Source organism: Citrobacter sp. MGH106 (assembly GCF_001037495.1).
Classification (GTDB): Bacteria; Pseudomonadota; Gammaproteobacteria; order Enterobacterales; family Enterobacteriaceae; genus Citrobacter; species Citrobacter murliniae.
This window is the reverse complement of the sequence record NZ_KQ089822.1, coordinates 2189437-2247107: the sequence shown is the minus strand read 5'-3', so window position 1 is coordinate 2247107 and position 57671 is coordinate 2189437. Positions and strand designations below refer to the sequence as shown.

The window sequence follows — 57671 nt, the reverse complement described above, 5'->3', positions numbered from 1 at the left end:
AAAACCACTAAATACCAGCACCTGAGCAATAGGTGGAATGGCCGCCAGTACTGAACCGATATTAGGAATATAGTTGAGCGCGAAGGCCAGTAAGCCCCAGACAAAGGCGAAGCGTACATCCAGCGCTGCAAGCATGCCCCAGGCAACCAGTCCGGTGACGATACTGATAGCCGTTTTTAGTACCAGGTAGTGAGAGACGCTGTCGATCGCTCGTTGAATTGCCGCCATTCCTTCAAGTGGTCGGCTCATCATCTGTTGCAGTTTACAGGGCAGTTGCGGTACTTCCAGCAGCATAAAAACAACCGTCAACAGCAGCAAAAAAATCGATGACATAGCATTGGAAAGTTGTGTCAGTAAATTGGTGACCAGCGTCATTGCAGCGTTGGGATCGATATATTTGACAAGCTCGTCCACGGAGACGCCGATCCCAGCGCGCTGTAGCCACGGCTCGATATTTTTCAGCGGGATAACCAACGATGAACGGTATTGTGGAAGCGTGCGTGCCAGTTCATTTAAGGATGTACCTAAATAAGCCAAAAGCAGCACCATTAGCATGACAATAATAACAATCAGCAATGACACTGCTACTACTCGAGGTATGCGAAGTTTTACCATGCGCCGTACCATCGGATTAAGTACCACCGCGATAAATAACGCCAGGATAAATGGCACGATGATATCGGCGGCGAAGCGAATGCCGGTAAGAATGATAACCAACATGCCCAGCATGATGACTAATTTTAGACCGTTAAGGGTGATGATCGGTTTCGCCATGTTTATTCCTGATTTTTTATTTTTGAAACTGTACCTGAAATAATAATGTGACTTGTGTCGAGCCGTCCTAACAAAAAGCAAACGAACCGGGTAAAGAAGTGAAAAGGTTTTGAGTTCGTAATGAACCTATGATACAAATCATCTGTGTTTAACTACCGAGGACAATTATCATCCGCGATGACGAGAAGCAACACTGCGGATAATTGTAATATTATGGACAATATGTTCAGGCTTTTTTTGCGTTTACCTACACTTCTTCGTACCTCCTCTACTTTCCTGCTTGCGGGTGAGCAACACTGGCGCAACGCGCTTTAGTCCCTTCTTCTGCCTGAGCTGGCGTTATGCGCTGAGCTATCTGATTCTATTTTTTGGTTTGCTGCATGCAGTAGGCCCAAAGGACTATATTCTCAAGCAGGAGAAGCATCATGTTTTACTGGATTTTATTAGGTCTGGCCATTGCGGCTGAAATTACCGGAACGCTGTCGATGAAATGGGCAAGCGTAGGCCATGGCAATACAGGCTTTATTTTAATGCTGGTAATGATCGCCTTATCGTATATTTTTCTCAGTTTTGCCGTTAAAAAAATAGCACTCGGCGTGGCCTATGCTTTGTGGGAAGGCATTGGTATTTTATTTATTACGTTGTTTAGCGTGCTGTTATTTGATGAAACCTTATCCACGATGAAGGTTGCCGGTCTGGTCTCGCTGGTGTTAGGCATTGTCCTGATCAAGTCGGGTACGCGTAAGCCGTCTAAAGCGAGGAGGGAGGTGACCCATGCAGCAGTTTGAGTGGGTTCACGGTGCATGGTTGGGTATGGCCATTGTTCTGGAAATCGTCGCTAACGTATTTTTGAAATTTTCTGATGGTTTCCGTCGCAAGGCGTATGGCGTACTGTCACTGGTTGCTGTATTGGCTGCCTTTAGTGCACTCTCTCAGGCGGTAAAGGGCATCGATCTTTCAGTTGCCTACGCTTTGTGGGGCGGATTTGGGATTGCCGCAACGCTGGCTGCAGGATGGGTGCTTTTTGGGCAGCGCCTGAATAATAAAGGCTGGATTGGCCTGGCATTACTCCTGGCCGGAATGATTATGATAAAACTTGCCTGATGTTAGTGCTGCCTGCAAACGCGGGCAGCACAATGTTAATCCTTCATCAAAGCGTTCAGCTTATCGCGAAATCCGGTAACGGAAATGGCACGATTATCGGCCCGCCAGCGATCTTTTGCCGCCGGAGCAGAGCTTTGCACGCCAATCAATTGCCAACCGGAATCGGTTTTCAACATCAGTGGAGAACCGCTGTCTCCCGGGAGCGTATCGCATTGATGTGACAACACGGTATTTTGCGCCCAGCCGGTAACAACGCAGTCCTGATGCGCATACAGGTCATCCAGGTGATCTTCGGGGTAGCCTGACTGAGTCACTTTGCGATCGGCGGCTTTCAACGCCGCAGTTAACTCAGCTTTATCGCCTTCAAATAAGGGAAGTGGTGTGATTCCGCTGGGAGGATAACGCAACACCACCAGACCAAAATCCCAGGGAGCCGCGGAAGGTGGCACTATCCAGCCGTCGCCATCCGCTTTTAAACGCTTGCCAAGTGAAGCATCAACCCGACCCTCAATACCGTGGATTTCATAGCGCCAGACGCCTTTTTTCGATACGAAGCGCAGCGCGACAGCTTTATCTGGTCTGCCTTTGGGTGGGGTCAATAAACAATGTCCGGCAGTCAGGGCCAGATGAGGTGAGATGAGCGTTGCTGTACACAGGTTACCGCTGGCGGTTTCCAGTTGTCCTATAGCGTCCCAGGGGGACTGTGTCGGGTCAGTAATCTGTACGCGATCGTCATGCCCAAAAAATAGCGTTTTTATATCGTCAGCATCTTTGCTGGTCGTTGTGGGCTGATCCGCATGCGCAACGACAGGAAAAAAACAAATTGAACCCAGTAATACCGCAATGGTTTTATGCATATCACACTCTGGTGGGGAATTATGATTATTAACAGCAAACCCTCAGTTAATACTATAGACGGGACGGTGGGAAAGTGGGAGTAAAATCAGATAACTACACTCAGGAAAGATAAAAGTGCGTAGCAATTAGGGCGCAAATTATCAGTGTAATAAGAATGAACTCAAAGCGGTAATGTGACACCATTTTACCCTCCGAAAGGCGGCGCTAAATCAGGAAGACTTAGCGCCGTATGCGATGGCGTGGGGGACGCCATTGTTATTACTGATGTCTTATGCGGCAGGTTGAGCAGCAGGTTTAGCGGCTTCGTGTTTTACTGCTTTTTTGCTGTGTTTTTTAGCAGCCTGAGCTTTCTGCTCTGGTGCTTTTTGTTCTGCAGCAGGTTTAGTTGCCGCTTTTTTGGTATGTTTTTTCGCAGCCTGAGCTTTCTGCTCTGGTGCTTTTTGTTCTACAGCAGGTTTGGTTGCAGATTTTTTAGTGTGTTTTTTAGCGGCCTGAGCTTTCTGCTCAGCGGCTTTATGCTGTTTTTTATGATGCGTTGTTTTTGCCGGGGCTGCTTTTGTGGTCGCAGCAGCAGCCGGAGCGGTGGTAGCAGTTGTTTCAGCAGCAAAAGCAGCAGAAGACAGACCCATAGCAGCGGCAACAACCAGAGCTAATACTTTTTTCATTCTCATACCCTCGATTTGGTTTTTCATTCAACCCCACTGCGGGGCCGTTGAAATAACTATATCGCTGTAATCTCAAGGCTTCCGTGAGTCATTGGTATCGGCATGTAACGATATGTACAATGACTCACGGTAAGCGATTACAGATAACGGGCTTCCAGATGGGCGCGGAAATAGCGACTGCTGAGAGGTTCGCCGGTGGCCTGGATAATAAGCTGTTCGGTGGTATAACGGCTGCCATGTTGCCAGACATTCTGATGCAGCCAGTCAAACAGGGTGCCAAATTCACCTTGCGCAATGGCACTTTCTAAATCAGGCAATGCGCGGTTTGCCGCACTAAACAACTGTGCTGCATACATGGCGCCCAGCGTATAAGAAGGGAAATAGCCAAACCCACCGTCGGTCCAGTGGATATCCTGCATACAACCATTGCGATAATTGCCGATTGTTGAAAGTCCGAGCCATGCCTGCATTTTCTCATTCCACAACGCCGGGATATCATCAACTTCAATGTCGCCGTTAATCAACGCACGCTCAATTTCATAGCGCAGAATAACATGAGCGGGATAGCTGACCTCATCAGCATCCACGCGGATAAAGCCAGGCTTCACTTGTTGGTTCCAGGCGATGAAGTTTTGTTGTTCAAACGCAGGCTGATCGCCAAAATGCTTTTTAACCGCTGGAATTAGTCCCTTCAGAAATGCCTGACTGCGGCCAAGTTGCATTTCAAAGAACAGACTTTGGGATTCATGAATTGCGGTTGAACGAGCCAGTGCGATAGGTTGTCCGGCCCAGTTGCGCGGCAGATTTTGTTCATATCGGGCGTGACCGGTTTCATGGATGACGCCAAAAAGTGCGCTGAGCAATTCGTTTTCATCATAACGCGTGGTAATACGAACATCTTCCGGTACGCCGCCGCAGAATGGATGCGCACTAATGTCCAGTCGACCGGCGGTAAAGTCGAATCCCAGCCGAGTCATCGTTTCAAGGCCTAACTCGCGCTGGATTGCTGTTGGGAAGGGGCCAACCGGCGCGATGAGTGACTGTTGAGACTGTTTCGCCACTACTTTATTTAACAGATCCGGTAGCCAGCTTTTTAGGTCTGTGAAAAGTCCGTCCAGCCGCGCGCTGGTCATTTCTGGTTCAAATACATCCAGCAACGCATCGTAAGGCGTACATCCTTTGGCCTCGGCCCGCAGTTTGGCTTCTTCACGGCTATATTTAACAACGTCTTTCAGATTCTCAGCAAAACCTTCCCAGTCATTTGCCGGACGTTGACTGCGCCAGGCATGTTCACAGCGGCTACCCGCCAGCGATTTTGCTTCTACCAGCGATTCCGGCAGCAGCGCAGCCTGATGATGCAACCGCGACATCTCGCGCAGATTCGCCTGTTCTATATCGCTAAGATCCTCCTGCTCGGCGGCGGCAATCCATTTTGCCACATTAGGATCGGTTAAAAGTTGATGCTCAAGTACGCTCAGTTCTGCCAGAGCTTCACCCCGGGCTTTGCTGCCGCCGGAAGGCATCATGGTAAACATATCCCAACTGGCGATAGCCGAGAGATGGGAGAAGCGAGAGAGCCGCTGGAAGGTGCGGGTGAGCTGTTGATAATTAGCAGTGTTACTCATTTTTTAGTTCTCGTTCTGATGGACCAGACTTGAGAGTCTAACGTGATTTTAGGCATTTACCCATTCATCACGGATGCGATGTAATTTTGGTAGGTTGTAAATGATAATGATACTTTTTATCATAAACAAAAATTATCTTTAGAACGACTGACATAACATTTTGTCAAGGAGAGGGTGTGCGACAGGAAGTAAGTAACGATTATATTGCCAGGACAAAGGCGGTATCTGGCTGCTTTTCGATGTTTTTGTTGATGTTTGGCATCACGTTCATCCCGCTATTCTTTTCTGAAAGCCAGACATTACAGGCGAAGGGTTTACTTTTTCCGCTGCTGTTTATTGCGGAGTTCGTCGTGTTGGTACCACTGTATTATTTCTTCTTTCGTCAAAGAAAAGGCTTAGGGAAAGGGAGCTTCAACATAAGATGGTTTGCTATTTTGTTCACGGCGCTTTTGGTGGTGCAGTTCGTCATGCCATGGGTGCTGGGTATCAGACAGAATGAAGAATGGGTTACAACTCAGGTATCACTGAGCAGTTACGCGCTCTGGTTATCGAGTCTGACCCTGATATTTATTGCGCCGATTTATGAAGAAATGGTGTTCAGAGGTTGCCTGTTCAACGCCTTTCAGTACTGGTTCAATGATAAAACATGGCTGACGTCGCTAGTGGTTTCGGCGATATTTGCGCTGATGCATACGCAGTATATGGACATGAGAACGCTACTGCTGCTGTTTATTGTTTCGCTGGTGTTGATCATTGCCAGAATAAAAAGCAACGGAATTCTGATGCCGATAGTGCTGCATATTCTGATGAATGGAACGGTTATTGGTCTGCAAATTGGAGCCCAGGCGATGCTGGCATCATCGTAGTCCATATTGCTGCCCTGGTGATGTTTTGCATCCCAGGGCAACATATTTTATGCATGTAATCGGTGGTGCAAGCAGGAGCCAACGAGCAGGGCGAGGATCAGCATCAGCGCAATAAATCCGCCCACGCCGTTCCAGCCGTAGTTATGCCAGAACACCCCCCCCAGCGTACCTGCAATGCTCGACCCCAGGTAATAAGAGAACAGATACAGTGAAGAGGCCTGGCCTTTAGCACGTTTAGCCCGTGGGCCGATCCAACTGCTGGCCACGGAATGTGCCGCAAAGAAACCCGCAGAAAAGAGCAACATTCCGGCAAATATTAACCATAGCGACGTGAATAACGTCATCAGCAGACCAAACAGCATCACCCCTGTTGAGAACAACATCACCGGACCACGACCATAACGCGTGGTCATTGAACCCGCTTTTGGCGAACTCCAGGTTCCGGTCAGGTAAGCGACGGACAGCAACCCAACAATCGCCTGGCTGAGTTCCCAGGGAGACAGCATCAGGCGATAGCCGATGTAGTTAAACAGCGTGACGAATGAGCCCATCAACAAGAAACCTTCCGCGAAAAGCAGCGGTAAACCTCTGTCACGCCAGTGCAAACGGAAGTTGATAAACAGCGTCTTAGGTCGCAACGATGTGGGCCTGAAGTGACGGGATTCCGGTAATATTTTCCAGAACATCAGCGCGGAAGCCAGGGCAAAACAACCGATAGCTGCCAGCGCGATTCGCCAGTTAAAAAAGTCGGTAAATACGCCACTGATCAAACGACCGCTCATGCCACCAATCGAGTTACCACTGATATATAAGCCCATCGAGAAGGCCACAAAGCTGGGATGAATCTCCTCACTGAGATACGTCATTCCTACTGCTGCGACGCCACTTAGTGACAGACCAATCAGCGCGCGCATGATTAAAATTCCGTGCCAGCTGGTCATCATTGTCGAAAGCAGGGTACAGCAGGATGCTAACAGCAGCGCGGTCACCATCACCGGCTTGCGGCCAATTGCATCGGAAAGAGGACCGGTAAACAGTAAACCAATAGCGAGCATCGCGGTTGAGATAGAAAGTGAAATACTACTACTGGCTGGAGATACCCCAAATTCATGCGACAGCACTGGCAGTATGGGCTGCACGCAATAGAGGAGGGCAAATGTCGCCAGTCCGGCAGAAAAGAGCGCCAGTGTGACGCGCATAAAAGAGGAGGTACCGCGTTTTATATAACCATCCGGCGGGGTGATAATTTGTTTATCAATATCGCTTGCCGGTGCGGTATCGACAATAGTTGTACGACTCACTTGAAATCCTTGCTCAATCATTACGTCTACAGTACCAGCCTTAAGGGTATGAAAATCCCAATATTCTGTCTAATATATTAATAATCTCAAATAATATTTTAAAAATATGAATATTGAACTGCGTCACCTGCGCTACTTTGTGGCGGTTGCAGAAGAACTTCATTTTGGCCGTGCGGCGGCAAGGCTGAATATTTCACAACCTCCGTTGAGTCAACAGATCCAAATCCTCGAACAGCAAGTTGGGGCACGTCTTCTGGCGCGTACAAATCGTAGCGTGGCCCTGACAGCCGCAGGCAAGCAGTTTCTGGCAGACAGCCGACAGATCCTGGGGTTAGTGAATGAGGCGGCGGCAAGAGCAGAGCGTTTGCATCTGGGAGAAGCAGGGGAACTGCGAATTGGCTTTACCTCGTCAGCACCATTTATTAAAGCAGTTTCAGATACGCTGTCTCTCTTTCGCCAGTGCTACCCCGCGGTGCATATGCAAACCCGTGAAATGAATACGCGTGAGCAAATTGCTCCGCTCAATGAGGGGACGCTGGATCTGGGACTCTTGCGTAATACGCAACTCCCTGACACGCTAAGCTGGGAGGTCATCCTGCATGAACCACTGATGGCAATGATCCCTCGTGTACATCCTTTGGCGCAAAAGCCGGTTGTCACACTGGCTGAACTGGCGAATGAACCGTTTGTCTTTTTTGACCCGCATGTGGGGACCGGCCTGTATGATGATATTCTTGGCCTGATGCGTCGCTATGGCCTCACGCCGACCATCGCTCAGGAGGTTGGGGAAGCCATGACCATTATCGGACTGGTGGCCGCAGGATTAGGGGTTTCCATTCTGCCAGCCTCATTTAAACGCGTGCAGTTGTATGAAATGTGTTGGATCCCCATTGCGGAAGAAGATGCCGTGTCTGAAATGTGGCTGGTGTGGCCCAAACACCGTGAGCAGAGTTACGCTGCGCAACGCTTTCGCCAGCAGCTTTTAGCGGCCGTTCAGTGCGGTTAATTTAGTTTAAAAATGGTTGAAAATGTGCAGTAAATCACACGGCTAAGTAAAAAGTTGACGGAAGCCATTGAAGTGCTTCACCATAGCCTACAGATTATTTCGGAGCGCGAAAATAAAGGGAGTAAGTGGTGGTTGCTGATAGTCAGCCTGGGCATATCGATCAAATTAAACAGACCAATGCGGGCGCAGTTTATCGCCTGATTGATCAGTTAGGACCGGTGTCGCGTATTGATCTCTCTCGCCTGGCACAATTGGCGCCTGCCAGTATTACAAAAATTGTTCGGGAAATGCTTGAAGCACATCTGGTGCAAGAACTGGAAATAAAAGAAGCAGGGAGTCGCGGGCGTCCGGCCGTTGGTCTGGTGGTCGAAACGGAAGCGTGGCACTACTTATCGATTCGTATCAGTCGTGGCGAGATTTTTCTTGCGTTACGCGACCTCAGCAGCAAGCTGGTGGTTGAAGATTGCCTTGAAATGCCGCTTGTCTCCGAGATTCCTCTGCTGACTCGTGTTATTACACAGGTCGATCAGTTTTTTATCCGCCATCAGCAAAAGCTTGAGCGATTAACCTCTATCGCTATCACCTTACCAGGAATCATCGATACAGAAAATGGCATCGTTCATCGCATGCCGTTTTACGAAGATGTTAAAGAGATGCCGCTGGGCGAAGCCCTCGAGCAGCACACCGGTGTGCCCGTGTACATTCAGCACGATATCAGCGCCTGGACCATGGCTGAGGCACTTTTTGGCGCTTCGCGCGGTGCCCGCGATGTTATTCAGGTGGTGATTGACCACAATGTGGGTGCAGGGGTGATCACCGACGGTCATTTGCTGCATGCCGGGAGTAGCAGTCTGGTCGAAATTGGCCATACGCAGGTCGACCCTTACGGGAAACGGTGTTATTGCGGAAACCATGGTTGTCTGGAAACGATTGCCAGTGTTGACAGTGTTCTTGAGCTGGCGCAGGTACGACTTAAGCAGTCGATGAGTTCCTCACTGCACGGACAACCGCTGACGGTGGACTCACTGTGTCTGGCGGCCATGCAGGGCGATTTATTAGCGAAAGATATCATTAGCGGCGTCGGCACCCATGTTGGTCGAATTCTGGCCATTATGGTGAACTTGTTCAATCCGCAAAAGATTCTTATCGGATCTCCGCTCAGTAAAGCAGCAGATATATTGTTCCCGACTATTGCTGACTGCATTCGTCAACAGGCGCTTCCGGCATACAGTCGACACATTGTGGTAGAGAGTACGCAATTTACTAATCAAGGGACAATGGCGGGGGCCGCGCTCGTGAAGGACGCGATGTATAACGGTTCTTTGTTGATTCGTCTATTACAGGGTTAACATTTTTTAACTGTCGTACGAAAAATTGCGCTATCTCAAGCTGGTCCTGGCTCTCATACCTTAGACTTTCTCCACTGTTTTATTTTCCTGGCTTATATTTCGAAGCATAACGGTGGAGTTAGTGATGCTGAAGCGTTTCTTTATTACAGGTACAGACACTTCTGTTGGGAAGACAGTGGTTTCCCGCGCATTACTACAAGCGTTAGCGTCAGGTGGTAAAAGTGTTGCGGGTTATAAACCCGTGGCCAAAGGAAGCAAAGAAACACCTGAAGGTATGCGCAATAAAGATGCGCTGGTGCTGCAAAGTGTTTCTTCAATTGAATTGCCTTACGAGGCAATCAACCCTATTGCTCTGAGCGAAGACGAAAGTAGCGTGGCACATAGCGGCCCTGTCAATTACACCTTGTTGTCAAACGGGCTTGCGAGTCTGAGCGAGAAGGTTGATCACGTTGTCGTCGAAGGTACTGGTGGCTGGCGCAGTCTGATGAACGATCTGCGTCCTTTATCGGAGTGGGTGGTGCAGGAACAACTGCCCGTGTTGATGGTAGTGGGTATTCAGGAAGGCTGTATTAATCATGCCATTCTGACGGCGCAGGCTATCGCCAGCGATGGACTGCCGCTAATTGGCTGGGTAGCGAATCGAATCAATCCGGGGCTGGCGCATTATGCGGAAATCATTGATGTGCTCAGCAAAAAGTTACCGGCACCGCTGATTGGCGAATTGCCTTACCTGCCTCGCGCTGAGCAGCGCGAGTTGGCCCAGTACATCCGCCTGTCAATGCTGGGTAATGTGTTGTCGGTAGACAGAGTCCTGGTGTAACGTTCGGGACAGCACTGAAGCAACGACACAAGCAATCAACAAGCCGGGGAGCAGACGATACTCCCCGGTCATCTCGCAAACCATCAATGTTGACATGATCGGCGCATGCGTTGTTGCAGCTAAGAGTGTGGCCATCCCCGCTAATCCAAGCAGAACTGCAATCTCATTCGTACCGGGAAGCCAGAGTCCCCACACGCGACCAAACAGCATACCAATTGACAGTCCGACAAACAGAGTTGGCGTAAACACGCCCCCAGGCGCGCCTGACCCACTGCTGGCGAGCACAGCGAGTAATTTGCAGATAAAAATCCCACTGACAATCGACAACAGCGGTGGGGAGAGTAAAAACGACTGCACTACGCTGTAACCATTTCCCCAGACAGTCGGTGTCAGTAACGAGAGCAGGCCAACAATAAGTCCTCCCAATGCCAGTTGCCACGGAGGTGAAAGCTTCAGACGTAAAAATACGTTGTGGCTGATGGTCATAAGCCATATGAAGAGTGGTCCGCAAACCCCAGCAACCAGACCGGTGCAGACAATCATCACATACTCAAGCGCATGCAGCTCCCGCGATAAGTGCACGGTATATAGCAGGGCGTTGCTGTCGCTGAGCACATCCGTGGTCAACAGTGCAACGACGGCAGATACGACCACCGGTCCCAACGATGCCAGAATCAATGTGCCAAACAGAACTTCGGCAATAAACAAACTGCCCGCCAGTGGCGCATGATAGGCTGCGGCCATACCAGCGGCAGCACCGCAGGCAATCCACAGTTTCCATTCTGTGCGCGGTGTAAAGCGTTGGGCAAAACATGAGGCTGCCAACGCTGCCAGCAATATCATTGCACCTTCCCGACCAATGGCACTCCCGCTGGCGACAACCAGTAATGACGCCAGCGATTTCACCAGGCTTGCACCAACATCGAGCTGCCCGTCAGTTTGCAAAGCTTCCATATAATCTGTGGGCGCTTGCGGACGCAACTGGTTGAATTTTTGCCAGCCCCAGAGCAGTAACCCTGCAGCAAGTCCACCTAACGCAGGTGTGAGCATCCGACGCAGTGGTGACAGGTTCGTGGCCGCATTAACTAAACTGCCCGTATCGTTGCTCAGGAAAAGCCATTCAAGGAGTAGCATGGCGTGGCGAAACCCTGCGACGGCTAACGCGGCCAGAATGCCAGTCAGTGCGGCAAACAGCAGGCGGCGAAACATGGTGCGCAGGTCAGGATAAGCATGTAAATGATGCATGGTTTGCCAGACAGGAAAATTCAGACGATCTATTTTGCGGGGAATTGTTGCCGGAAGCAAAAGCACCGCGTGCGAAACGCCGGACAAAACGGCAGGGCAAAACCCTGCCACGGAAGAAATTAACGAAATAGCGGCTTAATGGCTACGGGGATCAATAACTGCGACTGCCATTCTGCCAGCGTCAGGCGAGCCAGTTCTCCCAGAGCCTGATAAAACGGATGATCCGCTTTTTCGGTAAAGACCTCAAGGAAACGTGCGGACCACGGTAACAGATGCCAGGCCAGCAATTGTTCGCACTCGGTGTGACGTTCGTTTTCGGCAAGCCAGGCAGTCAGTAACAACAGGGAGCCAAAGTGATCTTCCGGTTCATTCTGCTGCATTTCAAACTGGATGCCGTTGTCACGCATCCACTGACGTAATGCCAGCGTTGAGTCGCCAAATAGAACGTTCTCACGATCCAGCCAGACTGAGCCCCAGGGCGGAGAGGGAAGCGTATAAGGACCGATAAACAAACGCTGCCAGGCCTCTGGGAGCGTTTCATCGACTTCGGTCTGAAACTGTACAACCAGCGGGGAGAGGATATTCTCTGACAGCGGCCACTGGGCCTGCCAGCCATCGGCGGTTAATGATGAGACTAACGGAGCCGCTTCATCGCTGTCTGGCGCAAAGTAAAACAGCGCTCCCAGCACGCGCGCCGCGGTAGAAAAGTTGTCACGTTGTGAAAAATGGGTCATGCAAACAATCCTGAAAAGTGCGGGTCTCCCCGCACTCGAAAGTTAACCTGCAACAGCCATACCGACTGTCATATGCAAACCATAAAACAAGCCACGTCCGATGAGTTCACCGGCAAGCACTAAAATTAAACCCAACGCCAGCCCTGCAATGTGCGGGTCTTTGCGACGGATCAGAGGGCAAATCCAGCAACCCAGACCCGCGGTCAGCAGCATGATGCGCCAAACCTGCAGAATTCCATAGTCAGGAACCAGTGAATTTGCCTGTTGTACTGAACTGTGGATAGCGCCAAGTGACATGCCCTGTAGAACAATGACGGCCACGCAAATTAGCAAACCCAGCACACTAATAGTAGCGAATGTGGCGGCGTTAAATGAGACGCCAACGACACGCAACAGGAGCGCGGCGAATAGTGGGCCAGTCAGCAGCACGGTCATGAAAAATGCCGTGGTGGTATATCCATTATACCAGGTTGGCACCGTATCTATCTGATAAACGTTCGTCATTGCCCAGACAAACACTACGCCGAGGATCATGCTCACCAGTAGCCAGATTTTACCTAATGTGGCCGGCATTTTATCGAGAAAAGCCACCAGCCACCAGAATCCACCAACCGCAAAAAAAAGCGATCCACTGGCGATTTCATTACTCAGCGCTGATGCGCCAACTCTGTTTAGTGAGTTAAGCGCACGAAGTGGTGAACCCAGGTGCATTACCGAGGCAAGAAACCCGACTCCCATTACTACCCACAGAAAGAACATGCTGCGAACGATATGTTTTCTTGCGGCATCGTCTTTGGCAGTAAACCAACACAGTCCGCTAACAATAAGCGCGCCAGCCACGCATTGACCGAGAACTGTAAACAGTACCAGCGGCCATTCATGCCATCCATTTCCCATTTTACACCTCCCTCGGGTTTGCCAGATAACCGGAGGTATCCCCGGTTGGACGGCTATTGGTGTTAGGTTTGATCACGATATTCGGTTTAGTGAAGTGTGCACCGGGCAGTGGCGCAACGGCAGCCAGTTCTCCGTGCTTTTTACGCAGTTCATCAATCGGGCCGAAATCCAGCGCACGTAGCGGGCAGGATTCAACGCAGATTGGTTTTTTCCCTTCGGCAACACGATCGTGGCAGCCGTCGCATTTGGTCATATGCCCTTTGGCGGCATTGTACTGCGGCGCGCCGTAAGGGCAGGCCATATGACAATAGCGACAGCCAATACATACGTCCTCATCCACGACAACAAAGCCATCTTCGCGCTTGTGCATTGCGCCGCTCGGGCAGACCTTTGTACAGGCCGGATCTTCGCAGTGGTTACACGCGATGGAGAGGTAATAAGCAAAGACATTCTGGTGCCAGACACCGTTATCTTCCTGCCAGTCGCCACCTGCGTATTCGTAAATACGGCGGAAACTAACATCCGGAGTTAAATCTTTATAGTCTTTACAGGCCAGTTCGCAGGTCTTACAACCCGTGCAACGGGCGGAATCAATAAAAAATCCGTATTGCGCATTCATAAGCTAATCCTTAAACCTTCTCAATCTCGACCAGGTTTGTATGCTGTGGGTTGCCTTTGGCTAACGGTGACGGACGTTGGGTCGTTAGTGTGTTCACACATGCGCCATGGTCAATTTTGTCGCCAGACATATCGGCGTCGTGCCAGGCACCCTGGCCCATTGCGCTGACTCCTGGGAGAATGCGTGGCGTCACTTTTGCGGGAATTCGTACCTCGCCACGGTCGTTAAATACCCGCACCATATCGCCATTGGCAATCCCACGTTTCTGCGCATCCACAGGGTTTATCCAGACTTCCTGGCGACATGATGCCTGCAAGACGTCAATATTGCCGTAGCTTGAGTGCGTACGAGATTTGTAATGAAAACCAAACAGTTGGAGCGGGAATGTGTTGCGTTTGGGATCGTCCCAGCCTTCAAATGTTGACGCATAGACAGGAAGTGGGCTAATGACTTCATCTTTTTGCAGTTCCCAGGTACTGGCAATTTTTGCCAGCCGGCTGGAATAGATTTCAATCTTGCCCGAAGGTGTTTTAAGCGGATTTCCCTCAGGATCTTCACGGAATTTTTTGTAGGCGACAAAGTGTCCGTTAGGATCTTTTCGTTTATAGATCCCCATTTTCTTCAGTTCATCATACGAAGGGAGTGCAGGGTCTTTTGCCAGCATTTTTGCGTACAAATACTGTAACCACTGCTCCTGAGTGCGTCCTTCAGTAAACTTTTGATATACGTCGTCGCCAAGACGTTTCGCGACTTCGCTCATAATCCAGTAGATCGGCTTACGTTCAAACTTTGGAGATGTTGCCGGTTGAATGAAAATGAGATATCCCATGTTGCCAGCGTAATCGTTAGGAATGATGTCTTCCTGTTCGACGGTCATCAAATCAGGTAGCAGGATATCGGCATATTTGGCCGAGGACGTCATAAAATTCTCAATGACCACGATCATTTCGCATTTCGTGTCATCCTGGAGGATCTCGTGCGTTTTATTGATATCTGAATGCTGGTTAGTGATGGTGTTACCTGCGTAGTTCCAGATAAATTTAATCGGTACGTCGAGTTTATCTTTACCACGCACACCATCCCGGAGGGCGGTCATTTCCGGGCCACGGGTGATAGCGTCTGTCCAGGTAAAGACGGAAATCTGCGTTTTGACCGGGTTTTCCGGTATCGGCATGCGTTCAATCGTAATGGTGTAGGTTGACTCACGTGCACCACTGTTGCCGCCGTTAATGCCGACATTGCCGGTAAGAATAGGTAGCATCGCAATAGCGCGTGAGGCAAGTTCCCCGTTAGCCTGGCGCTGTGGCCCCCAGCCCTGACAAATGTAAGCCGGTTTTGTACTGCCGATTTCTCTCGCCAGTTTAATAATACGGTCGGCTGGGATCCCGGTGATATGAGATGCCCACTGTGGTGTTTTAGCGATACCGTCATGGCCGTCGCCCAGGATATAGGCCTTGTAATGTCCGTTGGCTGGCGCGTCTGCCGGAAGCGTTTTCTCGTCATAACCGACGCAGTATTTGTCGAGAAATTCCTGATCGACAAGCGCCTCATTAATGAGCACCCATGCGATCCCCGCTACCAGTGCAGCGTCTGTGCCTGGGCGGATAGGGATCCACTCGTCTTCACGACCGGCTGCGGTGTCGGTATAACGCGGATCGATGACAATCATTCGGGCATTTGAACGTTCCCGGGCTTGTTCCAGGAAGTACGTGATACCGCCTCCGCTCATGCGCGTTTCAGCGGGGTTATTGCCGAACATCACCACCAGTTTTGTGTTTTCGATATCAGAGGTGCTGTTACCTAAGTTTGAGCCGTAGGTGTAGGGCATTGCGGCAGCGATTTGCGCGGTACTGTAAGTACCATAATGACTAAGGAAACCGCCATAGCAGTTCATCATACGAGCAACCAGCGAGGCGTAAGGGGAGGAACGTGTAATATTGCCGCCCACAATGCCTGAGGTGTAGTTGATATACACCGCCTCGTTACCGTACTTCTGTACTGTATTTTTCAAGCTGGTGCTGATGGTATCTAGTGCTTCCTGCCAGCTAATGCGCTCAAATTTACCCTCGCCACGTTTGCCAACGCGTTTCATGGGGTAATTAAGCCGGTCCGGATGGTTAATTCTCCGACGAATCGAACGGCCTCTCAGGCAGGCACGAACCTGGTGATGACCATAGATATCATCCCCTGTGTTATCAGATTCAACCCACACCACCTCGTCATCTTTAACGTGGAGTTGCAGAGCACACCGGCTGCCGCAGTTCACGGAACAAGCCCCCCAAACCACTTTTTCTTTAGCTGGTTGTATCGCCTGTTGCACCGCAGCGGCTGCGGTACGCATTCCAAAGGGGAGCGAGATACCCCCAGCTGCAAGCGCTAGCGATCCTATCGCTGAGGATTTAACTAACTCTCTACGACTAATACCTCCATATTGCTTTACTTCAGACATCATTCACCCCATTTTAGTTATCGCTATATATTTGATTTTACAACGAAATAAATAGCATGCTAATGATAGGGTTATTTTACCTACTTATGGGTACGCCGTATTAATGCATATCAAACCAGGGGTAACCCTCCGCGAACGGAGGGGGGGATTTATTGCGGTTCGGCTGCGTGCCCATCCTGGGCAGCGCTATTATTAGTGGAGGTATTTCCGCTGTTGGTACGGATATAGAGGATCTTATGTGTATCGTTCGCACAGTGCCCGACAACCTGGGAATCCGGTTGATCGGCCTGGTCGTTGGGCACGATATTCAGCGTAAAGCTCGATTCCGCAACACCATTATTAATGATGCGTTGCTCGATATCACTTTTAACTCTCTCGCATGAGGCTGGCGCAGCCAGAACCTGCGGAGAAGCGATTATCAGCAAGCTCGCGGCAATTCCTGTGGTGAATTTCATCATCAACTCCTTTCATGACAGACATTAACTAAGATTAGCATTTCTGGTGTAAATAACTGTATTTGCTAATATGATTGAGAATTATCTCTTTATCCCGGTGAAAAATGTGAAGAAACAGACGCTGTTAGGTTTCCTGTGTGTGGTGCTGGTAGGCTGTGACAACGCCAAAGGACTGGTTTCCTTTACGCCGGAGATGGCCAGTTTCTCCAATGAATTCGATTTCGATCCGCTGCGTGGTCCGGTGAAGGATTTCAGTCAGACGCTGCTTAATGATAAAGGTGAAGTTACGAAACGTGTTAACGGTGCGCTCTCACAGGAAGGGTGTTTTGACACGCTGGAACTGCACGATGTGGAAAACAATACCGGAATGGCGTTAGTGCTGGACGCCAACTACTACCGTGATGCTGAAACGATGGAAAAAAGGATCCGGCTACAGGGTAAATGTCAGTTGGCGGAATTGCCGTCTGCGGGAGTGGTGTGGGATACAGACGATAATGGCTTTGTTGTCTCCGCAACCGGGAAAGAAATGAAGGTACAGTACCGGTATGATGCTGAAGGGTATCCGCTGGGAAAAACAACTATCAGCAAGGATAACACGTTGCAGGTGAAGGCCAGTCCATCAGCCGATCCGTTGAAAAAACTGGATTATACCGCTGTGAGTTTGCTGAACGATCACCCTGTAGGTAACGTCAAACAGACGTGTGAATATGATGATTATGCGAATCCGGTCAACTGCCAGCTTGTGATTGTAGACGAGAGCGTGAAGCCGGCAGTTGAACATCGTTACTCAATTAAAAACACCATTGACTACTACTAACCGCTCTTACTGCGCAGTAGGTTGTAACAGGTTGGAGCCTGGTGCTTTGTGTTCCGCCAGATATTGATGCTGGAAGATACACATACGGATGGTGTTACGGTATTGGCCATTGATAAAGAATTCATGGATCAATTCACCTTCTACCATAAATCCAAGTTTGCGGTAGATATGAATGGCCTTTTCGTTTTCCTTATCAACGATCAGATACAGCTTGTATAAATTAAGTACGGTGAAGCCATAATCCATCGCCAGTTTTGCTGCTCGCGTGGCCAGGCCTTTGCCCTGGAAATCCGGGGAAATAATGATCTGAAATTCAGCCCGACGGTGTACATGGTTTATTTCAACCAGCTCCACCAGTCCTGCTTTTTCACCGTCACACTCGACGACAAAGCGTCGTTCGCTTTGGTCGTGGATGTGCTTATCATAGAGATCTGACAGCTCAACGAACGCTTCGTATGGTTCTTCGAACCAGTAACGCATGACGCTGGCGTTGTTATCAAGCTGATGAACAAATCGCAAATCTTCACGCTCCAGCGGGCGCAGCTTAACACTGAGGGCGCTTGTCATATCGTATCCTTACAATTCCTTTGGTGAGTACAACTATTATGGTGCAACGGTACGGCCAGTGCGGCGGTCTAAGCAGCGCAGAGTATTAGGTTCCCAGTACGCATTGATATTAGCGCTCTGTTCGCACTTATCACGGCTGTCAAATGCCGCGTCGGCTTTGTCCCACTCTTTCTCTACACGCGTGTTGACCTTATGACGCAAATTGCGCGTATCGTTCCATTGCTCCTTTTCCATTGCAGCTTGTTGACGGCTTTGTGCACTGTCTCCGGACTCAATGATCAGTTTGCTGGTTTCAGCAAATGAGGAAGAGGTGTAGACAACTGCCGCCAGCGTCAGCATTGCCGTCAGACACAGGCGTTTGCTCAGTGTATTATTCATGGCGAATTCCTTTTATGAGAACGAGAAAAACGATAAAACAGGGCTAAATTCTACACTATTCCGGCTGTAGGGCATACCCGGTCGGCGGATATCAGTATTCTGTCGTATCATGCTTAAACCTAATGTAACTGAATAACTTCAATGCTTAAGACCACACTACTTTTTTTCATAACAGCGTTGTGCGAAATAATAGGCTGTTTTTTGCCCTGGCTATGGCTAAAGCGCGGTGCGACAGCATGGTTGCTGATCCCGGCTGGCGTGTCGTTGGCCGCATTTGTCTGGCTGCTGACGTTGCATCCGGCAGCGAGCGGGCGGGTATATGCCGCTTATGGTGGAGTTTATGTCGTTACTGCGCTTCTGTGGCTTCGCATTGTTGATGGCGTAAAACTCAGTCTGTATGACTGGTCTGGTGCGCTGATCGCACTATGCGGAATGTTGATCATCGTAGCGGGATGGGGGCGCGCATAGCGCCTTTTTTGTGACCGGTTAGCGTTTTTTTGATCATCATACTTGTATGGTAGTAGCTCAGTTGAGTAAATTTCCTGCATCACAAGAAGAGATGTAAGGAATAAAGAATGAAGATTGTAGGGGCTGAAGTTTTTGTCACCTGTCCGGGACGTAATTTTGTCACACTGAAAATCACGACGGAGGACGGGATCACCGGGCTGGGGGATGCCACGCTGAACGGACGAGAGTTATCCGTTGCATCCTACCTTAAAGATCACGTGTGTCCGCAGCTCATTGGGCGTGACGCGCACCGCATTGAAGACATCTGGCAATTTTTTTACAAAGGCGCTTACTGGCGTCGTGGTCCGGTAACCATGTCAGCAATTTCTGCTGTCGATATGGCGCTGTGGGACATCAAAGCGAAGGCCGCGAACATGCCGCTGTATCAGTTGCTCGGGGGCGCATCCCGCGAAGGCGTGATGGTTTACTGCCACACAACAGGCCATACCGTTGATGACGTGCTGGAAGATTACGCCCGTCATAAAGAGATGGGCTTCAAAGCGATTCGCGTGCAGTGTGGCGTACCGGGTATGAAAACGACCTACGGGATGTCTAAAGGTAAAGGTCTGGCCTACGAACCTGCTACCAAAGGCCAGTGGCCGGAAGAGCAACTGTGGTCGACGGAAAAATACCTCGATTTCACGCCTAAGCTGTTTGAAGCCGTACGCAATAAATTTGGTTTTAACGAACATCTTCTGCACGACATGCACCATCGTCTGACGCCGATTGAGGCCGCTCGTTTTGGCAAAAGCATTGAACAATACCGCCTGTTCTGGATGGAAGATCCGACACCTGCTGAAAACCAGGAGTGCTTCCGTCTGATACGCCAGCATACGGTCACACCCATTGCGGTAGGGGAAGTCTTTAACAGCATCTGGGATTGCAAACAGCTGATTGAAGAACAGCTGATCGACTACATTCGTACCACCATTACCCATGCCGGTGGCATCACTGGTATGCGTCGCATTGCTGATTTTGCCTCTTTATACCAGGTCCGTACCGGCTCTCACGGTCCTTCAGATCTGTCTCCGGTATGTATGGCCGCCGCACTGCATTTTGATTTGTGGGTTCCGAACTTCGGTGTTCAGGAATATATGGGGTACTCCGAGCAGATGCTGGAAGTCTTCCCGCATAACTGGACATTCGATAACGGCTACATGCACCCAGGCGACAAGCCGGGTCTGGGTATCGAGTTCGACGAAAAACTCGCGGCGAAATATCCGTACGATCCGGCTTATCTGCCCGTCGCACGCCTGGAAGATGGCACATTGTGGAACTGGTAAGGAGTCATACAATAATGAAAAGCATTTTAATTGAAAAACCGAATCAACTGGCAATTATCGAACGTGAAATTCCTAACCCGGCAGCGGGTGAAGTGCGGGTAAAAGTAAAACTTGCCGGGATTTGTGGATCGGATAGCCATATATATCGTGGACATAATCCTTTTGCGAAATATCCGCGTGTTATTGGTCACGAGTTTTTTGGCGTGATTGATGCAGTTGGCGAAGGAGTGGACAGCGCCAGGGTCGGTGAGCGTGTTGCGGTAGACCCGGTAGTGAGCTGTGGACATTGCTATCCGTGCTCTATTGGTAAGCCGAATGTTTGCACAACGTTAGCAGTACTCGGCGTCCATGCTGATGGCGGTTTCAGTGAATATGCCGTTGTTCCGGCGAAAAATGCCTGGAAGATCCCCGATGGAGTTGCAGATAAATTTGCAGTAATGATCGAACCTTTTACTATTGCTGCGAACGTCACCGGACATGGTAAACCAACCGAAGACGACATCGTACTGGTGTATGGCGCAGGTCCGATTGGCCTGACCATCGTTCAGGTATTAAAAGGGGTCTATAACGTCAAAAACGTGATTGTTGCTGATCGCATTGATGAACGACTGGAAAAAGCTAAAGAGAGCGGAGCGAACTGGGCGATTAATAACAGTCAAACACCACTTAGCGAGATTTTTGCCGAAAAAGGCATCAAACCTACATTAATTATCGATGCGGCTTGTCATCCTTCAATTTTGAAAGAAGCGGTTACGCTGGCTTCTCCGGCGGCACGGATTGTGTTAATGGGCTTTTCCAGCGAGCCGTCTGAAGTCATTCAGCAAGGAATCACCGGTAAGGAGCTCTCTATATTCTCTTCCCGGTTAAATGCGAATAAATTCCCAGTGGTTATTGACTGGTTAAGTACAGGGTTAATTAATCCTGATAAATTAATTACCCATACGTTTGATTACCAGCATGTTGCTGATGCTATTAGTTTATTTGAACAGGATCAGAAACACTGCTGCAAAGTTTTACTCACTTTTTCTGAATAATATAAATAACGGCGAGTAAGTAGTACGCATCTTACCTCTTTTTCAGAGATAACAATTATGACAATAGAAAAACATGAAAGAAGCACAAAGGATTTAGTGAAAGCCGCGATATCCGGCTGGCTAGGGACTGCTCTTGAGTTTATGGATTTTCAGTTGTATTCGCTTGGTGCAGCATTGGTGTTTCATGAAATATTTTTTCCTGAATCATCAACTGCGATGGCATTGATTCTGGCAATGGGAACCTACGGTGCTGGCTATGTCGCACGTATTGTCGGCGCATTTTTCTTCGGGAAAATGGGTGACAGAATAGGGCGTAAAAAAGTACTCTTTATTACAATCACCATGATGGGGATCTGTACCACCTTAATTGGTGTGCTGCCAACCTATGCACAGATTGGTGTTTTTGCTCCAATCTTACTGGTCACTCTGCGTATTATTCAGGGGCTGGGTGCTGGCGCGGAAATTTCTGGTGCGGGTACGATGCTGGCGGAATATGCGCCGAAAGGTAAACGCGGCATTATCTCCTCGTTCGTGGCGATGGGAACGAACTGTGGGACCTTAAGTGCAACAGCAATCTGGGCCTTTATGTTCTTTATTCTCGACAAAGAACAACTGCTGGCGTGGGGATGGCGTATTCCATTCCTGGCGAGTGTGGTGGTAATGGTCTTCGCTATCTGGTTGCGTCTGAACCTGAAAGAAAGCCCTGTCTTTGAGAAGGTGAATGACAGCAAGCAATCCGCACCAGTAGCGGTTTCTTCCGGCAGCATGTTCCAGAGTAAATCTTTCTGGCTGGCAACGGGTCTGCGTTTTGGACAGGCAGGAAACTCAGGTCTGATTCAAACCTTCCTTGCCGGTTATTTAGTCCAAACTCTGCTGTTCAATAAAGCAATTCCAACCGATGCATTGATGATCAGTTCCATTATCGGTTTTATGACGATTCCTTTCCTCGGTTGGTTATCCGATAAAATTGGTCGTCGTGTTCCCTATATCATTATGAATACTTCAGCCATTGTGCTGGCATGGCCAATGTTGTCTATCATCGTGGATAAAACCTATGCCCCGAGCACTATTATGATTGCCCTGATTGTAATTCATAACTGTGCGGTACTGGGATTATTTGCTCTGGAAAACATTACCATGGCAGAGATGTTCGGTTGCAAAGATCGTTTTACCAGGATGGCAATTTCCAAAGAAATTGGCGGTCTTATCGCTTCTGGTTTTGGTCCTATCCTGGCCGGTATTTTCTGTACCATGACTCAATCCTGGTATCCGATTGCGGTGATGATTATGTCTTACTCTGTTATCGGTTTAATCTCTGCGCTTAAAATGCCAGAAGTGAAAGACCGAGATTTAAGTGCGCTGGAAGATGCTGCGGAAGAGCAACCGCGCACGGTAAGTGCAGTACAACCTTCAAGAAGTGTGTAAATTCTGAAACCCTTCTCTAACTGGAGAAGGGTTTTTTACTGTTAAATAATCTTTCATAAAACAAAACAGTCAGCTTGCCATATTTAAATTAAAGGAATTGTCATGGGAAATAATTTGTTATCAGCAAAGGCCACGCTCCCTGTCTATGATCGTAATAAGTTGGTACCTCGGATAGTGCATTTAGGCTTTGGCGCATTTCACCGCGCGCATCAGGGTGTTTACGCTGATATCCAGGCCGCTGAGCACAGCAGCGACTGGGGTTATTATGAGGTGAACCTGATTGGTGGCGAACAGCAAATCGCCGATCTTAAGCAACAAGATAATCTCTATACCGTCGCGGAAATGTCTGCCAATGCATGGACTGCTCGTGTAGTTGGCGTTGTGAAAAAAGCACTTCATGTGGAATTGGATGGTTTAGAAACAGTACTGGCAGCCATGTGTGAACCGCAAATCGCTATCGTCTCCCTGACCATCACCGAAAAAGGCTATTTCCACTCTCCAGCGACCGGACAGTTAATGCTGGATCACCCGATGATTGTCGCCGATCTGAACAATCCTCATCAGCCCAAAACAGCAGTGGGGGTTATCATTGAGGCACTGGCACGCCGTAAAGCCGCAGGTTTACCAGCGTTTACTGTGATGTCTTGCGATAACATGCCCGAAAACGGTCAAGTTATTCGTGACGTTGTCACTTGTTATGCTCATGCAATTGATGTCGAGCTGGAGAAATGGATTGTTGAAAACGTCACTTTCCCTTCGACCATGGTTGACCGTATTGTACCGGCGGTGACGGCCGACACGCTTGATAAAATTGAACAACTTACTGGTGTGCGCGATCCGGCTGGCGTAGCCTGTGAGCCGTTCCGTCAATGGGTCATAGAAGATAGCTTTGTCGCCGGACGCCCGGAATGGGAAAAAGCGGGTGCTGAACTGGTCAGCAATGTGCTTCCTTATGAAGAGATGAAACTGCGTATGTTGAACGGCAGCCATTCATTCCTCGCATATCTGGGGTATCTGGCTGGTTATCAGCATATCAATGACTGTATGGAAGATGAAAATTACCTCCGGGCAGCGCGTGAGCTAATGTTGCAGGAACAGGCACCGACACTGAAAGTGCAGGGCGTGGATTTACAAGGATATGCCGATCGGCTGATCGCCCGTTACAGTAACCCGGCATTGCGTCACCGTACCTGGCAGATTGCGATGGACGGCAGTCAAAAACTGCCTCAGCGTATGCTCGATTCCGTCCGTTGGCATCTTGTGCACGACAGTCGTTTCGATCTGCTGGCATTGAGCGTAGCGGGCTGGATGCGCTATGTCGGCGGTGTTGATGAACAGGGACAAGCGATTGACGTTAACGATCCGCTATTACCGATTATCCAGAATGTGGTGCAGAACAGTAATGAAGGTGAAGATCGTGTGCAGGCTTTACTGGCTATCGATGCGATTTTTGGCCGCGAACTGCCTCAGGTTGAACGGTTCAAAACCAAAGTCACAGAAGCGTATCTTGCTTTGCTGGCTAATGGAGCGAAGGCAACGGTTGCGAAGTATGCCGCGAAATTGAAGTAACACAGTAAAACTTATATGTCGCCATCCGGCTTTTACTACAGCCAGATGGCGCGTTATTTTCTGGCATTCACACCAATTAGTTCATTCCCAGACGAATCAGTTCGAGGGGGGCATATTTGCCTTCACAACCTTCAATTTCCACTGTTTTACCGCGACGAATTTGTTCAGCGGTCAGACCATCGGTGTCAATTGTTTTGATTCGACCAGTGATTCCGGTGTCGCTAATCATGACGCGGCTGCCAGTGGTAATTGCGTTACGGTTACGATCGTATGTTTTCATGGTGTTTTCTCCTTTCCAACTTACCGTTAAAGCCCGTGGGCTTTTACTCCCACGTAACGGGCGCAATATAAATACGCTTATCGTTAAGGATTTTTTTTGTTTTCGATCAAAATCACAGCTTTTTTTATGTGGATATGCAGACAGGGATAAAGTACGGGGAAGCTCACCTCTGTACGAGGTGAGACAAGGGTTATTCTTCGCTGAACCAGTCGCTATTTTCCTGGCGGATTTGTTGCACGGATTCGCTGATCTCTTGCAAATGCAACGTCATGGCGCGTTCTACTGCGTCGCCATCGTGTTTTTGTAGCGCAGAAAAAATATTCATATGCTGGCGCAACAACATTTCCGGTGGTGAAACATGGTCAAAACTCATATAGCGCACCCGGTCAACGGTTGCTTTCAGGTTTTCAATGGTGTCCCACGCTAACTGACAGTCGGCAATCTCGGTAAGAAGTTGATGGAAGTTATCATCAAGCTCAAAAAAGTCATCAAGTTGCTTGCGCTCAATGGCAATGCGTTGCTGATGAAGATTTTGCTCCAGTTGGTAGCACTGGCTTTCAGTGATCATCGATGCAGCCCGACGCGCCACAGCACACTCAATGGCCTGGCGGATAAAACTGCCGTTGCGTACTTGGGTCATTGAGATTTTATTAACGTAACTGCCGCGCTGCGGACGGATCTGAATCAGACCGTTCTCCGCCAGTTTAATGAATGCTTCGCGAACGGGTTGGCGTGACACATTAAAGCGTACGGAAACCTCTTTCTCTGAAAGCGGTGTGCCAGGTGCAATCAGGCAATGCACGATATCGCGACGAAGAATACGGTAAATCTGCTGATTTACTGGCTGTGTAGGGTTGAGCTGCGTTTCTACGGTCATTCATTCTTACTTTTTAGAGAGTTAACCTGTCTACTTTATCACTTATTTGATGCTATCTATACCCGGCACGAGGCCGGGTATAAAAATTAACGCCGATGGACGCTAAGACCTGCAAAAGACTGTGTGACTGGCATCATTTCAAGGGTGTTAATGTTGACATGGGCAGGTAACGAAGCAACCCACCAAACTGCCTCGGTAACATCTTCCGGTGTCAGTGCTGTGGTGTTTTCGTAGGTTTTTCCGGCTTTATCATCATCACCTTTGAAACGCACATTAGAGAACTCCGTCCCTCCAACCAGGCCCGGCTCAATATCGGTAACGCGCACCGCTGTTCCATGTAAGTCCGTACGTAAATTCAGACTGAACTGGCGAACAAATGCCTTTGTCGCGCCATACACGTTACCACCAGCATACGGCCAGCTACCGGCGGTAGAGCCGATATTGATAATATGACCGCGATTGCGTTCGACCATGCCGGGCAGGACGGCACGGGTCATATAAATCAGACCTTTGTTGTTGGTATCTATCATCGTTTCCCAGTCATCGACGTTGGCCTTATGGGCAGGTTCGAGACCCAACGCCAGGCCCGCATTGTTGACCAGAATGTCAATGTTGCGCCATTGTGCAGGGAGGGACGCCAGCATCTCTTCAATAGCCGCGCGATTACGGACATCAAGTTGTGCGGTATAGATGTTGTCGCCCAACTCATCTTTCAGCTCCTGCAGGCGCTCCTGACGGCGTCCGGTGGCAATAACTTTATGCCCATTCTCAATAAAACGACGCGTAATGCACTCACCAAAACCTGCGGTTGCTCCGGTTACTAAAACGATCATCTCACTGTTCCTCAACGCTTTTTATGTGCTATTACCATAGCACGTCATTTCTGTTCAGGGCTATTGCTGCTTAACGAGATTGCGGTCGATTCCCGCGAGGCATACTCTAATAAACAAATCGTTTTCAGGAGTGAAAGATGTTGTTAACGAACCCTTTTTTGCAATGCAGCACCTTGCCTTATCAGGCCCCACAATTTGATCAAATTAAAGAGTGTCATTATCGTCCCGCTTTTGATGAAGGTGTGCGGCAAAAACGAGCTGAAATCGCTGCAATTGCGCAAAACCCACAGGTTCCTGATTTTGCGAATACGCTGCTGGCGCTTGAACAAAGCGGGGCATTGTTAACGCGTGTTACCAGTGTTTTCTTTGCGATGACCGCGGCGCACACGAACGATGAACTACAGCGGCTTGATGAGGAATTTTCCGCCGAGCTTGCAGCGCTGGCGAATGATATTTATCTCGATAGCGCACTTTTTGCGCGTGTAGATGCCGTCTGGCAACAACGTGGATCACTGAAGCTGGACAGCGAATCATTACGTTTGTTGGAAGTGGTTCACCAGCGTTTTGTTCTGGCAGGCGCGCAGCTTAATGAGGCCGATAAAACTCGCCTGAAAGCACTCAATACAGAATCGGCCACCTTAACCAGCCAGTTTAATCAGCGATTGCTCGCGGCGAATAAATCAGGCGGTCTGGTGGTAGATGATGTCCGACTGCTGGATGGCTTAAGCGCGGATGAGCTGGATATTGCCGCTCAGGCAGCAAAGGAGAGGGGGCTAACTGCCCACTGGGTTATTCCATTACTGAATACCACCCAACAACCTGCGCTTGCTGTGTTACGCGATCGTCAGACTCGCGAAAATCTGTTTACCAACGGCTGGACTCGAGCTGAAAAAAACGATGCAAATGATACCCGCGCAATTATTCGTCGGCTGGTGGAAATCCGTGCCCAGCAAGCCAGATTACTCGGCTTCGCGAATTATGCTGCGTGGAAAATTGCGGATCAGATGGCAAAAACTCCGGAGGCGGCGCTTTCTTTTATGCGGGCTATCGTTCCGGCAGCGCGTCAGAGAGCGTTAGCTGAACAAAACGAAATTCAGAAAGCGATTAATCAAGAACAGGCTGGATTTAGTGCCCAGGCCTGGGACTGGGCCTTCTATGCTGAACAGGTACGCCGTGAAAAATATGCGCTTGATGAGGCTCAACTCAAGCCCTATTTTGCTTTAGAGACAGTGCTCAGTGACGGTGTGTTCTGGACGGCAAATCAGCTCTTTGGCATTAAATTTATTGAGCGTTTTGACATTCCTGTTTATCACCCTGATGTGCGAGTGTGGGAAATTTTCGATCACGACGGTGTGGGGTTGGCACTGTTCTATGGTGATTTCTTTGCACGGGAAACGAAAAGCGGTGGTGCCTGGATGGGGAATTTTGTTGAGCAATCGGTGCTTAACGAAACCAGACCCGTGATTTACAACGTGTGCAACTATCAGAAACCCGCGAACGGTCAGCCGGCGTTGCTGTTGTGGGATGATGTCATCACACTGTTTCATGAGTTTGGGCATACCCTGCATGGATTGTTCGCTACACAACGATATGCAACGCTGTCAGGAACCAATACTCCACGCGATTTCGTTGAGTTTCCATCGCAGATTAATGAGCACTGGGCGAGTCATCCGCAGGTTTTTGCCCGTTTTGCTCGCCATGTTGAAACGGGGGAAACTATGCCCCAGACGTTGCAGGACAAGATGCGACGAGCCAGCCTGTTTAACAAGGGTTACGATATGACTGAGCTGCTGAGTGCGGCGTTGTTGGATATGCACTGGCACAGTCTGGACGGGAACGTATCATCTTCATCAGTAGACGAGTTTGAGCAACAGGCGCTGGAAGAGGAGGAGTTAAACCTCGAGGCTGTTCCGCCACGCTATCGCAGCAGTTATTTTGCCCATATCTTCGGCGGTGGTTATGCCGCAGGCTATTACGCCTATCTGTGGACGCAAATGCTGGCTGACGATGGTTATCAGTGGTTTGTGGAGCAGGGGGGATTAAACCGCGAGAATGGGCAAAAATTCCGTGAGGCGATTTTATCGCGTGGTAACAGTTCTGATCTCGCTGAACTTTATCGTCAGTGGTGTGGTCGTGATCCGCGTATGGAGCCTATGCTGGCCCATCGTGGGTTAAGCGCGTAAGGCTTGTTCAAATAGAGTGAAGAACCGGGTGTAAAACCCGGTTTTGTCCTGGATTTCGTTCCCAAAAGCTTCACCTGATTCACAGAGCGGTCGTTATTCGTACTAGCGAGCCGCATCATCCAGTCTATTACTCAGTCCCTGGCAGGGACTGAATATAAAACAGCCAAAATCGACCATCAGGAAAACATGGCCATCAGAGTTTGCCGCACAAATCAGGCGATAAAGGACCGGGAAGGCATAAACAGGGCGGATTTGAGGTTCGTTGCCTGGTGCTGATAAGTCTGGCTATTCAATCGTATGGATGATTTTCATATATTTGATTAATAAATTTAAGGTGTTAATAAGATCCTGTTGGGTTTTTAGCCCAAGCTTTGTCATTGCACTCCTTTTATGGGAGCTAATGGTTTTAATGCTATTGCCAGTAAGTAGACTGCAGGTGTCGGGAGTGATGCCGCAGGCAAGAGCATGAATGGTGGCGACTTCCTTTTCTGATAACCTATATCGATGTTGAACGCTGTTAATAACATCATTACTGCCACAAGTTAAGGCATTAATCTTTTTCCTGATGTCTTTCACTGACATTGTCATATCTATGGTTTCTCCCTGTTTAACCTCAGTTGAAAACAACTCCTTCCATCCAATGTTATATTTTTTGGGTGTAATATAAACAATAAACCCGTCAAAATCAGCAGCCGATAGCTCTGACAGATATGTGATATCTATAAAGACAAGCCTCTTGGTTTTGCTCTCATCGAATGCATTCTTAACTAACGAAGATAGTCCTATATGAAGATATAAATTTTCAGTAATGATGCGCATAACAGCACTCACAGTCGTAAATTACCTAAGTCCCCCCAAATTACTGTATCACTTTGTGAGTTCCTTAAGAGCTAAGTAGTTCACCACATATCTCTTGCAAATGGTTTGCTACCAAACAATAACTAATGAAACAATAAGTGTTGAGCAGGGCGTAACAATGACACGCTTCTCGTTAATTTCGCTGCATATAAAAAACAAAAAAAACACATAATGCAAATTAATATCATAAAAACAACGATTGAATAGTTTTAATTTCAAAAGCAGTGTTGCATAACCTTATGATTTTTAATTGGTTATATTGTGTTGATTGCAATTTGAACAAATTAATGTGTCACAAATCATACTGTGATATCTATTTGATTTTAATGTAAAAAACAAATATCAAAACTAAAGTAATACTAAATGTTTCATTTGAAGGTTGGTTGTGCTGAATATCCGAAAGTTATTAATAGTTTGATTCTATTGATTCAAAAGTATTGATTACTGATAGCCCGTTAAAACGCTGTCTGAATTGGCGTGCAAGAGGTAGGATATTATTAATTTGTAAAACGCCACGCGCTAATGGTGATTTTAGGAGTCAAGCTTCATTTGTATGGAAAGATCCTAAATTGTCATTATCATCCCGATTAAACTTTGAATAATTATGGAGCGGCGTTATTATTCGATAAATCAAGAAATGGCTTGCCATAATCTGCACTTGTGCCTGTGTTTAGCTAACTTTTCGTGAATTAGAATGTAAGGATATTCATTTGTATGTTGTGAAAGTGTTATCTGTAGTTTAATGACTTTCATTTAAGAATGTTCTGTGTGAAATATATCAGAGTCCTGAGTTACTACCCCTTGGTTATTATTGCGGGGGGCGATTAAAAATCTATTCATTCTGAACATGTGCCGCTGTCTATGCAGGAATGAGCATGCTTAACTGATTCACTTCTAATTCTGACCTATGAAGGTATCCCTTCCTGTAAATGTAAAAAATGAAAGTATTACCTATAAGGTGGCTGCGCTACCTTTTTCATTATGCAACTAAGCACATATGCAGGCGATATCATCTACGGAGCTTGACCTTATATAGGTTTGGGAAAAATCTCATACCAAAATCTTAACTACCTGAAGGGTATGGCTGAAATTTATGAATACTATTTATAATATCGTCTGGAACCATTCACTTATGGCGTGGACTGTTGTTTCAGAATTAGGAAAAGGGAAGGTAAAAAGCTCTTTCTCTAAAGGAACCAGTTATAACGGAATTAAAAGTACATTAATTATTGCCCCGGCGTTACTGATTATTGCTGGCGGGGTAAGCGCCCATGACGTAAGCGGTATTGTCTATACCGACGGTTCGTCTTTCTCAAATTCACTTTCAGGCGATGAGCACGCTATCGTTTCCGGTAAAGTGCGCATCGTGGGTGCGAACCAGCCTTACGCGGGGAGTAACGGGAATATCACCGGTACGGTGACGACGGATAAAAACGCATCGTCAACTCACGACGATTTCGGCACGGATGAAATCAATATTACGAACGGCGCCACCCTGATCGCGCAAACCACAGGCAAATTTGATTTTGATAACAAACTGGTTGGTGATGGTGCTCTTATCGCCGACAACAACAATGGAAATTTCAACTTTACCGCAGCGGCGGGCGATCAATTTGCCGGGGATGTGACTCTCAAAAACGACCACTTCGCCCTGGAAAGTACCAATACCACCGCGCTCACCAATGCGACGCTGCATATCGGAAGTGGGAATATCACCACCGTTGGTACCGGAACACAAAATATTGGCGGGCTAGTTTTTGAAGGCGGTACTCTGGTATTTGGCGATGTTTCGCCGGGTACTACCACCAGCGATCGTGTTATTGAGACCAATAATGAACTCGATTTGACCGGTAGTGGGACGGTCAAAATCACCAACGATGGATTCTTTGATAACCAGCCGCAAACGCCAAACTCCGTTGCACCGCTGCTTCAGCAAGATAATACAGGGACAATGGTTGAGCTGATCGGCGCTAACGGGAAGGTCACCGGGAATGGCGGCAATCTCACCCTTATCGACCAGGACGGTAAAGTCATCTCAAATAAGGTGACCACAACTGTTGTAAGAAACGGATATATCGCGGCTGAAGCTACCTACGATTACCGTCTGACCAGTGGCGATAATAGCGATGGCTTGTATGTTAACTATGGCTTAGTCGAGCTTGAACTGGTGAATAGGGGCGACAATTCGCTGACGCTGAATGCGGAAGGCAACACCGGCAACGCCGCCGATCTCAGTGCTAAAATCACCGGTACCGGGGATTTGCGTATCGACACCGACACCGACGTGAGCTTATCTAACAATGCTAACAGCTACACAGGTAATACTGATGTGGTCGCCGGTACCCTGAAAATGGGCAACGATAATGTACTGGGGGATACTCACTTGCTGACCGTTCACAGCGGCAGCAAGTTCGACATGAACGGCCATGCTCAGTCCTTGCGAAACATAGTGACAGAAGCCGGCAGTGTACTGGACTTTAACCAGGGCACCCTGACCATGACAGACGGTTGGGGGGGCAGAACCATTGCTGGTGATTTGACGGGTGATGGGCAACTGATACTGACTAAAGGTGCCCGTGTGATTATTAGCGGTAGTGGCGCGGGAATGACCGCCAACACCACCAATGACTCCGGGAATATTACGTTGTTATCTGCTGATGGCCTGGGCAGCGGCGACGTTGATAACCGTGGTTGGATCACACTCGGCCAGGATGGCGTTAATGCAGCTGTCACCGACTATCATACCGGCTCCATGAACAACAGCGGCACGGTGACGATAGGTTACCGTGACGCCGCATATAAACCGGTGGCAGGCACCACGCTGACTGTGAATGGCAACTACACGGGAAATGGCGGGCACCTGCTGCTTAATACCGTGCTGGGCAATGACAGTTCAATAACTGATAAGTTAGTGGTTACTGGCAATACCTCGGGTAATACCGATGTTAGCGTCACCAATGCCGGGGGTAATGGTGACTACACGCTAAATGGCATCGAGATTATCAGCGTAGGCGGTAAATCTGACGGTATCTTTACTCAGAAGGGCCGTATTGTGGCCGGGGCTTATGACTATTCACTGGTCCGCGGTACCGGCGACAATAGCAGCAACTGGTATTTAACCAACACAATGCCACCGGTTGACCCTATTGATCCTCCCGTTGACCCCGTGGATCCACCGGTCGATCCCGTAGAGCCGCCGGTTGACCCTGTCGACCCTCCCGTTGATCCTGTAACACCGCCGGTTGACCCCTCTGATGAAACACATGTTAACCGCCCTGAAGCAGGTAGCTATCTTGCAAACATTGCGGCTGCGAACACGTTATTCAACACCCGTCTGCACGACCGTCTGGGGGAAACGCAGTACGTTGATGCTCTGACCGGTGAGAAGAAAGTTACCAGTCTGTGGCTACGCCAGGTCGGTAGTCATAATAACTGGCGTGATGGCAGTGGTCAGTTGAAAACACAGAGCAACAGTTATGTCGCACAGTTGGGTGGCGATGTTGCGCAGTGGTCAACCGATGGTCTGAACAGAGGCCACCTGGGTCTGATGGCGGGTTACGGTAATAACCACAGTTCTACCCGCTCTTCCGTCACGGGTTATGATTCAAAAGGTTCCATAAACGGTTACAGCGTTGGCGCTTACGGCACCTGGTTCGCCAGCGATGCGGATAAAGCAGGGCTGTATGTGGACAGCTGGCTTCAGTACAGCTGGTTCAATAACCAGGTTAACGGGCAGCAACTGGCCAGCGAATCCTACAAGTCTAAAGGCTTTACGGCCTCGCTGGAGACGGGTTACACCCAGAAACTGGGCGAATTTGCTGGCAGCAAAGGGACGCTTAATGAATGGTTTATCCAGCCACAAGCCCAGGCCACCTGGATGGGTGTGAAAGCAGACAACCATCGCGAAGCCAATGGAACCCGCGTTAGCAGCGGTGGCGACGGTAATGTACAAACCCGTCTGGGCCTTCGTACGTACCTGAAGAGCCATCATGCGATGGATGACAACAAAGACCGTACTTTCGAGCCGTTCATTGAAGCCAACTGGTTGCATAATACGCGCAGTTATAACGTGAACATGGATAATGTCCACATCAACCAGGCTGGCGCCCGCAACATTGGCGAAGTCAAAGTGGGTGTTGAAGGACAGATTAACCCTCGGGTCAATCTGTGGGGCAATGTCGGCGCCCAGATGGGGGATAAAGGATACAGTGACACCAATGCCATGGTGGGTATTAAGTATAATTTTTAATGCCGCGCTAACCGGGGAATTCTCCCCGGTTTTTATTTACAGGAATCTCCCTCGAACCTCGTCCAGTATGTTCTGGGCGAGGTGAGTGTTTCCGGCGTAGTGGCGTACATAAAGGTAATGTGCCGCGCTTAAGTTGATAAATTACCTATACATGATGTGTATGGTCGACCGCACAATTTAATCGATCATCTCTGGCATATGAGCGAGTACAAAGCTTAATACTTTCTCTCCGTCCAGCGAGGCATACGGAAGACTTTCTATAACAGCAATGGGGCGTAAGTCACCGACAACGGCTTTGAGCTCAGAGAGTTTGTACTGGATGTGGGGAGCAACCAGAAAACAGTCGAATGCAGGTGCCACACTGGCAAAATTATCCAGCCCAACTGCGCTGATTATCATCTGGTGGTTTTGTGCGTTCGCTATTTTCTGCATTTTTTTTGCCAGAGAATTAGCTGTATTTCCGAATAAGCAACATATTAGTAACTTTTTCATGATTATGTCCTTCAGGGAACCGATCACACACTAATCCCGGTAATAACCGGAAAATGCGTTCTCGATCATGTTTGCATGACAATAATCACAGGCGAAGGATAAAGCAGCGTTTTTTCAGCAGCCTTGTCTATTTGAAATATTTATCTAACGGATCGTGATGAGATTGCTTTCGGTAGAAGAAAAACCATACCACAAAGCCGATTATTGCACCCAGCCCTGAAAGTTTGAGCAAAAGTAGTTTTCGTAACTCAAAGTAATCAGTGACAGTAAGTTCGCCTCTCCACAGATCAATGGCTACACCCGCTACAACAAAATCAGCAAACAACGCCATGACTACAACTACGATAGCGTACGCACAAACCAGGTAACATAGTGAACAAATCCTTACTTTTGTGTCGACACGCATACATGTCTCCGTTGTTAGTTTATGCAAAAAACGATATCACGAATCCATAGCGATTGTTGATGTTACGGATAAACCTGGAGTAGAACCCCCAACTTTATTCTGTGCCAGATAACCACCAGCTTCAGGTTCGTCAGCCGCCAGATGACTCATCTGATTTCTCTCATGACAATCAGATATAATGAGGCCATTCATAATTGCGTTGTTTTTTAAAAACGCTGTATAAAAGGATGACGGAAATGTCAGGAAAGCATTGGTCAAGAATGGAATATCTTCATCAGACAGTGACTAACCCAAATATTTGTATCAAAGGGACTCATAGCTATTACAGTGACTGTTGGGATAAAGGATTTGAACATTCAGTTGTGCGATATCTGCTCGGTGATGAGGTTAGTAGAGGCTGGGAACCTCTTGGCCATCTGGATAAGCTGATTATCGGTAATTTTGTCTGTATTGGCGCGGAGAGCGTTATTCTTATGGGGGGGAACAGTACACATCGGCTTGACTGGATAAGTCTTTATCCCTTTATGGAATCTATTAAGGATGCCTACCAGTTTCGTGGTGATACCGTACTACAGGATGGTTGCTGGCTAGGTATGCGAGCAATGATAATGCCTGGCGTCACCATTGGAGAAGGCGCCGTAGTGGCCGCTGGTTCGGTTGTTACCAAAGATGTACCTCCATACGCAATCGTTGGGGGCAATCCTGCAAAAATCATAAAATATCGATTTCCTGAAAATGATATTAAGCGATTACGGGATCTTGATTTATATCAAATTCCAGAAGAAAGGTTGCTAGAGTTACAACCACTATTATCATCTGGAGATATTTCAGAACTGGAATTGAGAGTCTCCAGCCTCAGAAAAGCATAGCCGTGAGGGTGATACAGTCTGTGTAATAACAGCCCGTATCACTGCTAACTTTAACGTTGGTATATTAACTACTATTAATAAGTTTACATAAGTTTTCTTTTTTATCGTTAAACTGTTTCTGTTGAAGTGCTCACACAGGGAAGGGAGTCGAGATGATAAAAAGAACACCGGAAATAGATACAATTTTGCTGGAACTCAATCATTCAATTGATGCTCACTACAAATGGTTGGTGAAAATGTTCCGCTGCGTCGTATCGTCTGACGTCACGCAGTTGGACATTACTGGGTCTCACGCGCATTGTGCCTGCAAATTTGGTCAATGGTTAAATAATTCTGCGCCGCAAAATAATGGAGATTGTAGTTATATTGCCGGGATTACATCCGCGCATGAAAAAATGCACTCGTTAGGTAAAGAGTTACTATTGGCGATAGTCGCAGAGCGTAGTCATTCATGGCATTTTGATAGCTTTCAGGACGCGCTATTGTCGTTTACGTCTGCGGTAATGGACTATAAAATATATTTACTCAATATTCGTAGCAATATCGATGTGTTAACCGGGTTGCCCGGCAGAAGGATGCTTGATGAGACTTTTGACCGCCAGTTGCTCGATGCTGAGCCACTTAATTTGTACATCGTATTGCTGGATATCGACCGTTTTAAATATGTTAATGATACTTATGGTCATCTGGTTGGCGACATGGTGTTGCGTAGTCTGGCTGCAAATCTACAAGTATGGACACGTCATGATGAAACCGCGTATCGCTATGGTGGTGAAGAGTTCATTATCCTTATCAGGACGAAGACTGATGAGCAAGCGTGCCAGGCGGGATTACGTATTTGCCATTTAATTGGCGGTAAAAAAATCTCATATCCTGACGGCGAACTGAGCATCACTGTGACTGCAGGTATCTCCCGTGTGCACCAGGGGGAAACGCTGGATATCGCTCTCGGGCGGGCGGACAGTGCGATGTATGAAGGGAAGCAGACTGGCAGGAATCGCTGTATGTTTATGGATCAACATCAGCAAATCAGGTTGGTTGAGACTAACGATCGATTGATGCCACGGGTCAGAGAGTGAGTTTTGTCTGGGGAGTTTCGTTTCGTTTAACTTTCATTGGGGTTGTCAATGATAGCATAGACGACTATCCGTTATCTCAGCAGGGAATCGCCTGATAGCGTATAAAGCAAAACACAAATCTATCCATGCAAGCATTTACCGCTGGTCTGTCCGGCGGTTTTTTTTTACCTGTTACGCTGGAAAATTCTTACTGGACTGTGGCGGGTAAAAAAATGGCCCCTTGTGCAGTTACGCTACAAGGGGCCGGTTCGGTGCAGGACTATCGTCGTTCATCAATCATCCCATTTGTGACTAAAATAGGCGGCCAGAAAACCGGAAAATAAAATAATTCCCAGAACTGCCATGAAAATATTCATATTACCTAACATATTAAATTACTCCTTTGCTTTTTGAGTTTCCTCTCTTACCTTAATTTCACCTCGTTTATAACCATACCCTCCATACTTCACGTTACCTGGGGCTTCGCTCAGTTGTCGCTTGCCAGCAACTCAAATTATTTTGGATATAGAGTAGCAATTCAAACTTAAACAAAGGCTGAACTATGTGATTATTTCGACGGAAAGGTAAGTTTTTAACGCTATTTCGTCGAGGAAAATAAATAATAGTGACGAAAATAATGATGGAATAATGCAGGAACTCAAAAAGCGACTGTCATTATCCCCGTTTGTGATGCTGCAACCGATACAAAGTGTTGCACGTTTCTAATGCAACGCTGTTTCATGGTGGTTCAACTTACCTGGCATTTGAGCCCAGGTGTTGCAGTTGAATTCCTGTATTTGTTTCTAATTCATTGATTTTAAATGGGCTTAAAATATCTGGCATCGTTTTTGCCTTATTACTTCTGAACACCCTTAATTTGCACCGTTTTGTCAGCCCGGCTGCACCGGAGCTTTCGCAAATCATCTTTCAGGAGTGAAATTATGCAGCGTCGTACATTACTAAAAGCTTTTGCTCTTTCGGCCTCTGCTGTGGCAATGGGGCTAAGTTTTAGCGTCCAGGCCGCAGACACTATTAAAGTCGGCATCATGCATTCATTGTCAGGGACGATGGCAATTTCTGAAACACCGCTTAAAGATGTGGCTCTAATGACCATCGATGAAATCAATGCCAGTGGTGGTGTGTTGGGCAAGAAGCTGGAACCGGTGGTGGTTGACCCGGCCTCAAACTGGCCGTTGTTTGCCGAAAAGGCCCGTCAGTTGTTGAGTCAGGATAAGGTGGCGGCGGTCTTTGGCTGCTGGACATCGGTGTCGCGTAAATCGGTTCTGCCGGTGTTCGAAGAGCTAAACGGTTTGCTGTTCTATCCAGTGCAGTACGAAGGTGAGGAGATGTCACCTAACGTCTTTTATACGGGAGCAGCACCTAACCAGCAGGCAATTCCGGCGGTTGAGTACCTGATGAGCGAAGACGGCGGCAGCGCCAGACGTTTCTTCCTGCTTGGTACGGATTATGTCTATCCCCGTACAACTAATAAAATTTTGCGCGCCTTTTTACATTCGAAGGGCGTCGCCGATAAAGACATTGAAGAAGTGTATACCCCGTTTGGACACAGCGATTATCAGACAATTGTTGCCAGTATTAAAAAATTCTCCGCTGGCGGCAAAACAGCGGTGGTATCGACCATTAATGGTGACTCCAACGTTCCGTTTTATAAAGAACTGGCTAACCAGGGGCTGAAAGCAACGGATGTTCCGGTGGTGGCATTCTCAGTTGGCGAAGAGGAATTACGTGGCATTGATACCAAACCACTGGTGGGAAATCTGGCGGCCTGGAACTACTTCGAGTCCGTTGATAATGCAACTAATCAGAAGTTTGTTGCTGATTATCGGGCCTATGCCAAAGCGCATAAGCTGCCGAATGCGAATTCTGTAGTGACAAACGATCCGATGGAGGCGACCTACGTCGGCCTGCATATGTGGGCGCAGGCGGTGGAAAAAGCCGGCACCACCGATGTGGATAAAGTACGTGCTGCGATGGCAGGGCAATCTTTCGCTGCACCTTCAGGTTTTACCCTGACGATGGATTCAACCAACCATCACCTGCATAAACCGGTCATGATTGGTGAAATTGAAAGTAACGGCCAGTTCAACGTGGTATGGCAGACCGATGCGCCAGTCCGCGCTCAGCCGTGGAGTCCGTATATCAGCGGCAATGACAAAAAGTCAGAACAACCCGTCAAAACTGCCAGCAACTGATCTTTTGCCCTCCTGCGGGAGGGCGCAATTTTGGAGAACGCTATCATGAAAGCCATGCGCTTAATTCGTGGCGTGTTGCTGCTGACGTGGCTTTTGCCGTGGATAGCACAGGCAACAGATGCCGATATCTTTACCGCAGCCAGCCGTACTCAACAGGCCGCCTTACTGGAACAATGGTCGCTCAACCCTGAGGCGCAACGTTTACCTGTGCTGTATGCATTGGGGAGCGAAAGTCTGCTGACCGACAGCGCAAAGAATGCGTTTACAATTAATGGCACCCTGGTGCAACCGCTTGGTGCAGTGACCAGCCCATCCGGGGAGTTAACAAAAATCCGCCTGACTAACCGACTACGTAATCTGGTCGCCGGGGCTCTGGCGATACATCAACTTCTAAGTGACAGTGTCACTGAAAGAGTTGCCGCTGCAAGGACATTGCAACGGGAAGCACTTCCTGCCATGTTGCCGTTTCTGCAACAAAGGCTGGCGCAGGAGACTGATGCAGGCGTGAAGTCACAGCTCTCCATTGCACTGGCAAATCTGCAACTCAACAGCACGTTGCCGCAGGTCAGACGCCAGGCGATCAAACTGTTGGCTGAGTCAAATGATCCTGAAACTCAGGCGCGGTTACAACCCTTTACCCAGATTGAATATGAACCTGATGCCAGCGTACGCGCGGCAGCAAGCGAGAGCCTGAATTCCATCGGCCATCGCATGATGATTAGCGATCTTCTTGGGCAGGCGTTTATGGGGCTATCACTGGGGTCAATTTTGCTGCTGGCAGCTCTGGGATTGGCAATTACTTACGGGTTACTCGGCGTCATCAATATGGCACATGGTGAAATGCTGATGCTTGGGGCCTACTGTACCTGGATGGTGCAACAACTGATGATCCACTTTACTCCACAGTGGTTGTCCTTTTACCCGATTGTCGCACTGCCGGTTGCTTTTCTTCTTACCGCGGGGATAGGGATGATTCTCGAACGCGGCGTTATTCGTCATCTATACGGACGCCCTCTTGAAACGCTGTTGGCGACCTGGGGGATCAGTCTGATGCTTATCCAGTTGGTGCGCATGACCTTTGGGGCACAGAACCTGGAGGTTGCTAACCCGGTATGGCTATCGGGTGGCATCCAGGTCTATGCCAACCTGATTTTGCCGTGGAACCGGCTCGTGGTACTTGGTTTTGCCATTCTGGTTCTGTTCTTTACCTGGCTGTTGCTGAATAAAACTCGTCTGGGAATGCACGTGCGTGCGGTAACGCAAAATCGCAGTATGGCGGCCTGTTGCGGTGTGCCTACCGGGCGTGTGGATATGCTGGCTTTTGGCCTGGGATCCGGAATTGCCGGACTGGGTGGTGTGGCGTTGTCGCAGCTAGGCAACGTCGGACCTGAACTGGGACAGGGTTACATTATCGATTCGTTTCTGGTGGTAGTGCTCGGCGGCGTTGGGCAACTTGCAGGCAGTGTGGCTGCCGCGTTTGGCCTTGGGATCTTCAATAAAATACTTGAACCGCAGGTTGGCGCTGTACTCGGCAAAATTATGATCCTGGTGCTAATCATTCTGTTTATTCAGAAACGCCCCCAGGGATTGTTCGCGCTGAAAGGGAGGGTTATTGACTGATGACGATGCCAATGACATTAACGCTGGCGCGTAAAGCGCCGCGTACAATGCGGATACTAGGGCTGAGTTTGTTGCTCGCGCTGATTATATTGCCGTTTCTTGCGCTCCTGCCTGCAGAGCATCCGCTGGCAATATCCGTCTGGACGCTGACCCTGGTTGGAAAAATCCTCTGTTATGCCATTGTTGCGGTTGCGCTGGATCTGGTATGGGGATACGCCGGAATGCTTTCTCTCGGACATGGGATTTTCTTCGCGCTGGGGGGTTATGCAATGGGGATGTATCTGATGCGTCAGGCGTCTGGCGAAGAATTGCCCGCATTTATGTCTTTCCTGTCATGGAGCGAACTGCCCTGGTTCTGGTGGGGAACGCAACATTTTATCTGGGCAATGCTGTTGGTCGTTCTGGTTCCCGGTCTGCTGGCGCTGGTATTTGGCTATTTTGCTTTCCGGTCAAAAATCAAAGGCGTCTATTTTTCCATCATGACCCAGGCGCTGACTTTTGCCGGGATGCTGTTGTTTTTTCGCAATGAAACCGGGTTTGGCGGCAACAATGGTTTTACCGGATTCACGACGATTCTGGGGTTTCCCATTACCGCAACCTCAACTCGTGTCGCCTTATTTTTAGCGACCGTAATGCTGTTGGTTCTGGTGCTGTGGCTGGGACTGGCGCTTGCCCGCAGTAAGTTTGGCCGTATTTTGACTGCTGTACGTGACGCTGAAAACCGTCTGACGTTTTGCGGTTATGACCCGAAAGGATTCAAGCTGTTGGTGTGGACACTTTCTGCGGTGCTATGTGGGCTGGCAGGGGCACTGTATGTCCCACAGGTAGGCATTATTAATCCCAGTGAAATGTCGCCAACCAACTCAATCGAAGCGGCCATTTGGGTTGCGTTGGGTGGGCGTGGCACGCTAATTGGTCCGGTATTTGGCGCACTGTTGGTCAACGGTGCTAAAAGTTGGTTTACCGTCATTATGCCGGAGTACTGGCAGCTGTTTCTCGGCCTGATATTTATTGGCGTAACGCTGTTTTTACCTCGTGGGGTGATCGGCTTGTTTCGTAAGGGAGATAAATAATGCTGCCAGATGAAGGACTTTTTACCCGTCAGATGCCCGGCGACCGCTTTCGTAATCAAACTGACCCGGTACTGCAACTGGAAAAAATCAACGTTAGCTTTGATGGTTTCCAGGCGCTAACAGATTTAACACTCAACATTGGTGTAGGGGAGTTACGTTGCATTATTGGCCCTAACGGTGCAGGAAAAACGACATTGATGGATGTCATTACCGGCAAAACAAGGCCGCAGAGTGGACGTGCGATTTATGACCAATCGACAGATTTAACCGCGCTTGATTCGGTCGCTATTGCCCGTCAGGGGATTGGGCGTAAATTTCAGAAGCCTACGGTATTTGAAGCTCTGACAGTGGAAGAGAATCTTGAGCTGGCAATGAAAAATGATAAATCCGTGTGGGGTTCCTTACGGGCTTGTCTTTCGGGGGAACAGCGGGATCGTATTCATGACATGTTAGGGCTACTGCGGCTGGCTAACGATCGTCGTCGTCGCGCCGGACTGCTTTCTCATGGTCAAAAACAGTTTCTGGAGATCGGCATGCTGCTGGTGCAGGAGCCGCATTTGTTGTTGCTGGATGAGCCAGCAGCAGGGATGACCGATGCAGAAACGGAATACACCGCAGAGCTGTTTCGGACACTTGCCGGTAAACACTCTCTAATGGTCGTTGAGCATGATATGGGTTTCGTTGAAACCATTGCTGACCATGTCACTGTTTTGCATCAGGGGCGTGTTCTGGCCGAGGGCAGTCTGCGTGAAGTGCAGGCCAATGAGCAGGTTATTGAAGTCTATCTCGGGCGATAGGAGGTTCTGATGCTACAGGTGAACGAACTGAATCAATATTATGGCGGTAGTCATATTCTACGCGGCGTGAGCTTTGAAGCGCATATCGGCGAGGTAACATGTCTGCTGGGGCGTAATGGTGTTGGAAAAACGACGCTGCTGAAGTGCCTGATGGGGCTCATTCCGACCCGCACCGGAAGTGTAATCTGGCAGGAGAAGAATATCACGCAGCGAAAGCCGCACCAGCGCGTTCAGGCTGGCGTGGCATATGTACCGCAAGGGAGGGAAATATTTCCTCGTCTGACGGTGGAAGAGAACCTGCTGCTCGGATTGTCCCGGTTTCCTGCGCATCAGGCAAAGTCTGTTCCGGATGAAATCTATGCGCTCTTTCCGGTCCTGAAAGAGATGAAACACCGCCGGGGCGGCGATCTGTCTGGCGGGCAACAGCAACAGTTAGCGATTGGTCGGGCACTGGCGAGTCGTCCACAGCTATTGATACTCGATGAGCCGACCGAGGGGATCCAGCCTTCAGTCATTAAAGAAATTGGCCAGGTTATCTCTCAACTGGCACATCGTGGTGATATGGCGATTTTGCTGGTGGAACAATTTTATGACTTTGCCGAACAACTTGCCGACCGATATTTGTTGATGTCGCGCGGAAGTATTATTCAAAGTGGATTGGGAGAAAATATGCAAGCAGAGGGGGTGCGTGGGCTGGTGGCTATCTGAGTAGTGAGGCTACAGAGCCGCCAGGGCTCTGTAGCTGCATGATCAGCAGACCGCTGGCTGACCCCAGGGCTTGGCGCGCATCCCTTTTAGCATCAGTGCCCAGGCAAGGACGATGGCGATAATAAGCACCACAAACAGTGACCAGGATGGCAACGTCGTCAAAATAACGCCACTGACTAACGGGTTTACCGCTGCGCCAAGCCAACCCAGTGACTGGGCGGAGAAATAACTCGCTTTCATACCCGCCGGTGCAATGTTGTCGATGAGCATGTATTCACCGGGAGCGTAAATAATCTCGCCAATTGTGAAGAATGCTGCGGATATCCCCCAAAGTAGCAAGCTGTTGCCTGAGAAAATAAATCCGACCAGTCCCAGAACGAAGAAGAGTGTCCCTCCGGCCATCAGTGGTCGAATATTGGCGGCAGTGAGTCGGCGCCCGACGGCATATTGCAATGTCACTACCATCGCTGCGTTGACGGGTAGGACGACAGCGACCACTTTTTCGGCAAAATTACCGTCTGCGACAACCATAACGTACTGAGAAATACAGGACGCAAATGCGCCGCCGACAAATGAGGCCAGAAAAGCAGACAGCGTAAACCAACATAATGCTCTATCACGCAGCAAAACCGACGGAGACCATACTGATGCATTCACACCTTCTGATGTCGTTTCTGAACGCTTCACCCAGGTCTGGATAAACACCAGCGGAAAGGCTGAGCAAAGCGCCGCCAGCCAGAAGGGCAAATTAATACTTTGCATCACCAGCAACGTACCGAGCGGTGGACCCACCGTCCAGCCAATGTTAAGTACGGTGTAGTTGAGCGAAAAAATTTTGGTCTTATTGGTGGCAGAGAGATTATCGGCAAACCAGGCTTTCAGCACCGTGGCGAAGACTGAGTAAGCGCAGTTGATCAGTGCAAAAAGCAGAACTACCACCACCACGTTATGTACCAGAGGAATCGCAATAAAGCCGGATGCAAAGCCGGTAATTGCCAGCAGCATATAACGTTTTTTATCGAACTTATCTGCCAGAATACCGAACCCCAGACTGAAAATGACACCTATTGTCAGTGCGACCGTCATGGCGTAGCCAATCAGATCGACGCTCAGTCCGTATTGACGGTTGAGGTAGATAGTCATAAACGGCAGTGTGGCGCCGCGTCCAATGGTTAGTAATAAAGATGAGGCGAGTAAAGCGAGGGTGGACCTTCTCAAGGTGGTATTCATTTTCCTGCCCGACAGTGCATGTTGTTATGTTTTTTTTAGATATCGGAAAGAAATAGCATGTCAAAAGTGTGATGTACACTCAATAAGTTGTCTGAAAATGCGCTGTATGGCCTACCTGAATTAATGATCTGTTACGGTACAAAGATTTCCGTTACTTTAACTTGTTTACAAAAATTTAATAATTCCAGGGGCGGTAGAATGTCGCGTAAAGACGGGTTGTTGGCGTTACTGGTCGTCGTCGTGTGGGGACTGAATTTTGTCGTCATCAAGGTTGGTCTGCACAATATGCCGCCGTTGATGTTGGCTGGGCTGCGTTTCTTGCTGGTGGCGTTTCCGGCTATTTTCTTTGTGGCGCGCCCCAAAATCCCACTTTCATTGCTGTTCGGTTATGGCCTGACCATCAGCTTTGGGCAGTTTGCGTTTCTCTTTAGCGCCATTAAATTTGGCATGCCCGCGGGACTGGCGTCGCTGGTATTACAGGCTCAGGCTTTTTTTACTATTGTGCTCGGGGCATTCGCCTTTGGTGAGCGTTTACAGGGTAAACAACTGGTTGGGATCGCGCTGGCAGTATTTGGTGTTCTGGTTTTAATAGAAGCCAGCCTGAATGGACAACATGTGGCAATGCTTGGTTTTATGCTGACGCTGGCGGCGGCGCTGAGTTGGGCCTGCGGTAATATTTTCAATAAGAAGATCATGCAGCATACTTCGCGTCCGGCCGTGATGTCGCTGGTAGTGTGGAGTGCGTTGATTCCCGTTATCCCGTTCTTTCTGGCATCGTTGATCCTTGATGGGGCTGATCAAATCGTCCACAGCCTCGTCACGATTGATATGACGACAATTCTCTCGCTGGTCTATCTGGCCTTTGTGGCGACTATTGTGGGTTATGGGATTTGGGGATCGCTACTGGGACGTTATGAGACCTGGCGTGTCGCACCGCTGTCGTTGCTGGTTCCGGTGGTTGGTCTGGCGAGCGCGGCTGTGCTGCTTGATGAAACGCTAAGCGGGTTGCAGCTTATTGGCGCGTTGTTGATTATGGCGGGGCTGTATATCAACGTGTTCGGCTTTCGTTTGCGCAAGATTGTGCAGATGAGGGGCTAAAAAAAGCCCCGCGGTGGCGGGGCAAAACGAATTACAGGCTGCGCATATTGTAGTAAGGCACGCCCAATTCGTCGGACTTATCGCTTCCGGCCCCCATATGGTTGAAATCGAATGGGGACTGTTCCTGCGCAGGGGGCATAATCATCGCGTCACGATTATTTTGTAGCGTAGGCTGCGCAGTTTGTTCCGCCATGCTCTGGCCCGAAACAACAAGCAGCAGGGCCAGCATTGCAGATGACAGAAGTTTCATGATTTCCTCGGTTACGTCGTTTTACAGGCGATTAGCAATTACATTGATTAAGTGGATGCAAATACCGGGATTCGCCGTGCATATTGGTCATACGGTATTTATGCGGTGGGACATCAAAATAGTTTTTAAATGTCCGGGTCAGCGTTTGTTGGGACTCAAAGCCGTAACGCTCCGCCAGGTAAAGGATCGGTTCGTTACTTTCTTTTAATTTTTGCGCTATTTCAGTCATTTTACGGCTGCGGATGTATTGGCCTAATGAATGGCCAGTCTCTTTTTTAAACATCCGTTGCAGGTGCCATTTGGAGTAACCCGAACGCTCAGACACTTTTTCCAGCGAGAGCGGCGATTCAAGGTTATTTTCGATCCAGTCCAAAATGCTATGAATAGTGATTGTGTCAGTATTGCGTCTGGACATCGTCATACCTCTTTCTGTTTACGGCAGGATTTTCTTAAGCAAATGCTCAAGCGTTGTTACTTCGTCCGCCGTTAAGTTTTTTGTTAGTTCCTGGTGCAGGTCTTGCCCTACTAATTGATGACACTGCTCGCAAATTGCCGCGCCATGCTCGGTGAGTTTCACCAGCACGCCTCGCTTGTCATGTGGATTTGGAAGCCTTTCGATCCAGCCCTTACAGGCCAGCCTGTCGAGCATCCGCGTTAAGGCGCCGAGGTCGACAGACAGCACTTTTTTCAATTCGACAGGGGTAATGCACACCGCGCATCGGATGGAGCAGAGCACCTTAAACTGCGATGCAGTGATATCCAGCGGTGACAGATAGTCGTTTAACAAACGATCTTTTTTCTGATTAACCATGTAGATCAAACGACCCAGTGGGATGATTTCGTTGAACAGATCACTGGTGTTTTTCACAATGGTTGCCCTGGCAAGTAGTTAGTCACGGCTGATATTATTGCTTAGGCAAATATAAGTCAAATGAATGGATCAGCGAATGCCACGTTTTGCTAAAGTCGTGGGTGTCGATTGCGGTGTGCTTATTTTTAACATTCTGATAATTATGGCTTATGCGTAAAGACGCAAAATGAATCCTTACATCGCTTAAATGGCTTATCCCTGGTGTTTCACCTTATACTTGCCGTTGACGAATAACGCACAGGAAAGATGATCTTATGATGGACTTGTTTAAAGCAATAGGACTGGGGCTGGTGGTCCTGTTACCGTTGGCAAACCCGTTAACCACCGTGGCGTTGTTCCTTGGCCTTGCCGGCAACATGAACAGCGCGGAGCGTAATCGTCAGTCTTTAATGGCGTCTGTCTACGTGTTTGCCATCATGATGGTGGCGTACTATGCCGGGCAGGTGGTAATGAATACCTTCGGGATTTCGATTCCCGGATTACGTATTGCGGGTGGGTTAATCGTTGCGTTTATCGGCTTCAGAATGCTGTTTCCGCAACAGAAGGCGCACGACTCCCCGGAAGCGAGAAGTAAGTCAGAAGAACTGGAGGATGAACCAACTGCCAACATTGCATTTGTCCCGCTGGCGATGCCAAGCACTGCCGGGCCGGGTACAATTGCAATGATCATCAGTTCGGCCTCTGCCGTGCGTCACGGTTCTGAATTTCCTGACTGGGTGATCATGATTGCACCGCCGATTATATTCGCGGTTGTCGGGATTATTCTCTGGGGGTGTCTGCGCAGTTCTGGCGGCATCATGCGCCTTGTTGGGAAAGGTGGTATTGAGGCCATTTCCCGTCTGATGGGCTTTTTGCTGGTGTGTATGGGCGTGCAGTTTATTATTAACGGTGTGTTGGAAATTATTCAAACCTACCATTAAACAACAGGCCCGATATTCCTGTCGGGCCTGGTTTTCACTACTGCTGAGGCTGTTCTTCCAGCGTAACTGGCCATTTGCGAAATATAATCACCGCCCATATCAGTGCAATAACGGCAGGTAGGGCACCTACGTAGCCAATCGTAGACATTGACCAGTGCAGGCTCACCTGATTTCCCACCAGCGCTCCTGCGCCAATACCAATATTAAAAATACCGGAGAACAGCGCCATGGCAACATCGGTGGCATCCGGTGCCAGCGCCAGCACTTTCACCTGCATCCCCAGACCTATCACCATAATGGCAATACCCCAGAAAATACTCAGTATGGCAAGGTGCATTTCGCTGTCGGCTGCAGGAAGCAACAGTACCAGGCACACCGTCAACAATGCGATGGCACTACCTATCAGCGCGGAGGAGTATTGATTCCCCAGTTTGCCAAAGATAATGCTGCCGATAATGCCAGCCCCGCCCAGAATCAGCAGTAGCACGGTAGCGAAGTTTGCGCTTAGTCCGGCGACGGTCTGAACGAAAGGCTCTATATAGCTGTAAGCGGTGTAGTGCGCGGTGACTACAATAACCGTCAACAGATAGAGGCTCATCAGTGCCGGACGACGGAACAACAGTGGAAGACTTTTTAAAGAACCGGAATGTTCGCTGGGCAGTTTTGGTAGCAGTTTAACCAGACAGACCAGGGTAACAAGTGCGCCCATACCGATAGCGAAGAAGGTGGTGCGCCAGCCAAAATACTGACCGACGATACGCCCGATCGGCAGACCTAACACCATCGCCAGTGCGGTCCCGGTGGCAATCAGGCTCAAAGCCTGCGCACGTTTACCGGCAGGTGCCAGCCGGATGGCCAGCGATGCGGTAATTGACCAGAAAATGGCGTGCGCAAAAGCAATACCAATACGGCTAATAACCAGCACAGTAAAATTCCACGCCAGAAAAGAGAGCACATGACTGGCGATGAACAGAATGAAAAGGCAAATAAGAAGTTTGCGCCGTTCGACCTGGCTGATGAGCAGCATAAAAGGCAGCGACATCAGTGCGACAACCCAGGCATAGATTGTCAACATGATCCCGACCTGAGCGGTCTGCATACCAAAACTTTGCGCGATGTCTGACAGCAAACCAACGGGGACGAACTCAGTGGTATTAAAAATAAAAGCGGCAATTGCAAGCGTAACTACCCGTAGCCACGCGACCTTGCGGGAAACAGTGTTTGTTGTCATATAAATTAGTCGGGTTAGTTGCGAAAAGGTGAGGCCATGATCTTAAAACGTTTACTGGCTAAAATACAAACATTTCGTGATTCAGATCTCGTTTTTTTCCCGTATGTTACAGGCTGGTCACGTTGTAATACGAACAGAAGAAGAGATGAGGTCTAATCATAAAGCCATGATAAGTGACGTTGTCACTTATTCGGTATCGCACATATGACCAGTCTGACGGCAGTTATGGCGGATTCACACGATAAGAGGAGTGAGAATCGCTCCTTGTCATCGCCATTTGACTGACGTCGGTTAATCTGAGTTTTGTGAGAGTTGAGGGGTCAGTACTTCAATGAACGCCTCCAGTTGCCGCGTCATGCCCCCACGACGCCAGACCAGCCAGGTATTCAGCCAACGCCAGTTTTCACTAAGCGGCCAGGCGTTAACCTGATGATGCCCCGGCATACTTTCCAGCATTGAACGCGGTATTAGCGCAATTCCGGCTCCGGCGATGACGCAGGTGAGCATGCCATGATACGACTCCATTTCATGGATTGTGCCAGGCATTGCGCGATCGGCATGAAACCAGCTTTCAAAATGGCGGCGGTATGAGCAATTAGCGCGAAAGGCGTAAATACTGCAACCATTGACGTCGCTGGCCCGATGGATCGGGGCGTGTCCGTGGGGGGTAACAATCATCATCTCCTCACGGTATACCGGCATTCCTTCTAGCCCTGGGTGAGTAATCGGACCGTCAACAAATGCGGCATTCAGCGTACCTTCCAGTACACCGTCCAGCATGGTGCCTGAGGGGCCTGTTGCCAGCGCAAACTGGATTTTGGGGTAGCGTTGATTATATTCCGCCAGTGTTGCAGGGATGCGGACCGCCGCTGTACTTTCAAGCGATCCGAGAGAGAACAGTCCTTGCGGTTCATCCCCGGCGACAACCATTCTCGCTTCTTGCACTAATGCCAGGATCCGCTGGCTGTAGCGTAGAAAGTTATGCCCGGAGGGGGAAAGCCTGAGACGCTGGTTTTCACGAATAAACAGATCGACGCCCAGATCGGCTTCAAGCTGGCGAATACGCGTAGTGAGATTGGATGGCACACGGTGTACCTTTGCGGCCGCCTGCGTAATGCTGCCGGTCTCTGCAACAGCATTGAACATTTCCAGTTGCGTCAGATCCATTGTTTTTCTCTATTCGTGAATGGTGTGGTTAATATTATTCATTTTTCATAAAGAGTAAATACGCTCATGATATAACCATATCCTGCGATAAAGAGAGTAAGACCTATGACCATCACAGCAGCAACACATGCTATTTCCGTCGATCCCTCCAATGGCGAAATATTAACGGCGATGCCGTGGGCCAGTGCTGATGAGATTGCACATGCACTAGACCTTGCAGCACGTGGATTCAATGAATGGAAACTTACGACCGTTGCGTATCGGGCGCAGATGCTACGTAATGTCGGACAGGCACTTCGCCTGCGTGCAGAAGAAATGGCTCAGTGCATTTCGCATGAAATGGGCAAGCCACTCAGACAGGCTCGTGCTGAAGTTGCGAAGTCCGCCGCCTTATGCGACTGGTATGCAGAACATGGTCCGGCGATGCTTAAACCGGAACCAACGCTGGTTGAGAATCAGCAGGCGGTGATTGAGTATCGCCCTTTGGGCACAATTCTGGCGGTAATGCCGTGGAACTTCCCACTCTGGCAGGTCATGCGTGGTGCAGTGCCAGTTTTGCTGGCCGGGAATGGCTATTTGTTAAAGCATGCGCCTAACGTGACCGGATGTGCGGAGATAATCGCGCAGGTGTTTGCTGATGCCGCAATACCTGTTGGCGTCTATAACTGGGTTAATGCAGATAATGCCGGGGTCAGCCAAATGATCAATGACCCACGTATTGCGGCGGTAACGGTGACCGGCAGTGTGCGTGCTGGCGCGGCGATAGGCGCTCAGGCCGGAGCGGCGCTCAAGAAATGCGTGCTGGAGCTTGGCGGTTCCGATCCGTTTATTGTCCTCAATGATGCCGATCTGGATCTGGCTGTTAAGGCCGCTGTAGCAGGGCGTTATCAGAATACCGGACAGGTTTGTGCTGCGGCAAAGCGCTTTATCGTTGAAGAAGGGATTGCGGCAGAATTTACTGAACGTTTTGTGGCAGCTGCCAGTGCGTTAAAGATGGGTTCTCCGTTGAATGAAGAGAATGAACTCGGACCGATGGCTCGTTTTGATCTGCGTGATGAACTGCATCAGCAGGTAGAAGCCTCGCTGGCGCAAGGGGCACGATTGCTACTGGGTGGGGAAAAAATTGCCGGCAAGGGTAACTATTATGCTGTGACGGTACTGGGCGATGTGACCCCTGAAATGACGGCTTTCCGTCAGGAGTTGTTTGGTCCGGTCGCGGCGATCACCGTGGCGAAAAATGCTGAGCATGCGTTAGCGCTCGCCAATGACAGTGATTTTGGTTTGTCGGCAACACTTTTCACCGCTGATGAGGCGCTGGCTCAGGAAATGGCCTCACGTCTGGAGTGTGGCGGTGTGTTTATCAATGGCTTTAGTGCGAGTGATGCACGCGTCGCTTTTGGTGGCGTGAAGAAAAGTGGCTTTGGTCGCGAGCTTTCGCATTTTGGTCTGCATGAGTTTTGTAATGTGCAGACCGTCTGGAAAAACCGTATCTGATCTTACTGGTGCCTCTAAGGGGGCACCTGTCTTATTTCTGCCATGTTTCTGTCATTTACTCTGCGTACACTCGCGTTTAACGCTTTGATACAGAAGAGTATTATGAACTTAATGCAAATTTTTCGTCGCCTTGTTTCCCGTCAGTTTGGTCTGTTAACCGGTATTTTCTGCATTATTACGCTGTTCTCTGTTTTGCAGGTGGCGACTTCGTTAATGCTTTCCGATTCTGTCACTGATGCTCAACATAATGAGCAACGTAATCAATTAGCGCTTTTGCAGCAGGCGAAGGTCGATGAGGCGAGGGTTGCGCTATTGTCCGCCAGCGATTTGCTTAACCGTGCCGGGGTCTATTTTATGCAGGACGCCGCTACTGGCTCGGAGGGGAGTTGGCGCCCGCTAATGGAGGAGGCGTATCGCGCACTGACGCAGTCAAAAAATGCCTGGGATTCCTGGATCAGCATGAACCCTCATCAGGATCCTGAACTGATGACGAGTTATCAGCGCTTTTATAGCGGAATTCAGGAACAGGCGGATGGACTGATGCAAACCAATTCTATTGATGCGTTTTTTGCCGTTCCTGCTCAGGCGTTTCAGACGGATTTTAACGAAAACTATGCACGCTTTCAGAAAGATGGCGGACGGCGAGTTGAAGCCGGGCGGCAGCAACTTTTGACCAGTCTCGAAGGGTTGCAGCATCTTTTTTTATTTATCCCTGTCGTGCTGGTAGTCATTGCGATTCAGGTCTGGTGGGGAATGTCCCGCTGGGTTATCACTCCTTTACGGCAGCTAATAGATCATATTGATATTCTGGCGGCGGGCGATCTTTCCCGGCCGACGCCAGTTGTGAGCCAGTTTAATCGTGAGGTTTCACAGCTAAGCTCACGAATTGATGCAATGCAGCAGGGATTGCGTGTGTTGGTGCAGCAAGTTAATGATGCCACAACATCAATGGTGGGGAATATCAGCCAACTTGCGCAAAGTAATAAGCAGTTGTATCAGCAGTCGGCAAAACAAAGTGAGGAACTGAATTCCGTCACTTCGCATATTTCGTTTCTGGAAACGCATGTGGAAGATAACAGTGGTTTTGCCCAACTGGCTAATCAGCGTGCTGTGCAGGCTCGGGATATCGCTGCTGGTGGCGATCGCATGATGGCAACGGTAAACCAGTCAATGCAGGCTATTGTGGCCCGGTCATCAGAAATGCGTGGAATTATAACGCTTATCGACACTATCGCTTTTCAGACGAAAATTCTGGCGTTAAATGCGGCCATTGAAGCGGCGCACGCCGGGGAGCAAGGGCGCGGGTTTGCGGTAGTTGCAAAAGAGGTTGGATTGTTGGCGCAAAAAAGTAGCCAGTCTACGCAGAATATTCAGGCGTTGATTCATCATTCCTTACTGGGGATTGAAGAGGGGTTCAATGCGGTTAACGTGCTGGATGAGAATTTACATCAGGTTATCTCATTAGTGGAAAACCTGGGGGATTTACTGAATGATATTTCAGGTGCGACCCTCAATCAGGGGAGCAGTATTCATCGGTTGACCAACCAGTTGCAGTCGCTTAACCGTGCTGCCATGCAAACCAGTGAACTGGTGAATGCTGCATCTGAATCGTCCCTGCAACTGCATAATGAATCCCATCAGTTAATGCAGGCCGTTGCCAGATTCCGTCTTCCGGTCTGACGCTGTGTATTCAGCTCTGTTATACTCGCAGGCCTTTCAGACCTGCGAGCAAGGAGCATGTTGTGGCCAGGGCCATGGACAATTCAATTTTAGAGACCATTGTGCAGCAGGTTCGCCCGCTGATTGGTCAGGGTAAAGTCGCTGATTACATCCCCGCATTAGCTTCCGTCGATGGTTCAAAACTGGGCATTGCCATTTGTACCGTTGATGGTCAGCACTATCAGGCGGGCGATGCGCAGGAGCGTTTTTCAATTCAGTCAATTTCGAAGGTGCTCAGCCTTGTCGTGGCGATGCGTCATTATCAGGAAGAGGAGATCTGGCAGCGTGTAGGCAAGGATCCCTCAGGACATCCGTTTAATTCTCTGGTTCAGCTTGAAATGGAACAGGGGATACCACGCAATCCCTTCATCAACGCCGGAGCACTGGTGGTCTGCGATATGCTGCAAGGCCGTCTAAGCGCACCGCGCCAGCGCATGCTTGAAGTCGTTCGGGCGCTTAGTGGCGTTTCGGATATTGCCTATGATGCGACGGTCGCCCGCTCGGAGTTTGAGCATTCGGCCCGCAATGCAGCGATTGCCTGGCTCATGAAATCCTTTGGTAATTTTCACCATGATGTCACTACTGTTCTGCAAAATTACTTCCACTACTGCGCGCTTAAGATGAGTTGTGTGGAGCTGGCGCGTACCTTCGTGTTTTTGGCCAATCAGGGTCATGCCTTTCATCTTAATGAGCCGGTGGTCACGCCACTGCAGGCCCGGCAGATTAATGCACTGATGGCGACCAGTGGTATGTATCAGAACGCAGGTGAATTTGCGTGGCGGGTCGGACTTCCGGCGAAATCCGGCGTCGGCGGTGGAATTGTAGCGATTGTGCCGCATGAGATGGCGATTGCAGTCTGGAGTCCGGAACTGGATCCCGCAGGAAATTCACTGGCAGGGATCGCAGTACTGGAACAGTTAACCCAACAACTGGGGCGCTCAGTTTACTGATGATTTCGCTTGATCCACTTTTTTCCCGACTGGCGAAGTCGACATTTCGTTCACGGTTTCGCCTTGGTGAGAAAGAAAGGCAGTACTGCAGAGATAAAGGTGCGCCGGTTATTGAACAACATGCTGCAGACTTTATTGCTAAACGACTGGCACCGGCATATCCCGTTAATGATGGCAAGCAAACACCGATGCGTGGACACCCGGTGTTTATCGCCCAACATGCCACGGCAACTTGCTGTCGCGGGTGTCTGGCAAAATGGCATGATATTCCCCAGGGACAACCGCTAAGCGCAGAGCAGCAACGTTACGTTGTCACGGTAATTTATCACTGGTTAGTGATCCAGATGAACCAGCCATAGATAACTTAATCCTATGATACGACTCCTTGTGTTGTGCAGATGTTAAACGCAGTATGAAGGAGTCTATCTAAGGAGCATAAATGGTTACCTGTAAACCCTGTTTTATGCTGAGCGCGGATCAGATTCTGAAGAGAATCAATGAGCTTGGCGATATCCTTGAGCTGTGCGTGAATGACGGCGCATCCGTGAGTTTTGTTTACCCCTTTAATCGTGATAAATCGCTGCCTTTCTGGGCCAGCGTTGCGCAAAGCGTTACCCGTGGAGAAAGAATCGTTCTTGTTAGCGAAAATTCGCAGGGAACGCTGGTTGGTACAGTTCAACTCATTATCGATCAACCTGAAAACCAGCCTCATCGTGCCGATGTCGCCAAATTACTGGTACATCCGTCAGCGCGACGTAGCGGTGTTGCCAGGGAATTGATGAATGCGCTTGAGGACTGCGCACGTCAACAACATAAATCGCTGCTGGTACTCGATACAGCTACGGGCAGTGGCGCTGAGTTGTTCTACCACAATTGCGGTTGGCAAAAAGTAGGGGTCATACCTGACTATGCACAAATGCCTGATGGGGCGCTGACCGGGACCACACTTTTCTATAAAACTCTCTAATTTGTCGCCGGGGATTGATCAAAACAGGGTTTCAATGTATTAAAGTTTGCTAACCTATTGGACCAATTCAATCAGGTTGTATGACTAATCAAAAAGGGAACCCATTGTGCAAACACTAAATCGTCGCGATTTTCCCGGTGCTCACTATCCTGAACGTATTATTCAGTTTGGTGAAGGAAACTTCCTGCGCGCCTTTGTTGACTGGCAAGTTGATCTGCTGAATGAGCATACCGATCTGAATTCCGGTGTGGTCATTGTTCGTCCTATCGAAAGTACATTTCCGCCTTCACTGAGCACACAGGATGGTCTCTATACCACAATCATTCGCGGTCTGAATGAAAAAGGAGAGCCCGTTAGCGAGGCGCGTTTAATTCGCTCAGTTAACCGTGAGATCAGCGTCTATAGCGAATACGATGAGTTCCTGAAGCTGGCGCATAATCCTGATATGCGCTTTGTTTTCTCCAACACAACTGAAGCCGGTATTAGTTACCATGCGGGTGACAAATTCGACGATGCACCGGCGGTGAGCTACCCGGCAAAACTGACCCGTCTGCTTTTCGAGCGCTACACCCATTTCGATGGGGCGCTGGATAAAGGCTGGATCATCATTCCTTGCGAGCTGATTGATTACAATGGCGATGCGCTGCGTGATTTGGTGCTGCGTTACGCTCAGGAATGGGAATTGCCAGAAACGTTTGTGCAATGGCTGGATCAGGCAAACGCATTTTGTTCCACGCTGGTGGACCGTATTGTGACCGGTTATCCGCGTGATGAAGTCGCGAAGCTTGAAGCGGAGCTGGGTTATCACGATGCCTTCCTTGATACTGCAGAACACTTTTACCTGTTTGTTATTCAGGGGCCGAAGACATTAGCGTCTGAACTGCGTCTGGATAAATATCCGCTAAATGTGCTGATTGTGGATGACATCAAGCCGTATAAAGAGCGTAAAGTCGCAATTCTGAACGGTGCGCACACCGCTCTGGTTCCGGTGGCCTTCCAGGCTGGCCTGGATACAGTGGGTGAAGCGATGAATGATGCCGAGGTGTGCGCTTTCGTCGAAAAAGCTATCTATGAAGAGATTATTCCGGTACTGGATTTGCCACGTGATGAATTGGCTTCGTTCGCCAGTGCAGTAACGGGGCGTTTCTGTAATCCTTACATCAAGCATCAGTTGCTGTCTATTGCGCTGAACGGTATGACCAAATTCCGCACCCGTATTCTACCGCAGTTGCTGGCAGGGCAGCAGGCCAGCGGCAAACTGCCGGCGCGCCTGACGTTCGCTCTGGCGGCGTTGATTGCTTTTTATCGTGGGGAGCGTAACGGTGAGTCTTACCCGGTTCAGGATGATGCACATTGGATTGAGCGTTTTCAGCAGCTGTGGGCTCAGCATCATGACCGACAGATCAGCACCGCAGAGCTGGTAAAATCCGTTCTGGCTGTAAAAGATCACTGGGAACAGGACCTGACGCAGGTTCCCGGGCTGGTGGAACAGGTTTCTGCCGATCTGGATACGATTCTGGTGAAAGGCATGCGTGAAGCCGTAAAACCGCTTTGCTAATTTGCTGATCCAATAACCCGGCCCTGGCCGGGTTTTTCGTACTGCCTGATTAGTTACAACATACGGATGTTTCTCTTAAATCATACAGTCTGTGACGCTTGTGCTGACTGTTTCTTGCAGTGGTAGAAGTGCGGAATTAACTGTCGGGATGTGCTTGCAACATTGATCACGATCACGTTTAATGGCGCGGCTTTTACATTTTTCGAAGATAACCATGATCGTTCGACCTCAACAACACTGGCTACGCCTGATTTTTGTCTGGCACGGTTCAGTTTTATCCAAGATTTTTTCACGTCTGCTCCTGAATTTCCTGCTCTCCATCGCCGTTATTATCATGCTGCCGTGGTATACGATGCTGGGTATCAAATTTACGCTGGCGCCATTTAGCATCCTGGGCGTCGCAATTGCTATCTTTTTAGGTTTTCGCAACAACGCCTGCTATTCACGTTACGTTGAAGCCCGGCATTTGTGGGGACAGTTGATGATTGCTTCCCGATCGCTGTTGCGCGAAGTGAAAACTACCTTACCGGACGACGGCGAATTGCGGCAATTCGTTAACTTGCAAATTGCGTTTGCGCACTGTTTGCGTATGACTTTGCGCCGGCAGCCACAGTCGGAACCGCTGGTGAAATACCTCAGTGCGACAGATTTGCAGACCGTGTTTGCTTCGCAGTCCCCGGCAAACCGCATCCTGTTGCTGATGGGGGAATGGTTAGCTGTTCGCAGGCGCAGCGGTCAGCTCTCTGATATATTATTCCATAGTTTAAACAATAGGTTAAATGATATGTCAGCGGTACTGGCGGGGTGCGAACGAATTGCGAATACCCCCGTGCCGTTTGCCTACACGTTGATCCTGCATCGTACTGTTTATCTGTTTTGTATCATGCTGCCATTCGCATTGGTGGTGGATCTGCACTATATGACGCCGTTTATCTCAGTGCTTATTTCCTATACCTTTATCTCTCTCGACACGCTGGCTGAAGAACTCGAAGATCCGTTTGGCACGGAGAATAATGATTTGCCGCTCGATGCTATTTGTAATGCGATAGAAATAGATTTGCTGCAGATGAACGATGAAGCGATTGTTCCAGCTAAGCGCATGCCGGATAAGCATTATCAGCTGACGTAAAAGAGATTTCAGTTAACCTCTTTTTGCCACCATGTCGGTTGCATGTCTGTAAAAGAGTGGAACTCCGGAGCAAGATCCGCATCATTCGGATCGTCAAAACCTCCGACTAATAATGCAATGACGGGGGCGTCATCGATGGCGCCCACTGAACTTCCACACTGCTGACAAAAAGCTCTGCTGGACGTATCCGAAGAACGCCACGTCGTTGGCTTACCGGATTTGCC

At 49.1% G+C, this 57671-nt stretch carries 58 protein-coding genes (2 of these 58 only partly in view); 31 read left to right on the top strand and 27 right to left on the bottom strand.

What is annotated here, in order from left to right:
- A protein-coding gene (locus SK36_RS10610; protein ID WP_045442636.1) for an AI-2E family transporter crosses the window boundary here: on the bottom strand, window positions 1-774 show its 5' portion. The gene continues 261 nt to the left of window position 1, outside the view; 774 of the gene's 1035 nt are visible here — the first part of the coding sequence; the start codon lies at window positions 772-774; the stop codon falls past the left edge of the window.
- 144 nt (window positions 775-918) lie between these two features.
- Between SK36_RS10610 and SK36_RS25245 the strand changes: the two genes are divergently transcribed.
- From SK36_RS25245 to mdtI, 3 genes are all read left to right on the top strand, one after another.
- Window positions 919-1089 (top strand): protein YdgV, encoded by a 171-nt coding sequence (locus tag SK36_RS25245; RefSeq protein WP_136345589.1) that lies wholly within the window; start codon window positions 919-921, stop codon window positions 1087-1089.
- Window positions 1090-1196: 107 nt separating this feature from the next.
- A complete protein-coding gene (mdtJ, locus tag SK36_RS10605; RefSeq protein WP_190284577.1) occupies window positions 1197-1562 on the top strand; it encodes a multidrug/spermidine efflux SMR transporter subunit MdtJ in 366 nt (121 codons plus the stop codon).
- Entirely contained in the window at window positions 1549-1878 is a 330-nt protein-coding gene (mdtI, locus tag SK36_RS10600; protein WP_045442642.1) for a multidrug/spermidine efflux SMR transporter subunit MdtI, read from the top strand. The genes mdtJ and mdtI overlap by 14 nt, the downstream gene beginning before the upstream one ends.
- A gap of 35 nt (window positions 1879-1913) precedes the next feature.
- Here mdtI and SK36_RS10595 read toward each other — a convergent pair whose 3' ends face one another.
- The 3 genes from SK36_RS10595 to SK36_RS10585 all read right to left on the bottom strand — a co-directional run bounded on the left by SK36_RS10595 (window position 1914) and on the right by SK36_RS10585 (window position 5026).
- Window positions 1914-2735, bottom strand: a complete 822-nt coding sequence (locus tag SK36_RS10595; protein WP_048221497.1) for a trypsin-like serine peptidase — start codon at window positions 2733-2735, stop codon at window positions 1914-1916.
- 270 nt (window positions 2736-3005) lie between these two features.
- Window positions 3006-3401, bottom strand: coding sequence for an acid resistance repetitive basic protein Asr (asr, locus tag SK36_RS10590; protein WP_048221496.1), 396 nt, complete (start codon window positions 3399-3401; stop codon window positions 3006-3008).
- 137 nt (window positions 3402-3538) lie between these two features.
- The gene (locus SK36_RS10585) at window positions 3539-5026 is read right to left on the bottom strand and encodes a carboxypeptidase M32 (RefSeq protein WP_045442650.1); all 1488 of its coding nucleotides are present in this window, start codon (window positions 5024-5026) and stop codon (window positions 3539-3541) included.
- A 239-nt stretch (window positions 5027-5265) separates the two neighbouring features.
- Here SK36_RS10585 and SK36_RS10580 point away from each other — a divergent pair, with 239 nt between their 5' ends.
- Window positions 5266-5892: a CPBP family intramembrane glutamic endopeptidase gene (locus SK36_RS10580; protein ID WP_370637145.1), complete on the top strand. Its 627-nt coding sequence runs from the start codon at window positions 5266-5268 to the stop codon at window positions 5890-5892.
- A gap of 47 nt (window positions 5893-5939) precedes the next feature.
- Here SK36_RS10580 and SK36_RS10575 read toward each other — a convergent pair whose 3' ends face one another.
- Entirely contained in the window at window positions 5940-7193 is a 1254-nt protein-coding gene (locus SK36_RS10575; RefSeq protein ID WP_045449601.1) for an MFS transporter, read from the bottom strand.
- A gap of 106 nt (window positions 7194-7299) precedes the next feature.
- On the opposite strand from SK36_RS10575, the gene SK36_RS10570 reads away from it, so the two are divergent.
- The 3 genes from SK36_RS10570 to bioD all read left to right on the top strand — a co-directional run bounded on the left by SK36_RS10570 (window position 7300) and on the right by bioD (window position 10368).
- The gene (locus SK36_RS10570; RefSeq protein WP_048221494.1) at window positions 7300-8199 is read left to right on the top strand and encodes a LysR family transcriptional regulator; all 900 of its coding nucleotides are present in this window, start codon (window positions 7300-7302) and stop codon (window positions 8197-8199) included.
- 128 nt (window positions 8200-8327) lie between these two features.
- The gene (gene mlc / locus SK36_RS10565) at window positions 8328-9548 is read left to right on the top strand and encodes a sugar metabolism global transcriptional regulator Mlc (protein WP_045442657.1); all 1221 of its coding nucleotides are present in this window, start codon (window positions 8328-8330) and stop codon (window positions 9546-9548) included.
- 124 nt (window positions 9549-9672) lie between these two features.
- Entirely contained in the window at window positions 9673-10368 is a 696-nt protein-coding gene (gene bioD, locus SK36_RS10560) for a dethiobiotin synthase (RefSeq protein ID WP_045442660.1), read from the top strand.
- Here bioD and clcB read toward each other — a convergent pair.
- The 6 genes from clcB to SK36_RS10530 form a co-directional block, all read right to left on the bottom strand.
- Complete coding sequence (clcB, locus tag SK36_RS10555) at window positions 10324-11613, bottom strand: voltage-gated ClC-type chloride channel ClcB (RefSeq protein WP_048221493.1); 1290 nt, start codon at window positions 11611-11613, stop codon at window positions 10324-10326. The two genes, bioD and clcB, sit on opposite strands and share 45 nt — an antisense overlap.
- Before the next feature lie 119 nt (window positions 11614-11732).
- On the bottom strand, window positions 11733-12347 hold the full coding sequence (dmsD, locus tag SK36_RS10550; RefSeq protein WP_045442664.1) for a Tat proofreading chaperone DmsD: 615 nt from the start codon (window positions 12345-12347) through the stop codon (window positions 11733-11735).
- A gap of 42 nt (window positions 12348-12389) precedes the next feature.
- Entirely contained in the window at window positions 12390-13244 is an 855-nt protein-coding gene (locus SK36_RS10545) for a dimethyl sulfoxide reductase anchor subunit family protein (protein WP_048221492.1), read from the bottom strand.
- A 1-nt stretch (window position 13245) separates the two neighbouring features.
- A complete protein-coding gene (locus tag SK36_RS10540; RefSeq protein ID WP_045442670.1) occupies window positions 13246-13863 on the bottom strand; it encodes a DMSO/selenate family reductase complex B subunit in 618 nt (205 codons plus the stop codon).
- Window positions 13864-13873: 10 nt separating this feature from the next.
- Window positions 13874-16312 carry a selenate/tellurate reductase subunit YnfE gene (gene ynfE, locus SK36_RS10535; protein ID WP_048221491.1) on the bottom strand — a complete coding sequence of 813 codons (2439 nt, stop codon included), beginning with the start codon at window positions 16310-16312 and terminating at the stop codon, window positions 13874-13876.
- 149 nt (window positions 16313-16461) lie between these two features.
- Window positions 16462-16767 (bottom strand): DUF1161 domain-containing protein, encoded by a 306-nt coding sequence (locus tag SK36_RS10530; protein ID WP_045442674.1) that lies wholly within the window; start codon window positions 16765-16767, stop codon window positions 16462-16464.
- Between the two features lie 106 nt (window positions 16768-16873).
- Between SK36_RS10530 and SK36_RS10525 the strand changes: the two genes are divergently transcribed.
- Window positions 16874-17584 carry a YnfC family lipoprotein gene (locus tag SK36_RS10525; RefSeq protein WP_081918235.1) on the top strand — a complete coding sequence of 237 codons (711 nt, stop codon included), beginning with the start codon at window positions 16874-16876 and terminating at the stop codon, window positions 17582-17584.
- 6 nt (window positions 17585-17590) lie between these two features.
- Here SK36_RS10525 and speG read toward each other — a convergent pair whose 3' ends face one another.
- Complete coding sequence (gene speG / locus SK36_RS10520) at window positions 17591-18151, bottom strand: spermidine N1-acetyltransferase (protein WP_045442679.1); 561 nt, start codon at window positions 18149-18151, stop codon at window positions 17591-17593.
- 36 nt (window positions 18152-18187) lie between these two features.
- Window positions 18188-18529, bottom strand: a complete 342-nt coding sequence (locus SK36_RS10515) for a DUF1283 family protein (protein ID WP_045442681.1) — start codon at window positions 18527-18529, stop codon at window positions 18188-18190.
- A 141-nt stretch (window positions 18530-18670) separates the two neighbouring features.
- On the opposite strand from SK36_RS10515, the gene SK36_RS10510 reads away from it, so the two are divergent.
- The 5 genes from SK36_RS10510 to SK36_RS10490 all read left to right on the top strand — a co-directional run bounded on the left by SK36_RS10510 (window position 18671) and on the right by SK36_RS10490 (window position 24347).
- Window positions 18671-18997, top strand: coding sequence for a YnfA family protein (locus SK36_RS10510; RefSeq protein WP_048221490.1), 327 nt, complete (start codon window positions 18671-18673; stop codon window positions 18995-18997).
- Between the two features lie 107 nt (window positions 18998-19104).
- Window positions 19105-20319, top strand: coding sequence for a starvation-sensing protein RspA (gene rspA / locus SK36_RS10505; RefSeq protein ID WP_048221489.1), 1215 nt, complete (start codon window positions 19105-19107; stop codon window positions 20317-20319).
- Window positions 20320-20333: 14 nt separating this feature from the next.
- Complete coding sequence (locus SK36_RS10500; protein WP_048221488.1) at window positions 20334-21353, top strand: Zn-dependent oxidoreductase; 1020 nt, start codon at window positions 20334-20336, stop codon at window positions 21351-21353.
- Between the two features lie 57 nt (window positions 21354-21410).
- Window positions 21411-22778 carry an MHS family MFS transporter gene (locus SK36_RS10495; protein WP_071828925.1) on the top strand — a complete coding sequence of 456 codons (1368 nt, stop codon included), beginning with the start codon at window positions 21411-21413 and terminating at the stop codon, window positions 22776-22778.
- A gap of 102 nt (window positions 22779-22880) precedes the next feature.
- Window positions 22881-24347 (top strand): mannitol dehydrogenase family protein, encoded by a 1467-nt coding sequence (locus tag SK36_RS10490; RefSeq protein WP_048221487.1) that lies wholly within the window; start codon window positions 22881-22883, stop codon window positions 24345-24347.
- Between the two features lie 76 nt (window positions 24348-24423).
- Here the strand turns inward: SK36_RS10490 and ydfZ are convergent, their stop codons facing one another.
- From ydfZ to ydfG, 3 genes are all read right to left on the bottom strand, one after another.
- Window positions 24424-24627: a putative selenium delivery protein YdfZ gene (gene ydfZ, locus SK36_RS10485; protein WP_045442690.1), complete on the bottom strand. Its 204-nt coding sequence runs from the start codon at window positions 24625-24627 to the stop codon at window positions 24424-24426.
- A gap of 190 nt (window positions 24628-24817) precedes the next feature.
- Complete coding sequence (rspR, locus tag SK36_RS10480; protein ID WP_045442691.1) at window positions 24818-25504, bottom strand: DNA-binding transcriptional regulator rspR; 687 nt, start codon at window positions 25502-25504, stop codon at window positions 24818-24820.
- Window positions 25505-25590: 86 nt separating this feature from the next.
- A complete protein-coding gene (ydfG, locus tag SK36_RS10475; RefSeq protein WP_045442692.1) occupies window positions 25591-26337 on the bottom strand; it encodes a bifunctional NADP-dependent 3-hydroxy acid dehydrogenase/3-hydroxypropionate dehydrogenase YdfG in 747 nt (248 codons plus the stop codon).
- Between the two features lie 140 nt (window positions 26338-26477).
- On the opposite strand from ydfG, the gene dcp reads away from it, so the two are divergent.
- On the top strand, window positions 26478-28520 hold the full coding sequence (gene dcp, locus SK36_RS10470; protein WP_136345592.1) for a peptidyl-dipeptidase Dcp: 2043 nt from the start codon (window positions 26478-26480) through the stop codon (window positions 28518-28520).
- Between the two features lie 285 nt (window positions 28521-28805).
- On the opposite strand, the gene SK36_RS10465 is transcribed toward dcp, so the two are convergent.
- The gene (locus SK36_RS10465) at window positions 28806-29339 is read right to left on the bottom strand and encodes a response regulator transcription factor (protein ID WP_045442694.1); all 534 of its coding nucleotides are present in this window, start codon (window positions 29337-29339) and stop codon (window positions 28806-28808) included.
- Between the two features lie 1132 nt (window positions 29340-30471).
- Between SK36_RS10465 and SK36_RS10460 the strand changes: the two genes are divergently transcribed.
- Window positions 30472-33627, top strand: a complete 3156-nt coding sequence (locus SK36_RS10460) for an autotransporter outer membrane beta-barrel domain-containing protein (protein WP_053069238.1) — start codon at window positions 30472-30474, stop codon at window positions 33625-33627.
- Between the two features lie 177 nt (window positions 33628-33804).
- Here the strand turns inward: SK36_RS10460 and SK36_RS10455 are convergent, their stop codons facing one another.
- Both SK36_RS10455 and SK36_RS10450 read right to left on the bottom strand, forming a co-directional pair.
- The gene (locus SK36_RS10455) at window positions 33805-34119 is read right to left on the bottom strand and encodes a PTS sugar transporter subunit IIB (RefSeq protein WP_045442697.1); all 315 of its coding nucleotides are present in this window, start codon (window positions 34117-34119) and stop codon (window positions 33805-33807) included.
- A 127-nt stretch (window positions 34120-34246) separates the two neighbouring features.
- A complete protein-coding gene (locus tag SK36_RS10450) occupies window positions 34247-34525 on the bottom strand; it encodes a hypothetical protein (RefSeq protein ID WP_048221485.1) in 279 nt (92 codons plus the stop codon).
- Between the two features lie 236 nt (window positions 34526-34761).
- Here SK36_RS10450 and SK36_RS10445 point away from each other — a divergent pair, with 236 nt between their 5' ends.
- Complete coding sequence (locus SK36_RS10445) at window positions 34762-35394, top strand: CatB-related O-acetyltransferase (RefSeq protein WP_048221484.1); 633 nt, start codon at window positions 34762-34764, stop codon at window positions 35392-35394.
- A gap of 152 nt (window positions 35395-35546) precedes the next feature.
- Entirely contained in the window at window positions 35547-36473 is a 927-nt protein-coding gene (locus tag SK36_RS10440; protein ID WP_048221483.1) for a diguanylate cyclase, read from the top strand.
- Between the two features lie 272 nt (window positions 36474-36745).
- Here SK36_RS10440 and mgtS read toward each other — a convergent pair whose 3' ends face one another.
- Window positions 36746-36841, bottom strand: coding sequence for a protein MgtS (mgtS, locus tag SK36_RS24675; RefSeq protein WP_000901362.1), 96 nt, complete (start codon window positions 36839-36841; stop codon window positions 36746-36748).
- 552 nt (window positions 36842-37393) lie between these two features.
- Here mgtS and urtA point away from each other — a divergent pair.
- Genes urtA through urtE form a run of 5 tightly spaced genes read left to right on the top strand, consistent with a single transcriptional unit; the run spans window position 37394 to window position 42863 of the window.
- Entirely contained in the window at window positions 37394-38665 is a 1272-nt protein-coding gene (gene urtA / locus SK36_RS10430) for an urea ABC transporter substrate-binding protein (protein ID WP_045442711.1), read from the top strand.
- Window positions 38666-38710: 45 nt separating this feature from the next.
- Window positions 38711-40285, top strand: a complete 1575-nt coding sequence (urtB, locus tag SK36_RS10425) for an urea ABC transporter permease subunit UrtB (protein WP_048221482.1) — start codon at window positions 38711-38713, stop codon at window positions 40283-40285.
- Entirely contained in the window at window positions 40285-41358 is a 1074-nt protein-coding gene (urtC, locus tag SK36_RS10420; RefSeq protein ID WP_048221481.1) for an urea ABC transporter permease subunit UrtC, read from the top strand. The genes urtB and urtC overlap by 1 nt, the downstream gene beginning before the upstream one ends.
- A complete protein-coding gene (urtD, locus tag SK36_RS10415) occupies window positions 41358-42155 on the top strand; it encodes an urea ABC transporter ATP-binding protein UrtD (RefSeq protein WP_048221480.1) in 798 nt (265 codons plus the stop codon). Before urtC ends, urtD begins: the two co-directional genes overlap by 1 nt.
- A gap of 9 nt (window positions 42156-42164) precedes the next feature.
- Window positions 42165-42863, top strand: a complete 699-nt coding sequence (gene urtE / locus SK36_RS10410; protein WP_045442720.1) for an urea ABC transporter ATP-binding subunit UrtE — start codon at window positions 42165-42167, stop codon at window positions 42861-42863.
- A 42-nt stretch (window positions 42864-42905) separates the two neighbouring features.
- Here the strand turns inward: urtE and ydeE are convergent, their stop codons facing one another.
- The gene (gene ydeE, locus SK36_RS10405; RefSeq protein WP_045442723.1) at window positions 42906-44093 is read right to left on the bottom strand and encodes an efflux MFS transporter YdeE; all 1188 of its coding nucleotides are present in this window, start codon (window positions 44091-44093) and stop codon (window positions 42906-42908) included.
- A 198-nt stretch (window positions 44094-44291) separates the two neighbouring features.
- Between ydeE and eamA the strand changes: the two genes are divergently transcribed.
- On the top strand, window positions 44292-45191 hold the full coding sequence (gene eamA / locus SK36_RS10400) for an O-acetylserine/cysteine exporter (RefSeq protein WP_048221479.1): 900 nt from the start codon (window positions 44292-44294) through the stop codon (window positions 45189-45191).
- Window positions 45192-45222: 31 nt separating this feature from the next.
- Here the strand turns inward: eamA and marB are convergent, their stop codons facing one another.
- From marB to marR, 3 genes are read right to left on the bottom strand one after another with little or no spacing between them, the layout of a single operon-like run.
- Window positions 45223-45441, bottom strand: coding sequence for a multiple antibiotic resistance protein MarB (gene marB / locus SK36_RS10395; protein WP_045442728.1), 219 nt, complete (start codon window positions 45439-45441; stop codon window positions 45223-45225).
- A gap of 31 nt (window positions 45442-45472) precedes the next feature.
- On the bottom strand, window positions 45473-45856 hold the full coding sequence (gene marA, locus SK36_RS10390; protein WP_138140554.1) for an MDR efflux pump AcrAB transcriptional activator MarA: 384 nt from the start codon (window positions 45854-45856) through the stop codon (window positions 45473-45475).
- An 18-nt stretch (window positions 45857-45874) separates the two neighbouring features.
- Complete coding sequence (marR, locus tag SK36_RS10385) at window positions 45875-46309, bottom strand: multiple antibiotic resistance transcriptional regulator MarR (protein WP_045442733.1); 435 nt, start codon at window positions 46307-46309, stop codon at window positions 45875-45877.
- A 257-nt stretch (window positions 46310-46566) separates the two neighbouring features.
- On the opposite strand from marR, the gene SK36_RS10380 reads away from it, so the two are divergent.
- Window positions 46567-47232: a MarC family NAAT transporter gene (locus SK36_RS10380; protein ID WP_045442735.1), complete on the top strand. Its 666-nt coding sequence runs from the start codon at window positions 46567-46569 to the stop codon at window positions 47230-47232.
- Window positions 47233-47269: 37 nt separating this feature from the next.
- Here SK36_RS10380 and SK36_RS10375 read toward each other — a convergent pair whose 3' ends face one another.
- Together SK36_RS10375 and ptrR are read right to left on the bottom strand one after the other, a co-directional pair.
- On the bottom strand, window positions 47270-48463 hold the full coding sequence (locus tag SK36_RS10375) for a sugar transporter (RefSeq protein WP_048221478.1): 1194 nt from the start codon (window positions 48461-48463) through the stop codon (window positions 47270-47272).
- A 291-nt stretch (window positions 48464-48754) separates the two neighbouring features.
- A complete protein-coding gene (gene ptrR, locus SK36_RS10370; RefSeq protein WP_048221477.1) occupies window positions 48755-49630 on the bottom strand; it encodes a putrescine utilization regulator PtrR in 876 nt (291 codons plus the stop codon).
- A gap of 105 nt (window positions 49631-49735) precedes the next feature.
- Between ptrR and sad the strand changes: the two genes are divergently transcribed.
- The 7 genes from sad to SK36_RS10335 all read left to right on the top strand — a co-directional run bounded on the left by sad (window position 49736) and on the right by SK36_RS10335 (window position 57447).
- Window positions 49736-51124: a succinate-semialdehyde dehydrogenase gene (sad, locus tag SK36_RS10365; RefSeq protein WP_048221476.1), complete on the top strand. Its 1389-nt coding sequence runs from the start codon at window positions 49736-49738 to the stop codon at window positions 51122-51124.
- Window positions 51125-51226: 102 nt separating this feature from the next.
- Window positions 51227-52804, top strand: a complete 1578-nt coding sequence (locus SK36_RS10360; protein WP_048222688.1) for a methyl-accepting chemotaxis protein — start codon at window positions 51227-51229, stop codon at window positions 52802-52804.
- Window positions 52805-52866: 62 nt separating this feature from the next.
- Window positions 52867-53793 (top strand): glutaminase B, encoded by a 927-nt coding sequence (gene glsB, locus SK36_RS10355; protein WP_045442746.1) that lies wholly within the window; start codon window positions 52867-52869, stop codon window positions 53791-53793.
- The gene (locus tag SK36_RS10350; protein ID WP_048221475.1) at window positions 53793-54152 is read left to right on the top strand and encodes a DUF4186 domain-containing protein; all 360 of its coding nucleotides are present in this window, start codon (window positions 53793-53795) and stop codon (window positions 54150-54152) included. The genes glsB and SK36_RS10350 overlap by 1 nt, the downstream gene beginning before the upstream one ends.
- A gap of 80 nt (window positions 54153-54232) precedes the next feature.
- Entirely contained in the window at window positions 54233-54760 is a 528-nt protein-coding gene (locus tag SK36_RS10345; RefSeq protein ID WP_048221474.1) for a GNAT family N-acetyltransferase, read from the top strand.
- 106 nt (window positions 54761-54866) lie between these two features.
- Window positions 54867-56318 carry a tagaturonate reductase gene (locus SK36_RS10340; RefSeq protein ID WP_048221473.1) on the top strand — a complete coding sequence of 484 codons (1452 nt, stop codon included), beginning with the start codon at window positions 54867-54869 and terminating at the stop codon, window positions 56316-56318.
- Between the two features lie 214 nt (window positions 56319-56532).
- Window positions 56533-57447 (top strand): bestrophin family protein, encoded by a 915-nt coding sequence (locus tag SK36_RS10335; protein WP_045442753.1) that lies wholly within the window; start codon window positions 56533-56535, stop codon window positions 57445-57447.
- Window positions 57448-57455: 8 nt separating this feature from the next.
- Here the strand turns inward: SK36_RS10335 and SK36_RS10330 are convergent, their stop codons facing one another.
- Window positions 57456-57671 carry the 3' portion of a GFA family protein gene (locus tag SK36_RS10330; protein ID WP_045442757.1) on the bottom strand. Its footprint extends 162 nt past the window's final position, so the window shows 216 of its 378 coding nt (coding positions 163-378); its start codon lies off the right edge, out of view — the gene reads right to left on this strand; its stop codon occupies window positions 57456-57458.

Excerpts from the sequence above, each read along its gene's own strand:
- SK36_RS10465 (WP_045442694.1), bottom strand. The coding sequence starts at position 29,339 with ATGCGCATCATTACTGAAAATTTATATCTTCATATAGGACTATCTTCG.
- SK36_RS10345 (WP_048221474.1), top strand. The coding sequence starts at position 54,233 with ATGGTTACCTGTAAACCCTGTTTTATGCTGAGCGCGGATCAGATTCTG.
- SK36_RS10515 (WP_045442681.1), bottom strand. The coding sequence starts at position 18,529 with ATGAATAATACACTGAGCAAACGCCTGTGTCTGACGGCAATGCTGACG.
- mdtI (WP_045442642.1), top strand. The coding sequence starts at position 1,549 with ATGCAGCAGTTTGAGTGGGTTCACGGTGCATGGTTGGGTATGGCCATT.
- urtA (WP_045442711.1), top strand. The coding sequence starts at position 37,394 with ATGCAGCGTCGTACATTACTAAAAGCTTTTGCTCTTTCGGCCTCTGCT.
- rspR (WP_045442691.1), bottom strand. The coding sequence starts at position 25,504 with ATGACCGTAGAAACGCAGCTCAACCCTACACAGCCAGTAAATCAGCAG.
- SK36_RS10510 (WP_048221490.1), top strand. The coding sequence starts at position 18,671 with ATGCTTAAGACCACACTACTTTTTTTCATAACAGCGTTGTGCGAAATA.
- eamA (WP_048221479.1), top strand. The coding sequence starts at position 44,292 with ATGTCGCGTAAAGACGGGTTGTTGGCGTTACTGGTCGTCGTCGTGTGG.
- ynfE (WP_048221491.1), bottom strand. The coding sequence starts at position 16,312 with ATGTCTGAAGTAAAGCAATATGGAGGTATTAGTCGTAGAGAGTTAGTT.
- urtD (WP_048221480.1), top strand. The coding sequence starts at position 41,358 with ATGCTGCCAGATGAAGGACTTTTTACCCGTCAGATGCCCGGCGACCGC.
- sad (WP_048221476.1), top strand. The coding sequence starts at position 49,736 with ATGACCATCACAGCAGCAACACATGCTATTTCCGTCGATCCCTCCAAT.
- SK36_RS10360 (WP_048222688.1), top strand. The coding sequence starts at position 51,227 with ATGAACTTAATGCAAATTTTTCGTCGCCTTGTTTCCCGTCAGTTTGGT.
- dmsD (WP_045442664.1), bottom strand. The coding sequence starts at position 12,347 with ATGACCCATTTTTCACAACGTGACAACTTTTCTACCGCGGCGCGCGTG.
- SK36_RS10450 (WP_048221485.1), bottom strand. The coding sequence starts at position 34,525 with ATGCGTGTCGACACAAAAGTAAGGATTTGTTCACTATGTTACCTGGTT.
- speG (WP_045442679.1), bottom strand. The coding sequence starts at position 18,151 with ATGACAAGCGCCCTCAGTGTTAAGCTGCGCCCGCTGGAGCGTGAAGAT.
- asr (WP_048221496.1), bottom strand. The coding sequence starts at position 3,401 with ATGAAAAAAGTATTAGCTCTGGTTGTTGCCGCTGCTATGGGTCTGTCT.
- ydeE (WP_045442723.1), bottom strand. The coding sequence starts at position 44,093 with ATGAATACCACCTTGAGAAGGTCCACCCTCGCTTTACTCGCCTCATCT.
- SK36_RS10585 (WP_045442650.1), bottom strand. The coding sequence starts at position 5,026 with ATGAGTAACACTGCTAATTATCAACAGCTCACCCGCACCTTCCAGCGG.
- SK36_RS10380 (WP_045442735.1), top strand. The coding sequence starts at position 46,567 with ATGATGGACTTGTTTAAAGCAATAGGACTGGGGCTGGTGGTCCTGTTA.
- SK36_RS10595 (WP_048221497.1), bottom strand. The coding sequence starts at position 2,735 with ATGCATAAAACCATTGCGGTATTACTGGGTTCAATTTGTTTTTTTCCT.
- mgtS (WP_000901362.1), bottom strand. The coding sequence starts at position 36,841 with ATGTTAGGTAATATGAATATTTTCATGGCAGTTCTGGGAATTATTTTA.
- SK36_RS10490 (WP_048221487.1), top strand. The coding sequence starts at position 22,881 with ATGGGAAATAATTTGTTATCAGCAAAGGCCACGCTCCCTGTCTATGAT.
- marA (WP_138140554.1), bottom strand. The coding sequence starts at position 45,856 with ATGTCCAGACGCAATACTGACACAATCACTATTCATAGCATTTTGGAC.
- urtC (WP_048221481.1), top strand. The coding sequence starts at position 40,285 with ATGACGATGCCAATGACATTAACGCTGGCGCGTAAAGCGCCGCGTACA.
- SK36_RS10570 (WP_048221494.1), top strand. The coding sequence starts at position 7,300 with ATGAATATTGAACTGCGTCACCTGCGCTACTTTGTGGCGGTTGCAGAA.
- SK36_RS10530 (WP_045442674.1), bottom strand. The coding sequence starts at position 16,767 with ATGAAATTCACCACAGGAATTGCCGCGAGCTTGCTGATAATCGCTTCT.
- marB (WP_045442728.1), bottom strand. The coding sequence starts at position 45,441 with ATGAAACTTCTGTCATCTGCAATGCTGGCCCTGCTGCTTGTTGTTTCG.
- clcB (WP_048221493.1), bottom strand. The coding sequence starts at position 11,613 with ATGCATCATTTACATGCTTATCCTGACCTGCGCACCATGTTTCGCCGC.
- bioD (WP_045442660.1), top strand. The coding sequence starts at position 9,673 with ATGCTGAAGCGTTTCTTTATTACAGGTACAGACACTTCTGTTGGGAAG.
- ydfZ (WP_045442690.1), bottom strand. The coding sequence starts at position 24,627 with ATGAAAACATACGATCGTAACCGTAACGCAATTACCACTGGCAGCCGC.
- SK36_RS10455 (WP_045442697.1), bottom strand. The coding sequence starts at position 34,119 with ATGAAAAAGTTACTAATATGTTGCTTATTCGGAAATACAGCTAATTCT.
- urtB (WP_048221482.1), top strand. The coding sequence starts at position 38,711 with ATGAAAGCCATGCGCTTAATTCGTGGCGTGTTGCTGCTGACGTGGCTT.
- SK36_RS10500 (WP_048221488.1), top strand. The coding sequence starts at position 20,334 with ATGAAAAGCATTTTAATTGAAAAACCGAATCAACTGGCAATTATCGAA.
- SK36_RS10440 (WP_048221483.1), top strand. The coding sequence starts at position 35,547 with ATGATAAAAAGAACACCGGAAATAGATACAATTTTGCTGGAACTCAAT.
- ptrR (WP_048221477.1), bottom strand. The coding sequence starts at position 49,630 with ATGGATCTGACGCAACTGGAAATGTTCAATGCTGTTGCAGAGACCGGC.
- rspA (WP_048221489.1), top strand. The coding sequence starts at position 19,105 with ATGAAGATTGTAGGGGCTGAAGTTTTTGTCACCTGTCCGGGACGTAAT.
- SK36_RS10445 (WP_048221484.1), top strand. The coding sequence starts at position 34,762 with ATGTCAGGAAAGCATTGGTCAAGAATGGAATATCTTCATCAGACAGTG.
- SK36_RS10580 (WP_370637145.1), top strand. The coding sequence starts at position 5,266 with ATGTTTTTGTTGATGTTTGGCATCACGTTCATCCCGCTATTCTTTTCT.
- SK36_RS10495 (WP_071828925.1), top strand. The coding sequence starts at position 21,411 with ATGACAATAGAAAAACATGAAAGAAGCACAAAGGATTTAGTGAAAGCC.
- SK36_RS10540 (WP_045442670.1), bottom strand. The coding sequence starts at position 13,863 with ATGAATGCGCAATACGGATTTTTTATTGATTCCGCCCGTTGCACGGGT.
- SK36_RS10375 (WP_048221478.1), bottom strand. The coding sequence starts at position 48,463 with ATGACAACAAACACTGTTTCCCGCAAGGTCGCGTGGCTACGGGTAGTT.
- SK36_RS10335 (WP_045442753.1), top strand. The coding sequence starts at position 56,533 with ATGATCGTTCGACCTCAACAACACTGGCTACGCCTGATTTTTGTCTGG.
- SK36_RS10460 (WP_053069238.1), top strand. The coding sequence starts at position 30,472 with ATGAATACTATTTATAATATCGTCTGGAACCATTCACTTATGGCGTGG.
- SK36_RS10545 (WP_048221492.1), bottom strand. The coding sequence starts at position 13,244 with ATGGGAAATGGATGGCATGAATGGCCGCTGGTACTGTTTACAGTTCTC.
- SK36_RS10350 (WP_048221475.1), top strand. The coding sequence starts at position 53,793 with ATGATTTCGCTTGATCCACTTTTTTCCCGACTGGCGAAGTCGACATTT.
- ydfG (WP_045442692.1), bottom strand. The coding sequence starts at position 26,337 with ATGATCGTTTTAGTAACCGGAGCAACCGCAGGTTTTGGTGAGTGCATT.
- urtE (WP_045442720.1), top strand. The coding sequence starts at position 42,165 with ATGCTACAGGTGAACGAACTGAATCAATATTATGGCGGTAGTCATATT.